The organism is Pseudomonas sp. SDO5591_S426 (genome assembly GCF_054070755.1).
This window is the reverse complement of record NZ_JBSVXD010000001.1, coordinates 114695-155735: the sequence shown is the minus strand read 5'-3', so window position 1 is coordinate 155735 and position 41041 is coordinate 114695. Positions and strand designations below refer to the sequence as shown.

The 41041-nt window shown below is 60.3% G+C and carries 27 protein-coding genes (1 of these 27 only partly in view); 4 read left to right on the top strand and 23 right to left on the bottom strand.

All coding sequences use genetic code 11. The features are described from left to right. Positions 1-68 precede the first annotated feature (68 nt). Positions 69-758 carry an SDR family oxidoreductase gene (locus ACW9JC_RS00620; protein ID WP_457452905.1) on the bottom strand — a complete coding sequence of 230 codons (690 nt, stop codon included), beginning with the start codon at positions 756-758 and terminating at the stop codon, positions 69-71. A gap of 19 nt (positions 759-777) precedes the next feature. Continuing rightward, positions 778-1134, bottom strand: coding sequence for a MerR family transcriptional regulator (locus tag ACW9JC_RS00615; RefSeq protein ID WP_448109860.1), 357 nt, complete (start codon positions 1132-1134; stop codon positions 778-780). Between the two features lie 83 nt (positions 1135-1217). Between ACW9JC_RS00615 and ACW9JC_RS00610 the strand changes: the two genes are divergently transcribed. Further along, entirely contained in the window at positions 1218-1655 is a 438-nt protein-coding gene (locus ACW9JC_RS00610) for a hypothetical protein (RefSeq protein WP_457452903.1), read from the top strand. Between the two features lie 10 nt (positions 1656-1665). Here the strand turns inward: ACW9JC_RS00610 and ACW9JC_RS00605 are convergent, their stop codons facing one another. From ACW9JC_RS00605 to ACW9JC_RS00575, 7 genes are all read right to left on the bottom strand, one after another. After that, positions 1666-2673, bottom strand: coding sequence for an AraC family transcriptional regulator (locus tag ACW9JC_RS00605; RefSeq protein ID WP_457452901.1), 1008 nt, complete (start codon positions 2671-2673; stop codon positions 1666-1668). 54 nt (positions 2674-2727) lie between these two features. Continuing rightward, positions 2728-4005: an OmpP1/FadL family transporter gene (locus tag ACW9JC_RS00600; protein WP_457452899.1), complete on the bottom strand. Its 1278-nt coding sequence runs from the start codon at positions 4003-4005 to the stop codon at positions 2728-2730. Then, entirely contained in the window at positions 4002-5495 is a 1494-nt protein-coding gene (locus tag ACW9JC_RS00595) for a DUF1254 domain-containing protein (protein WP_457452897.1), read from the bottom strand. Before ACW9JC_RS00595 ends, ACW9JC_RS00600 begins: the two co-directional genes overlap by 4 nt. Further along, complete coding sequence (locus ACW9JC_RS00590) at positions 5488-6924, bottom strand: DUF1254 domain-containing protein (RefSeq protein ID WP_457452895.1); 1437 nt, start codon at positions 6922-6924, stop codon at positions 5488-5490. Before ACW9JC_RS00590 ends, ACW9JC_RS00595 begins: the two co-directional genes overlap by 8 nt. A gap of 91 nt (positions 6925-7015) precedes the next feature. Continuing rightward, positions 7016-8548, bottom strand: coding sequence for an arylsulfatase (locus ACW9JC_RS00585; protein ID WP_448107955.1), 1533 nt, complete (start codon positions 8546-8548; stop codon positions 7016-7018). 104 nt (positions 8549-8652) lie between these two features. Further along, entirely contained in the window at positions 8653-9705 is a 1053-nt protein-coding gene (locus ACW9JC_RS00580; protein ID WP_457452892.1) for a hypothetical protein, read from the bottom strand. Between the two features lie 32 nt (positions 9706-9737). Beyond that, the gene (locus ACW9JC_RS00575; protein ID WP_448107953.1) at positions 9738-10574 is read right to left on the bottom strand and encodes an SDR family NAD(P)-dependent oxidoreductase; all 837 of its coding nucleotides are present in this window, start codon (positions 10572-10574) and stop codon (positions 9738-9740) included. Between the two features lie 123 nt (positions 10575-10697). Between ACW9JC_RS00575 and ACW9JC_RS00570 the strand changes: the two genes are divergently transcribed. The 3 genes from ACW9JC_RS00570 (at position 10698) to aspT (ending at position 15107) form a co-directional block, all read left to right on the top strand. Further along, a complete protein-coding gene (locus ACW9JC_RS00570) occupies positions 10698-11708 on the top strand; it encodes a helix-turn-helix domain-containing protein (RefSeq protein WP_448107952.1) in 1011 nt (336 codons plus the stop codon). A gap of 72 nt (positions 11709-11780) precedes the next feature. Further along, complete coding sequence (locus tag ACW9JC_RS00565; protein ID WP_457452891.1) at positions 11781-13391, top strand: mechanosensitive ion channel family protein; 1611 nt, start codon at positions 11781-11783, stop codon at positions 13389-13391. 24 nt (positions 13392-13415) lie between these two features. After that, on the top strand, positions 13416-15107 hold the full coding sequence (gene aspT, locus ACW9JC_RS00560) for an aspartate-alanine antiporter (RefSeq protein ID WP_457452889.1): 1692 nt from the start codon (positions 13416-13418) through the stop codon (positions 15105-15107). A 133-nt stretch (positions 15108-15240) separates the two neighbouring features. Here aspT and ACW9JC_RS00555 read toward each other — a convergent pair whose 3' ends face one another. From ACW9JC_RS00555 to ACW9JC_RS00490, 14 genes are all read right to left on the bottom strand, one after another. Beyond that, positions 15241-17337 (bottom strand): HlyD family efflux transporter periplasmic adaptor subunit, encoded by a 2097-nt coding sequence (locus ACW9JC_RS00555; protein ID WP_448107949.1) that lies wholly within the window; start codon positions 17335-17337, stop codon positions 15241-15243. Continuing rightward, positions 17337-18683, bottom strand: a complete 1347-nt coding sequence (locus tag ACW9JC_RS00550) for an efflux RND transporter periplasmic adaptor subunit (RefSeq protein ID WP_457452886.1) — start codon at positions 18681-18683, stop codon at positions 17337-17339. Before ACW9JC_RS00550 ends, ACW9JC_RS00555 begins: the two co-directional genes overlap by 1 nt. Then, positions 18680-19486 (bottom strand): efflux RND transporter periplasmic adaptor subunit, encoded by an 807-nt coding sequence (locus ACW9JC_RS00545; RefSeq protein WP_448107947.1) that lies wholly within the window; start codon positions 19484-19486, stop codon positions 18680-18682. The genes ACW9JC_RS00550 and ACW9JC_RS00545 overlap by 4 nt, the downstream gene beginning before the upstream one ends. After that, entirely contained in the window at positions 19467-21002 is a 1536-nt protein-coding gene (locus ACW9JC_RS00540; protein ID WP_448107946.1) for a TolC family protein, read from the bottom strand. Before ACW9JC_RS00540 ends, ACW9JC_RS00545 begins: the two co-directional genes overlap by 20 nt. Before the next feature lie 43 nt (positions 21003-21045). Further along, positions 21046-32382 (bottom strand): VCBS domain-containing protein, encoded by an 11337-nt coding sequence (locus ACW9JC_RS00535; RefSeq protein ID WP_457452885.1) that lies wholly within the window; start codon positions 32380-32382, stop codon positions 21046-21048. A 217-nt stretch (positions 32383-32599) separates the two neighbouring features. Continuing rightward, positions 32600-33070, bottom strand: coding sequence for an Lrp/AsnC family transcriptional regulator (locus ACW9JC_RS00530; RefSeq protein ID WP_338580976.1), 471 nt, complete (start codon positions 33068-33070; stop codon positions 32600-32602). Between the two features lie 27 nt (positions 33071-33097). Then, positions 33098-34405 (bottom strand): NAD(P)/FAD-dependent oxidoreductase, encoded by a 1308-nt coding sequence (locus ACW9JC_RS00525; RefSeq protein WP_457452883.1) that lies wholly within the window; start codon positions 34403-34405, stop codon positions 33098-33100. A gap of 90 nt (positions 34406-34495) precedes the next feature. Next, the gene (locus ACW9JC_RS00520; RefSeq protein ID WP_457452881.1) at positions 34496-35335 is read right to left on the bottom strand and encodes a transporter substrate-binding domain-containing protein; all 840 of its coding nucleotides are present in this window, start codon (positions 35333-35335) and stop codon (positions 34496-34498) included. Positions 35336-35405: 70 nt separating this feature from the next. Continuing rightward, complete coding sequence (locus tag ACW9JC_RS00515) at positions 35406-36176, bottom strand: amino acid ABC transporter ATP-binding protein (RefSeq protein WP_457452879.1); 771 nt, start codon at positions 36174-36176, stop codon at positions 35406-35408. A 15-nt stretch (positions 36177-36191) separates the two neighbouring features. Continuing rightward, a complete protein-coding gene (locus ACW9JC_RS00510; protein WP_416126998.1) occupies positions 36192-37157 on the bottom strand; it encodes an amino acid ABC transporter permease in 966 nt (321 codons plus the stop codon). Positions 37158-37408: 251 nt separating this feature from the next. Further along, a complete protein-coding gene (locus ACW9JC_RS00505) occupies positions 37409-38422 on the bottom strand; it encodes a proline racemase family protein (RefSeq protein ID WP_416126993.1) in 1014 nt (337 codons plus the stop codon). 36 nt (positions 38423-38458) lie between these two features. After that, positions 38459-39247, bottom strand: coding sequence for an ABC transporter permease (locus ACW9JC_RS00500; RefSeq protein ID WP_457452878.1), 789 nt, complete (start codon positions 39245-39247; stop codon positions 38459-38461). Beyond that, a complete protein-coding gene (locus ACW9JC_RS00495; protein WP_448107940.1) occupies positions 39244-40086 on the bottom strand; it encodes an ABC transporter permease in 843 nt (280 codons plus the stop codon). Before ACW9JC_RS00495 ends, ACW9JC_RS00500 begins: the two co-directional genes overlap by 4 nt. Then, positions 40083-41041 carry the 3' portion of an ABC transporter ATP-binding protein gene (locus ACW9JC_RS00490; protein ID WP_457452876.1) on the bottom strand. 109 nt of this gene lie beyond the right edge of the window, so the window shows 959 of its 1068 coding nt (coding positions 110-1068); its start codon lies beyond the right edge, outside the window; the stop codon is at positions 40083-40085. Before ACW9JC_RS00490 ends, ACW9JC_RS00495 begins: the two co-directional genes overlap by 4 nt.

Sequence of the window (41041 nt, the reverse complement as noted above, 5' to 3'; positions counted from 1 at the left end):
CTTTTGATCCTGCCTTTAAAAATCAAAAGATCGCAGCCTTCGGCAGCTCCTACAAGTTGGTGGTGGTGTTACCAGAGAATGGTTTCACCCCGGTAATTGACGAAGTGATGCCCACCCTTGCCGACATATGCATTCACCTGATCAACCAACCCGCGCGTGCTGGTCTGCACATCAATGTCCGCACCTTCACCGCCCATGTCGGTTTTCACCCAGCCCGGATGCAACGACAGCACGGTGAGTTTTGTATCGCCCAACTGAGTGACGAAACTGTTGGTCATGGAGTTCAGCGCAGCCTTGCTGGCCTTGTACAGCGCCAGCTCCGGCGCGTCAGGCATGGTCACGCTGCCCAGCACCGAACTCATGAACGCCAGCACGCCGGTGTCCGGGCGGATCTGCCCGACAAAGCGCTGCGCCAGGTTGATCGGCGCCACGGCGTTGGTGAAAAACAACTGACCGACGTCCGCCAGCGTCGCACCGCCGTTCGGCGTCTGGACTTCCGGTCCCTTGACCCCGGCATTGACGAACAGCAGGTCGAACACTTCGCCTTTGAGTTGCTGGTTCAGTGCGATCACCGCTTGCTGGTCGTCCATGTCGAGTTTCTCGATCCGCACATCGCCCAAGGCCTGCAAGGCTTCGGCATTCTGCGGGTTACGCACGGTGGCGGTGACTTGCCAGCCATCGGCCAGCAGGGTCTTCACCAGACCGAGGCCCAAGCCCCGGGAGGCGCCGATGATGAGTGCGGTTTTTGCCGTAGACATGAGTGGCTTCCTTGAAAAGTCAGAGTCGTGGATTCAATGGACACTGTTGCCCGAGCCGTTGTTGCAACTCTTCGCGCAGCGCGCCGAGTTCGGCCATGCGGGCTTCGATCAGTTTGAGTTTGTCTTGCAGCAGTTGCGTGACGGCAGTGTCGGGATCGGGCGACTGCCAGATCGTTGCGACGCTGTTGCCGATCTCGCCGAGGGTAAAGCCCAGCCGTTGAGCCGTCTTGATATATTGCACCAGTTGCACCATGTCTGGCGGATAGTCGCGATAACCATTGGCGCTGCGTTGCGCGGCGATCAAACCTCGTTGCTCGTAGAAACGCAGCGTGTCGCGGCTGACGGCGCTGGCCTGGGCTAATTCACCGATGCGCATCATCACATCTCATGGAGGGCTTGACCCTGGAGCATACTCCAGGCTTTAGCGTTGTTGCTCCCTGAATTGATGGAGCAATGACGATGTGGACTTCAACGCAATATCGCCGGTTGGTGCAAGGCAGTGCCTGGTATGACCTGATCGTTACGATCGCGTTTGTCACACCGTGGAGTTTCGCGGCGCTGCATGGGCTGTTGACGGCTGTGAGTCAGGCTTTGAGTCTGCCTGGAGAGCTGCCGCCGTTCGCGCCGGTGCACATGTTGATGGCGAATCTGTTGGGCTCAATTGTTTGCGTGTGGGCGGTGCTGCGGATTCGCGATCCGCAGCAGGTTTACGGGCGGTATGACGCGGTGGCCAGATTCCTTTTTGCAGCTTGGCAGGCATATGCCCTGGCCCATGGCGCGAGTTCGCTGCTGGTGGTTTTCCTGTTCTTTGAATTGTCGTTCGGCATTGCTCAAGTGTTGCCTGTCCGGACGCCTTCGCGAGCAAGCCCGCTCCCACATTGGATCTTCATTGTCTGAAATACTGAGGCTACGAACGTGCCTTCTGCTGCTTCAACCACTGTCGCGGACTCACGCCAAACCAGCGTTGGAACGCACGGCTGAAAGCACTCTGGTTGGCGTAACCCAGCACTTCGGTGAGTTGCATCAGGGTCATGTCCGATTCTTCGAGGTAGCGCAACGTCATGGACTGACGGGTGTCGTCGAGCAGTGTCTGGAACGAGGTCCCTTGCTCGGCGAGGTGGCGTTGCAGCGAGCGCGGGCTCAGGCGCATGAAGTCGGCGATGTAGTCGATGGTCACGCGGCCGCTGGGCAGGAAGCTGCGTAGCAATCGCTGGATATGGCTAGGCAACTGATTAGTGTGCAGGCGGCTGATGTTGTCGAGATGCTGTTGCATCAGACGATGCAACGCCGGGTCGGTATCGCTCAAGGACACGCTCAGCAGGTTGACGTCGAACATCCATGCATCGAAGGCGCTGTTGAACCTCGGCGCCACACCGAGCAATCGCCGGTAGCGCACGGGATTGACCGCCGCCGAGTGCTGGAACATCGCCACCGCCGGTTGCCAGCGATTGCCCAGCAGGGTGCGCATCAATTGGTGCCCGACGCCGACCACCAGCTCACTGACATGACGGCTGCCGGGCAGGTTTTCCGCCTCGCTGGCGTAGTAGAGCAGGGCATGTTCATCGGCCTGATGGACCACGACATCGCCATAGTTATCGTGCACGTGAAAGTAGTGTCCGAGATCGCGCAGGGCGTCACCGACACTTCTGGCGTTGCGCACCAGATACAGCAGCGAGCCGAAGATGCCCACGCCCTGATAGAGACCGAATTCCAGCCCGAATATCGGGTTGGCGCTGGCTTTGCTCGCCAGTTCAAGCACCAGGGCGAAGCGGTGAAAGGAGATCAGCGCGTCCGGGTTTTCCAGGACATCACGAGGCAGGCCCGCTTCGCGCAAGAGCAAGTCGGGATTGATGTTCTGGCTGCGGGCGAACTCGTTGAAACCATGCAGTGATGACGCACGGGTGAGGTAAGTCATATGGGTTTGCTTGCCTGTATGGCGGGCCGCGCCGGGGCGCGACCCTGGGTTGAATCAGAAACGCCAGGTCACGCCGCCGCCAATGATATGAAGTGCGCTGTTGGGGTACTGCCCCGACAGGGTTTCGCCTGAACGCTTGCGCTGCTGTACGTCCATGTCGCCGAGCCAGACCAGCGTGTAATTGACGTTGACGTCCATGTCCTCGGCGAGCCGATAGTGCAGGCCGGTGGCCAGGCGCCAGGTCTCGTTCATCGGGTTGTCGACGGTGCGGTCCTTGTCCTTGACCGCCGAGCTGTCGTAGGCCACACCCATGTTCCAGCGCAGTTTCGGGCTGAGCTGGTTCTGTGCGCCGAAGGACAGGTGCCAGGTGTCCTGGTACTGGCGACTTAACGTGCGCGAGACCGAACCCGCCGCGCTGTCCACCGAGACGCCGATATCGCCGAAATCACTCCAGTCCTGCCAGTTCGCCGAACCGAGCAGGGTCCATTGCTCGGTGAGTTGGTGGGCCACGCTCAGGGTCAGTGTCTGCGGGATGTTCATGTCCAGTTCCAGGTTATCCGCGTCGAGCCCGGACAGGGCTTGCCGGAGCAACGGGTTCTGGATGCCTTCGGCTTGTGGCGAGTCTTCAAAGTCGAGTTTGACCTTGCTGGTGTAGGCCAACCCCACTGTGGTGCGTGCATCCAGTTGATAGCGCAGGCCCACGTTCAAACCGACCCCGGTGGTGGTGTCCTTGTACTGCAACTGGCCATCCTGCTTGAAAGGGCTGACCGGCAGAAACGCATTGTTGTCGACGGCCATTTCGGTGTTGTAGTAACCCACCACCAGACGCGGACCGATGCCGACCGACAGATCGTCGCTGATCCTGTAGGCGAAGGTCGGTTGCATCGAGATGCCGAGCAAGGTCGACTTCTGGGTGAAGTAGCGCCCGGCCCAGTCATCGTCGTAGTTCACGCTCAGACCGAAATTCCCGTACAGGCCGAAACCGATGCTGGCCCGATCATCGAGCTGATGGCTGATGAACAGGCTGCTTCCCGGCAGGATCGGCAGCGGGTTGCCGCCTTCGTTGCCCGAGAAATCATTGCCGCTGTCGCGCTGGAAGCCGAGGTCGCCGAACACGGACTGGCCGTTGAGGCTGACCTGAGTGCCCTTGAGCGCGCTGATGCCGGCCGGGTTGGTCATCAGCACGCTCGGGTCGCTGACCAGCGCCGCCGAACCGGCATTGGCCAATCCTGCACCTTCCTGGCCGACTTCGTAGAGTTGAATGCCGCCGGCCAGCGCTTGTGCGGAGCTGCCGGCCAGGGCGAGGAGTATCAATGATTCAGACATTTTCATTTGTGGTTACTTGGCAGCAAGGGTGGCGGTGTCCAGTCGCCTTTGATCAGGGCGGCCGACGGGCCATAGGCGCGGAGGGTCAGGGCGAATTTGTGCTCCGGTGCGGGCAGCCAATTACCCACTTTGTCTTCCGTCGGGCGCCGGTGCTGGATGTACAACGTCAGCGAGCCGTCGGCGTTGTATTTGAGGTCCTTGTTCTTGGTGCCGGTCGAGTAGCGCTTGATCTCGTTGGCGGCGAAGAAGTGCAGCGGGTCATACAGGGTCAGCGACCAGAAGCCCGACACCGGTGGCGTTTGCCCGGACGGGAAGGTCAAGGTGTAGCTGCGCTGGCCGGTGAGTCGCTGGCCATCGCCGTCTTCTTCGCGGAACAGGTAGGTGGTTTCGTTAACGTGATTTTCGAAGATGTTGGATTTGGCAATCGCCAGGCGGGTCAGGTAATCAGTACCGAAGGCCGCGTTGTTGAACGGACGGTTCCAGCCATTGGCGATGCGCACGCCGTTGCTGCTCAGGTAGAACAGTGGATCGACGATATCTTTTTCGCTTTGTTGCGCGGTGTCTTGCAGCACCTTGGCAATGGCCGGGTAAGCTTCGCCAGCGGCAATCAGCGCACGGAACTGCGCATAAAGCGATTCTTCCCCCTGCTGCGGCGGCACCTCGGCCAGCACCTGCTTCAATTGCGCAAAGAAACGCCCGGGCGTGACCCATTTCGTTTCACCGGCCGGCTTGTCGACGGCAGCTTTGGGTAACGGCAGCTTGGGCAGGTTTTTCCAGTCGATGGTCTTCACCTTGCCGTCGAATGCCGACAGCGGGTACATGGCGATCCGGTTCAGGACCGGCTGGATTGCCTGGCGGTCTTCTGTCGTATCCGCCATGAACACCCGCGGGATGACTACGCCGGTATTGGTCGGCGAGCGCAGCACCGTTTCGACGCCGGCAGGTTTTTCGCCTTTCCAGTCAGGACCGACGATCAGGTAAAAGCCCGGTTTGGTGCCGTAGATTTTTGCCACCTGGGCAAAGCTGTCAGTGCGCTGGTCGGCCAGTTCAAACATCCAGAAGCGCTCGCCGAAATCCGGGACTTGCAGGATCACCGCTTCTTTATCCAACGCCAGGGCGCCGAAACCGTAAACCACGTCCTGATTGGGATGGGCGACGATGCGGATGTCCGGGTCGATGTAGTCCGACAGCATGGCCAACTGATTGACCGGCGCCACCGGGGTCGGGCCGAGCAGGCCAACGACTGGCACTTGCTCGTACATCATGCGCCGGGTTTGCAGGTTCACCAGTGGCCAGCCCCAGGCGTAAGCGATTTGCGCCACGGCGCGGGCGTAGCCCGGTGTCATCACCGTGTTGGCCACTGGACCTGCCGGAATCACCGTTTCGTTGGCGTTGGCGTTGGCGTTGGCGTTGGCCGGCAGGGCGATCAACAGGCTGCTCATGGCCAATGCGGTGAGGTTCATGCGCATGAATTTCGGTTGGCTGAGCTTATTCAACGGCTTCCACCTGCGGCAGTTCATATTTGCCTTCAAGCACTTCGCCTTTTGGCTGGTACAGCCGCAGGATCATGTAGAACGGGCCCTTGGGTGCCGGCAGCCAGTTGGCGGCGAATTCGCCTTCGGGTTTTTCGGCTTGCAACGGCACTTCGAATGAGCCGTCGGCGCGCACTTTCAAGCCCTGGGTATCGGAGCCGAGCTTGTAGCGGGCGATGGGGTTGTCCACCAGCATCTTGTCCACGGCGTTGTAGACCGTGAGCGACCAGAAGGCATCCACCGGTGGCGCGCTCTTGAAGCGCAGCACATAGCGCTTGGCGCCGGACAGTTGTTGGCCTTTGGCATCGGTGGAACGCAGCGGGTACATGGCTTCTTTCTCGCCCTGACCGCCCAGGTAAGGGCCACTGACCAGCGCGCGCAGCGGGTAGTTGGTGCCGAACTGATCAAGACCGGTTGCCCAGGCCCAGCCGTTACGCTGGGTCGCCGCCGTGGCCAGCGCCGACACCGCGACTTTCGGGCCATCGGCCAGGGCTCGTAGCAGTCCGGCCTTTTGTGGTGGAGTGAGTCGCGAAGGATCGAAACCCTTGGCCGTCAGACCGAAGCGGCCGAACTGGGCAAACAGGGCTTCGTCACGCGATGCTACCGGGTTGTCCTTGAGCGCCGCCGCCAGTTCGCGGAAGAAATCCAGGCCATCGTCGCTCGCCGCTGGTAGTGGCGACAGGGATTCTGTCTTGGCCTGATAGTCTCGGTTGTCGCGTTGCGACAGCGGGCGCAGGGTGAACTGTTTTTGCAAGGCATGCAGCGGCGCCAGGTCTTCACCGTCCTTGACGTGCAAGCGACCCCAGAGCCAGACCTTTTTCGTGCTGACATCCAGGCGTTTCAGGCCTTCGGGCAGCTTGCCTTGCCAACCCGGTGGCACAAGCACGTAATCGCCTGCGGCGGTGCCGGTGGTGCGGCGGCCGACGTAATGCTCCAGTTCCTGCCACATGTTGAACACGTCGACCACGTAGTAACGGTCGGCGGTGTCGGGAACGTGCAGCACATAAGGTTCATCCAGTTGCACCACCGAGCTCAGGTACAAGGTGTCGTTGTTGGCGGTCGGCATGTCCTTGGCCGCTGGCGTGGCCAGGGTCTCGGCCCAGCCCAACTGGTTGAGCGGGGCGCGGTAGCTGGTGGCCGGACGCGGGCTCGGTACCGAGGTGTAGTCGCGCATCACGCGCTCCATGCGCACCAGCGGATAACCCCAGACGTAAGCGTTGATCCCGTTGGCGTAAGCGTCTGCTTCAAGCCCGGCGACGATGTTTTCCTGGCTGGTGGGCATGCTCAGCAATGCATCGGGCTGGCTTTGGGCGAAAACCGTAGTGCTGCAAATGCCACTGCTGAGCACGGCAGTTGCCAGGGCGCAGCGTAGCCATATCGATTTTTTAGGCATGAAGACTCTCCCATGCGCTTGGCGGACGCCCTGCTTGGGGGCGCCCGGTTTCGCATGTGCTGAGGGTGATGAGACGGGTTGGGGTGTTGCGTCAGTTCGACATCGAAGCCATGCCGATGCCCCCCGCGCCTTTTTGCGACGGCGGGTAATCCTTCATGCTCTTGGCGAAAGCCTGCATGTAGGGCGCGATGATCGGAATGATCCAGCTGCGCTGCTGCTGCCAACGGAAGTGGTCGCCGGCTTCAGGCGAACGTTCATACGGGTCGACCTTGATGTCGATGACCAATCCGCCCGGGATATTTTTGGCTTCATCCATCCACTTGTCCTTGACGGCGGTGTGCACCTTCCACTGATCCACTCGCACGGCATTCATGTGGGTTTCGCCAAAGAAGAAGAACTCGTGTCGGTTCGATTTGCCGTCGGGCTTGGTCAGCATGTCCAGCTGGTTGTAGCCGTCCAGATGGTTCTTGAAAGTCTTGTCATCGACTTGCAGGCCGGTGAGCAGTTTTTCTTTGACGTCGGTCTGGCCGACAGCAGCCATCAGGGTCGGAACCCAGTCTTCGGAGGTCATGAACTCGCCGGTCCAGGTGTTGGGCTTGATGTTGCCCGGCCAGCGCACCAGCATCGGCACGCGGAAACCGCCGTCCCAGGTCAAGCCTTTTTCGCCGCGGAACGACGCTGCACCCGAGTCTGGCCAGTGCGACAGGTTGACGCCGTTGTCGGAGGTGAACAGCACGATGGTGTTCTTCGCCAGCCCTTGGTCATCCAGGGTTTTCAGCAGTTTGCCGACCAGGAAGTCGAGCTGCATGATCGCGTCGGTGTATTCGGTGTGGCCGCTTTTACCCAGCCATTCATCGCTGACGTGGATCTTCTGGTGCATGCGCGACGGGTTGTACCAAAGGAAGAATGGCTTGTCGGCGGCTTTCTGTTTCTTGATCCAGTCGATCGACAGGTCGGTGAACTGGTCATCGACACTCTTCATGCGCTCAATGGTCAGCGGACCTTCATCGGTGATCTTCTGCTTGCCGACACGACCCCAGCGCGGGTCTTCGGTGGCGTCGTCATTGGTCGTTGCCACCGAGTGGATCATGTTGCGCGGAATGCCGGGGAATTTCGGGTCTTTGGGGAAGTTGGTCATCTCGGCGATTTCCATCACGTTCAGGTGATAGAGGAAGCCAAAGAATTCATCGAAGCCGTGGACGGTCGGCAGGTATTCGTTGCGATCGCCGATGTGCGACTTGCCGAACATCCCGGTGGCGTAGCCCTGGGCCTTGAGCAATTGAGCCAAGGTCACGTCGCTGTCCTGGATACCCACTTTCGCACCCGGCTGGCCGACGGCGGTCAGGCCGGTACGAATCGGATACTGGCCGGTGATGAACGCAGCGCGGCCAGCGGTGCAGCTTGGTTGCGCGTAGTAGTCCGAGACCATCATGCCTTCCTGGGCAAGCCGATCGATGTTGGGCGTGGTGACGGCGCCGAGCCCGCGGTTGTAGGCCGAGACATCCATGGGTGCCATGTCGTCGACCATGATCACGACGATATTGGGCTTTTCGGCAGCCTGGGTAACGCCCATCGCTGCGAGGCTCAGGCCGATACCCAGCACGGCAGTTCGAATAAAGTGCATGTTGAATTCCTGTTCAATGCGGAAACGGCAATCCCCAGCCAGTGTGGTTCAGGTATTACCGTTGCGCAAAAATGAGCGGCGTTGTTAATGCCTGACTGGACGCCTCAACGTCGGTGAAGACTGCCGTGTTTGGCATGCCCGACGTAGAACGCTGGCCGGGTGCCCGGGAACATCCAGAACGGCGTCATCTCGGAAGATGGAAAGACATTCGGAAAACGCGGGTCACGCTTGGATGGCCCGGCGACGGTCGCTTCCTGAACCATGGAGATGTACTGGTCGACGGCATTTTCCAGGGTGTTGCCGTTGATGATCACTTCGGTGCCGATCATCCGCGCGTAATCGGCTACACCGCTGGCGCTGGACAGATGAGGCGCGTAGGCATCGACGCTGACGCCGTTTTCGCTGGTGACCCACAGGCCTTCGTCGGTGTGCACGACGATCGAATGGTTGCCTTCGGTGTGCCCCGGGGTGTGCATCAGCGCCACGCCGTCACCGAGCATGATCGAGCCATCGAAGCAGATCACCTTGTCTTCCGGCACGCCGGCAATGCCGCTCGGGCAGTACCAGTCAGCCTGATAGGGGTTCAGATCCTTGGTCGACTCCCACTCGCGCCAGTGCACCAGCAATTTGGCGTTGGGGAACAGCCCGGGTTGCTTGTCAGTACCGAGCCAGCGGCGGATGTCCTGGGTGTGCAAGTGGTCGTAGGTGATGTAGTCAATATCTTCCGGGCGCAGACCAAGGCGCGCGAGGATCTCGGGCACGGTGTTCTGACGGTCGATAAGGATTTTGGTCAGCCAGTTGGCCGTGCGGTCCTGCAAGCGGCGGAAGAACGGTGTTTCACCGTTCCGCTCGTGGTCCGAGGGCGAGACCAGCATCGTTTTCACGCCTTGGGGCGTGTCGAACTGAACCACGAACAAGCGATTCTGGATGTGCATGTACTCGACGAAACGCTCGCGCGAGAACGCATTGCGCAGGCCGTAACGGACCGGGTAAGGCACCTTGACCAGATTGAACGATTCGAAATAGCGGGCCTTGGGACCGTTCAACATGTCAGCGCGAAATTGCAGCGCGGCAAAACGGGTGTCCTCGACGCGCGCCTGCTGGCCGGCAGCGGCGCGTGAATCTTCAAAATGGCGGATTTGTTCAAATGCACTCATGTTGCAGCGTCCTGTGGGTGATGGGGGCGGGATCAGTCGTTGAGCACGGTGCCGTTACCGCGCAGACTTTTCGCCAGATTGCGGTCGACGATCCAGCGCTGCAGCGACGTGCATTTACGGGCGAGGGCGCGGATCAACCTGGCCTTGAACCCCGGCGTGATCATGAATTGCCGGCGCTGGATGCCACGCAGGATTCCGGCTACTGCCTGATCCACCGTCAGTACCCCGGCAACCGCGTTCAGCGAGCGGGTCACCGGACTGCCATGCTGGCGTTCGTAGTCGAGCAGCGGCGTCTGGATTTCGCCGGGGCAGACCACCGACACATCGATGCCACACAGTTTCTGTTCGGCCCGCAGTACTTCGGCCAGACCCACCACGCCGAACTTGGAAGCGGCGTAGGCCGATTGCGTGTAGCTGCCGACAATCCCGGCCAGCGACGCCATGAACACCAGATGCCCTTGGGGCGAGAGGTGCTTGAGGGCACTGGCGGCGAAGTTGCGGCTGCCGATCAGGTTGACGTTGATCACCTGGGTGAAGGTGGCAAACGACAACTCGGTGAACACACCATTGCGCATCAAACCGGCGCAATTGAAGGCAAGGTCGGCTGACCCTTGCCGTGTCTTCGCCTCTGCCATGACGGCATCCATCGCCAAAGGATCGGTGACGTCCACCGGATACCACGCTACCGATTGACCCGGCGCCGAGCAGGCCTGGCGCAGCCGTTGGTAAACGTCTTCAGCGAGCAGCAGATCGAAGATCGCCACGCTCGTGCCTTCATTGAGCAGTGCCAGGGCAATGCCCAGCCCGATACCGCTGCCACCGCCGGACAGATAGGCAACGCGCGGGCGCCGATACTTCCACTTCGTCATGGACTGACCCGTTATTGAGAGGTTGGGAGTGCTGACAATTTACCTTTGCGCGCCTTTATCGACTTGACATTTGGCGAATGAAAGTTGATTTATTACGAATATTGATACGAAGAGCGACCCGACATGTTCCTGTTGCGCAGCGGTGCAATCGATGGCTTTGGCAACCTTGTTGCCGAGCTAGGACAAAACCCGGTCACTCTGTTGCGTGACGCCGGAATGGTCGTTGCCCAATTGCGTCAACCGAACAGTTATCTGTCTTATGAGAAGACCGCAGACCTGCTCGATGAAACCGCGCGGCAATGCCGGGAACCGCTGTTCGGCTTGCGGCTGGCCTCGCGCCAGAACCTGTTGGCCATCGGTGAAGTGGCGTTGTCGGGCAGTCGGCAGCCGACCGTGGGCGATGCCTTGGGTTTTGCCCGGCAATACCTGTATTTGCACGCCAGCGGCTTGCATCTGGAACAAAGTCAGCGCGGCGAGCGTGCCGAAGTCCGGTTGAATTTTGACTTCAGCAACACCAGCGGTTTGCTGCACTTGAGTCAGCTCAGTGCCGCGCAGTTGTTCAATGCCGTGAAAATAATGACCGGCGCCGATAGCCCGCAAATTCGCCTGCACCTGCAACAAGGCGCGGTAAAGAGCCCTGGCTGGCAAGCGGGCAATGTGTACGGCAAGGTGCGTTTTGACAGTGCCTTCGACGGCGTCAGCTTTCCTTTCGAGTTCCTCAAGCGATCGCCGCTGGCCAATGAAGAGTTGATGCGTGAACACTTGGTGCATCGCATGCAGTTGCTCAAGACCCAGTACCCGGACAACCTCAAGGCGCAGGTCTGCCATTTGATCGGCAGCCTGCTGCATACCGGTGAATGTGGCATCGATGCCGTCAGCAGCTCACTGGGTTTGCAACCTCGGGTCTTGCAGAAACGCCTGCAAGCGGAAGGCAGCAGCTTCAGCCACTTGCTTCAGGAAACCCGCCTGGAAATCGCCAAGCAGAACTTGCTGCGGGACAAAACCAGCATCACCGATCTGGCATTGAATCTGGGTTATGCCGATGTCTCGGTGTTCAGCCGGCATTTCAAACAATGGACCGGGCTCTCGCCGCGAAACTGGCGGGCCGCACAACCGCCATCCGTTGAAATCTGACAACCGTTCATCGGTGAACTACGCTGCGATACGAACCCTCGGTGTGAATTATGTGAAGTAAGGATCTGACCCATGCGGAGCAGGCTGCTCGCTGTATTGTTTACTGTTTTCGGCATGCTCTGGTCGGTGCAATTGTGGGCCGAGGATCCGCCGAAAACGGCTGATACGCCTGCCGAACTGAAAGTAGCCAACCGCAACATCATGGTGTTTCGCGCGACCATTCTCGGCGAAGCCCCGGCATCGCGGGTAAAACGCGCCAAAGCGGTCATCAGCGAAGCGCTCGATGATGCGGACGATCTTACGGTCACTATCGACCCGATCATGAAAAGCTACATGGTGCTGCTGGGTAGCCGACGCGCCTTTATCGTGTCGCCCAAGGATTTTGACGAAACCGAATTCGACTCGGTGCAGCAGGCTGCCGAAGCCGCGGCAGACAAATTGCGTCAGGTGGTGGCTGAAACGCAGGAAGCCCGCAGCCTGCGGTTGATCATCCGGTCGATCGTTGCGGCACTGATTGCCACCGGTATCTATATCGGCTTGTTACTGGGCATGTCCTATCTGCGACGCAAACTTCTGAAGAAACTGCCCGAGCTGATGCATCGGCACACGCAGGCTTTGAAAGTCGGGCGGGTGCCGCTGGTGGATGCCAATTACCTCTATCCGCTGGTCAGCCGCCTGCTGGAGTTGCTGCGTTGGGCCGTCGTGTTGCTGCTCACGTACGAGTGGCTCGGGTTTGTCCTGTCGCGTTTTCCCTATACACGGCCCTGGGGTGAAAGCCTCAACAACTATTTGCTGGAAGTCGCCGACTATTTGTTGCAAGGGATTGTCGGTGCCATACCGGGGCTGGGTGTGGCGTTGGCGATTTTCTTCATCGCCCGTGGCGCGACCGCGTTCATGCGCCGGATCCTGCGACGCATGGCCATGCCAGGCACCCTGAGCTGGCTGAACCATGAAACTCTGCAACCAACCCAGCGCCTGACATCCCTGGCGATCTGGTTGTTTGCGTTGGCCATGGCCTATCCCTATCTGCCTGGCGCGGGCACCGACGCGTTCAAGGGGTTGTCGGTGTTGATCGGCCTGATGATCTCCCTCGGGGCCACCAGTGTGGTCGGTCAGGCAGCGGCGGGCCTGATCCTGACCTACACCCGGACTCTGCGCCCCGGCGAATTCGTGCGCATTGGCGACTATGAAGGCACGGTCACTGAGCTCGGCATGTTCACCACCAGCATTCGCACCGGTCTCGGGGAAGTGCTGACCCTGCCCAATTCAATGATTACCGGCACGGTCACCAAAAACTATTCCCGCACGGTGCAAGGCCCCGGCTATGTGGTCGACACCGTGGTGACCATCGGCTACGACACGCCTTGGCGCCAAGTAGAAGCGATGCTGCTGGAAGCGGCCCAACGCACGCCGGGAATTCTCGAAGTGCCGCCAGCCCAGGTGTTCCAGACCGCACTGTCGGACTTTTACCCTGAGTATCGTCTCGTGGCCCAGGCCATTCCAAGCCAGCCTCGGCCGCGCGCCGTGCTGCTGAGCATGCTGCACGCCAACATCCAGGACGTGTTCAACGAGTACGGCGTGCAGATCATGTCGCCGCACTATTTGGGTGATCCGAACGAAGAGAAACGGGTGCCCAGGGACAAGTGGTACACAGCGCCAGCGCAAGAACCGAAGGATCTTTGATCGCACTGAAAGGGAGACCGCACCATGCTCGAGTTTCTGCTCCATGCCTTGCGGTCCGACCCGGAAATCGCGGTGTTCCTGGCCATTGCGCTGGGCGTCTTCATCGGTCGCATCCACATTGGCAGCTTTCATCTCGGCTCGGTTGCCGGGGCATTGTTGATGGGGCTGCTGATCGGTCAGATCGGCCTGGAAGTGCCGACCGGATTGAAGTCAGTGTTTTTTGTGATGTTCATCTACGCGGTCGGCTTCAAGAGTGGCCCGGAGTTTTTCGGCAGCCTTAATCGCGGCACTCTGAAACTGGTGCTGTTGTCGGTGGTGTTGTGCGCGACGGCGCTGGGCTCGATCCTGCTGATGAATGCGATCTTCGACTTTGACGCCGGCTTCACCGCCGGCCTTGGCGCCGGGGCGCTGACCGACACGGCGATCATGGGCACCGCCACCAGTGCGATCAATCAACTGGCGATCGACACCGCCGCCAAAGCCGAACTCAATAGCCATATGGCAATTGCCTACGCGATTACCTACCTGTTCGGCACCATCGGTCTGATTGTCTTCGTCGGCAGCATTGCCCCGAAGCTGCTGGGGGTGGACCTCAAGGCGTCGGCCCGGGAACTGGAACTTGAGTTGGGGATCGCCAAGGAAGAAGAGGCGATCACCGTGCCGTACACGCGTATTGTCGTGCGTGCGCATCAGGTGGCGGCCAATGGGCCGGCGGATGGCCTGCGGATTACCGAACTTGAAAGCCAGCACGAGTCGCTGACGGTCGAGCGAGTGGTGCGCGCCGGCCAAATCATCGAGCGCGACGAAGGGTTCACCCTCAAGGCCGGCGACATCATTGGCGTCTACGCCTTGCGTGAAGCGGTCGGCCCGCTCTCGCAGTGGGTGGGGCCGGAGATCGATCACATCGAGTCGCTGTCGTTTCCGACCCGTCAGGTCGACATTGTCCTGACCTCACCGGAGTTCGCCGGCAAGACCATTCACCAGGCCAAAGCCCGCCTGGAAAACACCCGGCGCCTGGGCTGCTTCATCAACACCATTACCCGTCAGGGCTACGAACTGCCGCTGCTGCCTAATACCGTGTTGCGCCGGGGCGACGTGATCACCCTGACCGGCCGCACCGCCAGCGTCGAGGCCCTGGCCAAACGCCTGGGGCGGATTCGTGAAAACAACTACAAAAGCGACATCGCCGTGCACACGCTGGGGATGGTGCTGGGCTCATTGTTGGGGTTGCTGTCTACGCACATCGGCATGATCCCGGTGGAGCTTGGTATTGGTGGCGGCGTGTTGGTCGCCGCTCTGGTGATTGGCTGGTACAACTCGCGGCACCCGGAAATTGGCGCATTGCCGCCGGCCGCGCAATGGGCGTTCTCCGAGTTTGGCTTGACCGCGTTCGGCGCGGTAGTGGGGCTGCTGGCCGGGCCGGCGGCGTTCGCGGCCATGAAGGAGCAAGGTCTGGCGCTGTTGTTATCTGGCGCCGTGGTGACCATCTTGCCGCCGCTGGTGGCGCTGTACTTCGGCCGCTACGTGCTGCGTTTGCACCCGATGATCCTGTTCGGCGCCCTGGCCGGTGCACAGACGGAGGCCGCTTCGATGAACAAGATCATCGAACAGTCCGGCAGCAATACGCCGGTGATTGGCTTTACGGTGTGTTATGCGATTTCCAATGTGCTGCTGGCGGTGTGTGGGCCGATTATCATTTTTGTGGTGGCGGGGTAAGTGGGAGCGCGGTCAACTGTAGGAGCGAGCCTGCTCGCGATGGTCGTCAACGATAACGCGGGAAGTCTGGATGAGCGCGGTGGGTCTGGGTTTTTCGCGAGCAGGCTCGCTCCTACAGGGGATCGCCGCGACATCAAAAACCACTTTCCCGCATAAACACCGCCAGCAAATGCGTCGCACCATCGGCCAGCAAACTACGCCGCTCACCCTCGATTTTCAGATGCCCTCGGGTTTCCCTCAGGCTTGGCGGTGGTTCGTCCAGTTGGATCAGTACCTGAAACAGCGCCGTGCTTGGCACCAGTGCGTGTTCTGCTGTGGTAATCGGTATTGGGCCGCCGAAGCGTGATGCCAGCATGCGGTGCGAAAGCTGGCTGGCGCGGGTGCTGCCGATCTGCAAGACGTGACCGCTGAGCGGGGTAGTCTGGCCGTCGGGGTAGAACCGCACGCGATCGCCGGTGGCCATGCGGTGCACCTGGTCCTGGGCAACATAGGCATCCACTTGCCAGCTGCGCGGATCGATCAACATCCCCAGAGATTCCTGACGGCCCACCCATTGGCCAGGCTTCCAGTCGGGATTGACGTCCAGCCATAACCCGGCAAATGGCGTTTGCAGGTTGAGCCGGGCGATTTCCGAGCGCGCCGCCCGGGCTTCTTCGAATTGTACGTTCAGGCGTTGGCGGGTAACCGCGTCTTCCGCCAGGCCACCGGGATCGGCCAACAATCCGGACAAACGCGCTTCATAGCTGCGGGCATTGGCTTCGCTGCTGAGCACGCGCGAGGCGATGTCGGGCTCGTCGAGGACGATCAGGGTTTCCCCGGCGTTGACGGGGCCATCGGCGTGAATCGATTGCAGGCGTGCCGGGTAGGGCGCATAGACCCGCAGTTGATGTTCGGCTCGGGCCACACCGACCGCATCGATTTGTGTTCGCCAGGGAATCGCCAGTCCCGCCAGAATCACCGCCAGCACTGTGTAGAACAGCATTTTGCGCCGGCCCGGAACGGCTGCGCGGTGTTGCCACCAGTGATTCAATTCGCGCACCACCGGCATGGCGATAAACCAGGAGAGTTCGACCATGAACAGGATGATCCCCAGCAATTTGAAGAAAAACAGGTAGACCGCCAATGCGATCCCGAGGAACAGCACCAGCCGATACAGCCAGGTGATGATCGCGAACGTCACCAGCAGTCGACGCTGACCGGTCGGGAATGACTCTGGCCAGTCTTCCTGTAAACCCAACAGATTGCGTCGCAGCGTAACCCGCGCCAATGCGGAGGCGCGTTCATGCAGGTTGGGGAAGTCCAGCAGGTCGGAGAGGATGAAGTAACCGTCAAAACGCATGAACGGACTGGCATTGAGTGCCAACGACAACAGCCAACTGGTGGTCGCCAGATAGAGCAGGGCATTGCGCAGTGCACCCGGATCGCACAACGCCCAACCCAGGGTCGAGAGCCCGGCCAGGGACAGTTCGGTGACGATCCCGGCTGAAGCAATCGCCAGGCGTTGCCGTGAACGACTGAGCTTCCAACTCTCGCCGGTATCGGTGTAGAGCATTGGCCACAGCACCACGAACGCGATGCCCATGTGCCCGACTCGTAATCCCAGGCGCGTCGCGACCAGCGCATGTCCGAGTTCATGCAGGGTTTTGGCGACGATCAGCGCCAGAGCAAAGCTGAAAAGGCCTTCAGTGGAGAACGACTCGACCACGGCGTGGGTAAAGGTGTCCCATTGTTGCAAGACCAGAATCACCCCGATCAAACTCAGGCAAAACACCAACAGCCCGGTGAGCGGGTGAAACAGCCAGCCCAGCGCTCGGGCCAGATGTTGCAGCGGCTGTTGCGGGCGCAGCAGCGGTATGCGGAAAAACAGGTAATGGTGCAACCACCAGCGCCAGCTCAGCCAACTGCCTTCTTCACCTTTGGCCTGGAGCCGCGCCAATGCGGCTGGCCCGGCTCGGAGTAACTGGTGCTGTTCGAGGAACTGGCGGAAGTCGAGGATCTGTTCGACATCCGGCTTGAGAGCGGTGCGTTCGGCAATCTGCTGGCTGATTTGCCGGGGGGACTGACCCCAGCGCAGCAGGCACTCGAACTCCAGCCAGCCGATGCGGTAGAAACGGTTGATCACCGTGTCCTGAATGACCCAGGCCGGTTCACCGTTGCTGCCGTGGGCGGCCTCGCTCAGTCGTAAATCCTCACGCAGCGGCGGCAAGGGCAGGTCGGCTGGATCAAGCATCACCAGCCACTCCACGCCCGCAGCGTCGCCAGTGGTCGGCGCAGCAAGTAGTAACCGAGCATCACTCGCCCGCCATAGAGTTTGGCGGTGCCGTGCAGGCCGAGGCGTGCATGCTCCGGTGTGCCGTCGATACTCGCCAGCAGGCGATAAGCGACCACGCCCTCATCGCTGGGGCGTGCCTGGTAGCTGGTTTCGAGGATCTTGCCCTTGAGCGGGGTCAACGGGTATGCAGTGAGGAACAACGTCACTTCGGCGCCCGGCTCCAGGGCGATGGCATCGGCGACGGCCAGCTGAATCAGCATCGCCGGTTGAGTCGGGTCGGCTACCTGCATGATGCGTTCGCCGGTGACTACCGGTTTGCCCAGCCAGTCATTGGGATCGCTGAACACCGCGACACCGCCCCGTGGCGCCAGCACTTTGGTGCGTTTGAGCTGGGCCTGCACCGCCGCCAGTTCGGCTCGGCGTTGCTGGGCTCGGCCCTCAAGCAGTGTCAGTTCGCTTTTGCTTTGCGGGTTGTCAAAGGCCCGTTGGCTGGCAGCCTGTAATTCGGCATCAGCCACGGCGACTTCCTTGCCCAGCACTTCGGCGCGGCTGCGCAGAGTGGTTTCGTCCAGCGAGAACAATGGCGTACCGGCGTCTACAGGTTGATTGGGGCGGACCTGAATTTTTTCGATCACCCCGTCGATGGGCGAACTGATGATCTGCGCCTGACGGGAGACGATTTCCGTGGGCGCCAATGCGGTTTGCCGAACCGGCAGCAAAAGCAGGGCGCCCAATACCAACAGGCCGAGCAACAATTGTCTGCGATTGAGACGCCAGCGATTGAAACGCCGACGCCGGGTCAATGCCGTCCAGCAGTAGCCCCAGGTGTTGACCAGACCTTTGAGGTGCTGCCACAAAACGGCTGGCGGTTCCTGATCCAGCAACAGGACCAGTATCCCCAGTCGCTGCTCGTCTCGGTCTTGCACCGGTACGCACCACAATCCTGACGGCCACCATTCACCCCAGCCTTCGGCAATATCCGCCGGCGGATTGCTGCTGTCCTGGGTCAGCCAGACCGGCTCGCCATCGGGTATCTGTGTAGTGACCCAACGACTGGCACGCCGTAGCCACACCAGATACGGCGAGTCTTCGCTGGGCCGGGACAGGCCGGACACGTTCACCAGTTCCAGGGACGATTCACGCTGGGCAAATACCAGCGCCTGATGGAAGGCGAGCAACGGATACAAATCATTGGCCATGCTGAACGCCAGGGCATTCAGCGAGTCGGCCGCCATCGCCTTGTCACGCAGGGCGTCGAGTTCGAGCAGCAGGTGAGGGTGGGGCAGGGGCTCGTTCATTGTCATGGCTGGAGACTGTTTTGCTGAGCATTGGTCTGCTGGGCATTGTCCTGGTTGAAGCGTGCCGTGCCGCTCATGCCGGCCATGAGGTCAGGGAATTTTTCATCGAGCTGCGCTTCCAGCTCGACAGTCTGGGCCACCGCATCGACCCGTGAATTGATCGCGCTGACGTGGGCCGGGTAGGTTTTGCCGGTTTCATGAATGCTCACCTGCAACGGCAAGCCCGGCTTGAGGGATTTCAGCAGGTTGGACGGAACGTTCAGGCGCACCTTCAAGGCGCCGTCACTGACCAGATCGAACAACGGCGTACCGGCCGTGACGGTCTGGTACGGTTTGACGTACACCTTGGCTACCCGCCCGGAAAACGGTGCAAGGACCTGGCAGTAGCCACTCTGAGCGACGCCCATGGCGCGGGCACCGTCGGCTTTCTGAACTTCGGTGTTGGCCATCGAGACCTCGATATCGCCGACGGCATTGAGCTGACGCAGCTGTTTTTTCGCCTCCAGGTTCTGTCTGGCCATGGCCAGTTCGGCGACGGCCACTTTGCTCCGGGCCTCGGCTTCGTTGCAGTTGAATCGGGCCAGAACCTCGGCTTTTTTCACCTGCTCGCCAAAACCGGTTTTCAGTTCACCCAGGGTCCCGCTCATCTGGCTCGATAAAGTGGTTTCCAGTTCAGCGGCAAGAAGGACGCGAATGGCGCTCGCGCTTTCCAGCGATGGGGCCGATGGCGTGTCATCGGCGTTGACGGGCAGGATCAGACAGGCCAACAACAGGGCCCCTACACGGGACTCAAGGGCGGTTTTGCGCATTCGGCATTCCTTGCTGAGTGATGAGCAGACGTTGTTGTTCTTGTTCGTTCAAGGTGCGCTGGATTTCCCGGGACAGGGTCTTGATGTCGTGTTTCGAGATTTCAGTCGGCAGGACGTCCAGGCCTACGGAGTTGTACAAGCGTCCCCACGCGGCCTGTGCACTGGAGAACGCCGCTTCACGCTGATAACGCGACAGCAGGAAGCGACCTTCGGAGCGAATCACTTCCAGTTCTGAACCCAAGGCCCCGGTTTTTGCTGCCTGGGCGTAATCGAGCAGGCTGCGATCGACCCGCAGACTGTCCTCCGCGAACGCTACTTCCTGACGCGCCAATTGATAACGCAGCGTACCGACCCGTACCTGAGTCAGGATCGCCATGGACAGTGCGACGCGTCGGGTATCGTCGGTTTCGCTCTGGGATTTTTCCGCCGCGTTGAGTGACGGCAATTGCAGCAAGCGCAACAGGTTCATCGACACTTGCAGACCGGTGCCCATCCAGTCGCTGTTGTAGAGGTATTTGTTGGAGTCGTACTTGTAGCCGAAGTCGACGCTGACGTTCGGCCACAATTGCGCCTTGGCGATGTCCAGGTCTTTCTGGTTGACCCGTTTGCGATACCACTCTTCCATGATTTCCGGGCGATGTTCCATGGACAGCTGTTCCAGCTGCGCCATGCTTTGTCGCACTTCCGGCAACGGCGGATCAGGCATGTCGGCCAGGACCATTTTCGAACCCGGTGGCAGCGACATCAGCGCGGCGAGTTCGGCCTGGGCAAATTCCAGATCCTGGCGGCGCACTGTCAGCAAATAGATCGAATCCAGCAACGCGCGTTGGTAGGCGAGGATTTCCTGACGAGGCAACAGGCCGCGTTGCTCAGCTTCACGGGCCGAGGTCAGTGCGGTGTGGGTACGCATCAACAGCTTGTCCACTTCCGGCATCAGCCGTTGCGCACCGAGGGCGCGCCAGTAGGCGTTACGCACGTCTTGCAGAACGTTTTGCGCGACTTTGCGCCGACGCTCTTCCGCCATCAGGATCTGATCGGATTTTTGCTGGGTCCGGTAATAAGCCACGCCGAAATCCAGCAGGCTCCAGCTCAGGCCCAGGCCATACAGTTCGCGATAGCGCTCTTCGGAGGTCGATGGCCGCAAGCTGACCTGGCGGTCTTCGATGCCGATCGACGTGCCGCCGGAGTCATTGTTGCGCCCGGCGTACCCGGCCGAGGCGACCAGTCGTGGCAGCATTTCATGACTGGACACGTCACGCAGATCCGACGCCAGCGCGCTTTCCATCAGTTTGAGTCGATAGTCGAGGTTGTACTTCAACGCCCGGGCGGCGGCTTCGTAAAAGGTGATCGGCGCGGTGACAGGTTCCTGGCCGGAATACATGCGTGACTGGTCAGCAATGATGCGCTGACGGTTTTCTTCGTCGGTGGAGGGCTTGGGCTCCAGCGATGAGCAAGCGCTGAGCAGCACAGCAGAGGCGAGGGCGGTACTGAGAAACCTGGTCGCGTTTTTCCGCATGTTCAGTCCTTTGTTTTCTTGAAAATTATTCGGGGTGAGCACTTCAATTTCCCCGTCCGCCTGGTCGCAGGCGTTCGGCGGCATTGCGCAACTGGGCGCTGAAACCCCGTGGCGCCGGACGCTGCTCGTGGCTTGCTTGAGTCTGTGCCGGGCCACGGATCATGTCCGCAGCGTCGGTGGCAAACAGCGACGGGTCACTCAACAGGCCATCGGCCGTCAGGCTGGTACGGCCCTGGCGACCCAGGATCCACAGCAGATCAAGGTCACTTTCGACCCGGCTCTCGCGTACCGCCTGGGCGACGAATTGCCCAGGCACCACACCCAACCCATTGCCCAGCGATTCGCTGTTGAATTCGCCGACGGCTGCCAGCCGCAAATTGCTGCCATCGACGCCCCAGGTCGAGAGTTCATTGACCTGCGCGGCACGCTCGACCACCGGCGTCACGAAGATGGCCGGAAGCGGGTCGGGCAGCAGCAAGTTGCCGTTGCGGTTGTTCGGATCGCGATCGAAGAAGTTGCCTTGCGGCGCTGGAATGAACGGTGTGGCGATGTCCAGGTTAATCACCAGTTCAGCCTGGTCGCTGGCACCGTTGAGGTCATTGATGGTGTAAGTGAACACGTCCTGCAGAACCAGGCCCAGGCCGGCCGCTGCCAACACCTGCGGATTGTTCTGGTCGATGGTGTAAGTGAAGCTGCCATCGGCGTTGAGCACCAGGGTGCCGTAGAGACCGATGATGGGCTGGCCAATCACGCCTGTCGTGCCGGAACCATTTTCGGCACCGGTACGCACCGCCACCACTTGCAGACTGTCGTTGGCATCCACATCGCCGTCATTGGGCAGCACGTTGCCGGTGGCTTGCGGTGCGGGCGTCTGGTCGCTGGCGGTGACGCTGTCGTTCTGCGCCACCGGAGCATCGTTGGCGCCCTGAATGACCACGGTCAAACGCGCATCGGAAGTCGCACCCGCCGTATCGGCCATGCGGTAGGTGAAGGTTTCGCTGAGCGTTTCACCAGCAGTGCGCAAGGCTTGAACCGTCGGGTTGCTGTTGTCGATCAGGTAGGTGTAGCTGCCATCGGCGTTGAGCACCAGTTGCCCGTAACGTCCGATCAGCACTTGCCCGGCACCACTGGACTGACCGTTTTCGCTGGTGACACTCAAGACCTGTTTGCTTTCGCCATTGGCTACGCTGTCGACGTCGGTATCGTTGGTCAGCACATTGCCGGTGGCATTGGTGCCCGGTGTGCCGTTGGCGACGCCGCCAGCTTCGAGTGCGGTCGAGCCGTCGTCTTGGGCGGCAGGTGTGTCATTGCGGCCATCGACGGTGATGCTTAGCTCGGCGAGGCTGGTGGCGCCCCAGAAATCGACCACGGTGTAGCTGAACACTTCGTTGAGGGTCTGGCCGCTCTGACGCAGGGCCTGCACCACGGCGAGGCTGTTATCGACGGTGTAGGTGTAGCTGCCATCGGCATTGATGACGAGATCACCATAAAGCCCGCGCAACGCTGTGCCCACGGAACCGACCGTGCCGGCGTCAGCCACGCCGCCCGTGCGGATTCCGATGATGTGCAGGGCGTCGCCTTCGTTGTCGGTGTCGTTATCCAGCACGTTGCCGCCAGGGTCGATGCCCGGCTGACTGTTGTTGATCCCGCCGGCCTCGACAGCCGTCGCCGCATCGGGAGCAGGGATCGGTGCCGTGTTGCGTCCGCGGATGATGATGTGAATCTCCGCCAGATCGTTTTGCCCGCCACGGTCGGTGACCTGATAGGTGAACCGTTCGTTGAGGAACTGCAACGGCCCCAGGGCCAGGACGGTCGGGTTGTTGGAGTCGAGGTTGTAGGTGAAGGTCCCGTCGGCACCGATGATCAATTGCCCGTAGAGCCCGTTGATCAAGGTGCCGTTGCTGTTGTTGGTGCCTGTCGTCACGCCGCTGAGCGTGCCGCCTGCCGCTTCGGTACCGAATCGGATACCGGTAATTTGCAGGCTGTCGCCCTGATCGACATCGGTGTCGTTGGGCAAGACATTGCTGCTCGGGTTGACGCCGTTGCCGGAGCCGTCATCGGCGACTGCGATGGCCGTATCGTTGGTGGCCACTGGCGCATCCCAGGCACCATCGATGCGGATGCTCAGTTGTGCGATGTCGGTGGCGCCCACGGTGTCGCGCATCCGGTAGGTAAAGGTTTCCACCAGCGAATCGCCGACCTTGAGTGCCTGCACGGCGGCCAGGTTGTTGTTGACTACATAACTGTAAGTGCCATCGGCGTTGATGGTCAGGGTGCCGTACAAACCGGCGAGGGTCTGGGCCGTGCCGAGGGTGGTAAACGTGCCGCCAGCGGCTTCGCTGCCGGTACGGATATCGGTGACGGTCTTGCTGTCACTGGCATCGACGTCGGTGTCGTTGGTCAACACGTTGCCGCTCGGGTTCACGCCCGGTGTGCCGTTGGCCGTGCCGCCAGCTTCCACGGCTACCGTGCTGTCATCGACCGCCAGCGGGTTGTCGTTGGCGCCGCGAAGGGTGATGGTCAGCGTGGCAGTGCTGGTGGCTCCGGCGAGGTCGCGGATCTGGTAGGTGAAGGTTTCGGTCAGCACATCCGCATTGGTGCGCAGGGCCTGGACTTGCGGGTTGTTGTTATTGACCACATAGCTGTAGTTGCCGTCGGCACCGAGGGTGAGCGTGCCGAAAGCCCCGGCGAAACCGCTGCCAATGACGCCGACCGAAGCGCCTTGATTGACCCCGATCACGCTGAGGACTTCGCCATTGCCGTCTACGTCGCTGTCGTTGGCCAGCACGTTACCGCTGGGGTTGAGCCCCGGTGTGGCGTTACCCAGGCCACCGGCCTCGATCGCGGTGTTGACGTCGTTTTGTGCGACCGGCGTGTCGTTGCGGCCCTCGATGGTGATGTTCAGCGTGGCGATGTCGGTGGCTGCGGCAGCGTCAATCACCAAGTAGCTGAAACTGTCGATCAGCGTGTTGCCGACGCGCAAGGCCTGAACCGCGGGCATGCTGTTGTCGAGCCGGTAGCTGTAGCTGCCGTCGGCGTTCAGGGTCAGCCAGCCGTAGGTGCCACGCAATTCGGTGCCCAAGGTGCCGGCGGTGCCGCTGCCGGCTTCAGTACCGGTACGAACCGACGACACGGCGCGGGTTTCGCCGTAATCACGAGCGGGCAGGTCGCCGGGCACCTCGCCACCGTCGACATCGTTGTCGTTGGTCAATACGTTGCCGACGGGGTCCTGGCCAGGCTGATTGTTGTTCAAACCGCCCGCTTCGATGGCGGTGGCGGCATCGTCGGCGGCGACCGGGTTGTCGTTTTGGCCGCGGATCAGGACGATGATTTCCGCCGAGTCGATTTCCGGCGTTGGGTTGACCTGATCGCTGATGGTGAAAGTGAAGCGTTCCAACAGCAAATCCGTGCTGCGGCGTAGCGCCTGAACATCGGGATTGTTGTTGTCGACCGCGTAGGAATAGCTGCCGTCAGGAAAAATCGTCAGTGTCCCGTATAAACCGACAACCACCGTACCGCCGACGTTGACCGCGACCGGCGTACCGGGATCGCCAATGGCTCCCGTCTTGATCAGGGTCACGGTCAGCGGGTCGCCATCGGGGTCAGTCGCATTGGCGGTGACATCGCCGGAAGGATCGACACCGGCCGTGCCGTTGTTGATGCCACCTTTTTCGGTGGCGACGGCAATCACATTCTGCGCCACGGGTGGATCGTTGACGCCGTGGACGGTGATCACCAGTTGCGCGGTGTCGGTCAGCCCTTTGGTATCGGTGATCCGGTAGGTGAAGAATTCAGTCAGGGTTTGCCCCGGGGCCAGTGCCTGGACGGCAGCATTGGTGCTGTCGACATCGTAGAAGAACGAACCGTCGGCGCCGATGCGCAGCGTGCCGTACAGACCGACCACCAGCGTGCCGTTGGCTGAAGTCGTACCCGTGGCGACACCACTGAGGACGTCGACAGCCGGGTTGTACGCGGCCTCGCTTTTGTTGATCACACCATTGACCAGCAGCTGGCTGCTCGGCTGATCGGCGGCGTCTACGTCCTGGTCGACACCGTTGCCGCCAGGCTGGGTGATCGGGCCGGGACGGCTCGGGAACTGGACGACGTTGCCGGTCGGATTGCTTTCCGAGGCGGTGCCATTGGTGGAAGCGGCTTGCGCCGAGGCGGCGTCATCGCTGGCCACCGGGTTGTCGTTGGCGCCCTGAACCACGATGCGCAATTGCGCGACATCATCCAGTCCGCCAGTGTCGGTGACCCGGTAGCTGAAGAACTCGATCAATTGCTCCCCGGTACTCAGGCGTTGCACCGTGACGTTGTTGTTATCAACCACGTAGGTATAAGTGCCGTTGGGATTGATGGTCAGGGTGCCGTAGAGCCCGGTTACAACAGTGGCGCCGGCAACCGGGGTGAACGGTGCGGTGCCGGCCTCCGCCACGGGGCGAATGCCGGTGACGGTCTTGGTTTCGCCATTGGCAACACTGTCGACGTCGGTGTCGTTGGTCAACACGTTGCCGGTGGCGTCGCTGCCCGGTGTGCCGTTGGCGATGCCGCCAGCCTCAATGGCAACACCGTTGTCATCCACGCCTTGGGGGGTGTCGTTGGCGCCCTGGATCGTCACCGTCAAGGTAGCGGAGGACGTGGCGCCCTCAAGGTCGCCGACCACGTAGTCGAAGCGATCGGTCAGGGTCTGGCCCGCCAGTCGCAAAGCCTGTACCAACGGGTTGTTGTTATCGACCACGTATTCATAGGAACCGTTGCTGCCGACCAGCAATTGCCCGTATTGCCCGGTGATCACCAGCACGCCGACGACTGGGGTCTGAATGCCGGAACCCGTCGTGCCCACCGACACCACATGCAACTGGTCGGCATTGGTGGCGATGTCCACGTCGGTGTCGTTGGTCAGCACGTTGCCGCGTGGGTCGACGCCGATGGCGGTGTTGTTGGTGCCGCCGGCCTCGACTGCTGTGGCGCTGTCGGCGACCGCGACCGGTGTGTCGTTGACCGCTGCAAGGATGATTTGCAAGGTGTCGGTGTCGGTCAGTGCGTCTGCTGCCGTACCGGGTAAGCCGTCGCCATCGGCATCACCGTAGTTGCCTCGGTCGTTGCTGAGGACGGTCAATGTGTCGGTGCCATTGAAGTTTGCGTTGCCCAGATAACGCAGGCTGGCCAATGCGGTATTGATGTCGGCGAGGTTACCGGTCAGGGTCAGGTTGGCGGTGTTCGCGCCATTGACGGTGACGCCGGGCACCGTGGCGTCAAGGAACAGCGTGCCGTGGGTCACACTCAAAATGATGCTGACAGCGCGGTCATTGACGTTCGGGTCGCGGTCGGCATCCACATCGGCGACGCTGATGCCGGCGATGTTCAGCACGACGTCTTCCTGACCTTGCTGGGTGCCGGGCAGGGTGTTGATTGGTGCGTCGTTCTGTTCGACATAACCGGCATTGGCCGCTTGCGTGTCGGCGTCGCCAAGGGTGATGGTGACCTGCCCGAGGGTGCCGGCATCGCTGTCGACCCTCACGCGCAAATCGCCCACGGGTTGCGGGAAACTGACCAGGCCGGCCGGCACATCGATACGGAACACGCCCAGTGGCAGCACGCCAAAATGGTATTGGCCGTTGGCGTCGGTGACCGTGGTAAATATCAGGTTGTCGGCAGTGGTGCTCAGCACTCCGTCGGCGCCGGCCCAGGTCAGGGTCACGGTTTGTCCGGCCAGGCCGGCTCCGTCGGGTGTCGCACTGGCCGTCGGCGAAGCGGTGTCGTTCCACAAGGTGCCGCTGATAACGCCGAGTCCGGCGTTGTCGCGCAGGATGTACTGGTTCGGTCCGACGGTGCTGCCGGTACGTTCACCGTCGACGGCGCCATCGGTGCCGACGCTGTTGCCGCCCCAACTGGTGAAATCCTCGGGCAGGCTGCTCCAGGTCAAGGTCGCATTGCTGCTGGCGACGATCGAGGCATTGGGCAAAGTGACTTGATAGCGCACTTGGATCTGCGCACCGACATCCAGCTGATCGAAGTTGACGCTCACCCCGCCCGTGGTGCTGAAGCTGACCCCTGCGGGCAAGTTGCCTGGGCCGAAAGTCGTGCCATTTATGGTTACGCTGACCAACGTGTAATTACTGCCACCGACGAAGCTGTCAGTGATTTGCGCGTCGAACGCCGGCAAGCCACCGTTCTGGGTAAAACTCAGTTGCACCGTGGCGCTGCCACTGGTGCCGCTCGGGTTCGGGTCGAAGGCCACAATGGTTTTATCCAGGCCACTGAAGCTCGGTTCAACAATGTTTTCGAAAATCGTATTGCTGCTCGCGCGTCCGGTGCCGTTGACGATTTCCAGAGCCGAGACGCCCAACTGCGCGCCGGCAATGTTGCTGGCCACGTTGGTGACCCGCACGTTGAACTCGATAGAGATGCCTTCCAGGTCATCATCGTTACCGTTGCCATTGACCACGTTGCCAAGATTGAAAGTCACGGTCTGCGTGCCATCGGGATTGGTCACGATGGTCAGGCGGCTCGGATCGAACACACCGTTGGGCGCCAGTCCCGAAAGGTCAGCGGTAATCGGCAAGGCTTCAGGGCTGTTTTCGTTGCCGTCGACATTGAGGGTGCCGCCGACAATCAGGTTGGCGTCGCTGGTCAACCCGCCATTGGAAATGAACGCGATGCGCAAGGCATTGACCAGTGCATCCGGAGAAATGAACTGCAAGCCGTTGGCCAGGGTGATCTGGATCTGGTAGTTGGGGTTGTTGCCTTCGGGCACCAGTACCACGACCCGATAACGGATGACTTCACCGACCGTTACCTGTTCCACAGGCGTAGTGGTCGGGGCAGGGGCCGTTGTTTCCGGCAACCCGCCAACCCGGGAGATCTGAATGGCTTGAGCCACCGGCACGATCAGGGTCGAAAAATTGCGGTAATCGTTGAGGGTGCCGCCGTTGAGTTGCCCATCGACACCGGTACGTTCGCCCGCTTGCGTGCCATCCAGACTGGTCCATTGCACGTTCGCCACGTTGGCGAAGTTGGACTGCGAGGCCGCCGTGGCATTCACCACCCCGGTAATGCTCAGGACAATGCTGCCGCCCTTGGCGATGTCGATGTTGGCACCGTTGACGGTACGCAACTGGCCACCGACCAGCTCGAAATCCACGCCGCCGTTATTAGTGGCGCCGTTCTGATACAGCACACCCGTCAGCGTCAGACCACTGAGCTGGCTCGGCAGGTTATCGAGGAACGTAATGTCGAAGGCATTGAAGTCGCCGCCGCCATTCCCGTTAGTGATGGTAATGGTGAAGCTGACGGTGTCGCCCTGGTCATAGCCACCAAGGCCGGAGGTGGAGGTCAGCACCTGAGTGACCTGCAAAGTCGGTTCGCGCACGATCACGGTGGGCAGGCCACCGGTGACGCCGACATTGCGATCCACGGCAACGCTGCCGTTGGGGGTATCGCTGTCCGGGTCGCTGAAGGTCAATTGTGCGTTGTTTTGCAGCGAGACATTGGCCTGGTTACTGATGACGTTGTTGGCCACCAGTTGCAGGCGAATCACGAAGGTGTTGTTGCCGGTCTGGTTGTCGGCCGAGACGCTGGACACGCTGAATGTCCAGCGCGCATCCACGCCATCGGCGCCTACCGTGCCGCCGACGCCGGTGAAACCGCTGATCAGAACGCTGCCGGCAAAGTTGGCGGTCAACGCGCCACTGTCTGCGGTGGTGGTGATGATCTGATAACCCAGCCCGTTATTGAACGTTGTGTCCAGACGCATGCCCGGCGGGATCAGATCATCGATGCGCAGAGTCTGTGTGGTGCCTTCCGGCAGGGTGACCACGATGTCGTAGCGCATGCTTTCGCCGACCACCAGGTCGCTACCGGTGGTGTGAGTGGCACTGGAGTCGCCGTTGTCCAGCGTGCCATCGGCAAAGACTTTAGTGATGACGGGCGCCGCGACTTGCTGGTTGGCCAGGTCGGTCAAGTCGACCGGTGTGAAGTCAGTGCCCCCGTTGACGCTGGCGTAGTTGCTCAAGGTCGCGGTGGATTGCAGGGTGCGGCTGGCTTCGATTGTGGCGCTGACTGCCACGTCGTAACTGATGACTACCACATTGGCGCCGCTGGTGTCGGCGGTGGTGCCGCTGCGCCCGGCGAGGAGGGTCGCTTGACCACCGGCATCGAGGAAGGTGATCTGGTTGCCGGTCACGCTGTAATCGGTGCCCAGCACCAGCAACGTACCGTCGCCACGATAAATCTGCAGGTTCGCCGCCGCCAGGCTGCCGCCAACGAAGCTCAGGCCGGAAGGCAGGGTGATGCTGGTGCTGACATCGTAGGCACCGCCGCCGCCAGTGTTTTCAATCGCTGTGACCAGCCGTAGGCTGTCGCCGCCGTCGATGTTGATGATGTTGCCGTCCACGGCGGCAAGGTCGGTGACGCTGCCGTTGAACGGCACGCCGGTGCTGCCCGGAGGGTTCCAGCTGCCGGTGGTGTTGCTCACCGTGCCATTGGAACCGGAAACCACACCGTGCTTGATGTTCAGCACCGGTTCGGCCACGGAGACAATGGCGACCACGTCGGATGAAATCAGCGTGCGGTCGGTGAGGGTGGTTTGCTGGCTCGATTGCGCCAACACATCCAGCGAGCGCTGGTCACCGAACGGTTGGTCGCCGACCCGCAGGGTAAAGCGTATGACGATGCGACTGCCGGTGGTGGCGGCCGTGGCGAAGCTGCCCAAATCGAACACCAGCGAGTTGCCGGGGCCGCTGGTGACGCTGACCACGCCACCGGCATTGGTATTGCCGGGGCCGATTTCCCATTGTCCGACATCGCTGCCAACCGCCCAGGTAATGCCGGTGACATCGAACAATGGTAACGGCAGGTAGGCGGTCAGTTTGAATTGTTCATAGTCGCCGGTGACCAGGTCGTAGCTGAGCTCGAAAGTCACCTCATCGCCAGGGCGCAATTCACCGCTGGCTGGCGGAGTACCGTTGTTGACTTCCACCAGATTGATATCGACGTTGCTGGTGGGAATCACGCTGGTGGTCGCTGAGTTGTCGGTTTCACTCTCGCCTGTGAGGTTGAAGAAATCCAGCAGCAGGGTGCCGTCGACGATGGCCGTGTTGCCAAGTTCATCACCTTCGTTGATGTCCGGATGCGGATTGCCCGAAGGCGGTTTGTAGGTCTGGCCGACAACGGCCGAATAGCTGAGCACCGCCAGCACTGCGCCTTGCAGCGTGTCATCGAACGCCAGGTCGCCATTGAGCCAGCCGCGGATGTTGGAAAATGCATTGCGCAACGACTGGGCGATATCGAATGCCATCGACGTGGTGCCGTCAGCGTTGTTGACCACAGTGGTGACCAGCGTAATGGTCTGGGTGACGCCGTTGATGGTGACGGTCAGGGTTGGCGTGCCGGTGAGGGTCTGGCCATCGCTGAGTTGGTCGCGCACGATCAACTGGCCTTCATTGAAGAAGTCCTTGCCGAAGGCAAAGTAGTCGGAAATCGCCAGGTTCAGGGTGTATTGCAGGGTGTCGCCAGGCGTAATGCCGGCGTGTCCGATGTCGGTCTGCAAAGTCGCGGTTTTGATCAGCGTGATCGATTTGGCGATGAATTCCGTAGTGACGCCGGTGCCGCTGAAGTCGATGGTGGTGTTCGGTGCGGTGACGTCCCTCGGGTCGAGCGGCACCCACTGGCCGGACGCACTTGGCGCCCCGAGGGTGATGGTCACCGCGTCGCCGGTGACCGGGTTGATGATCGGCAGGCCATTGGCGTCGACTTCCGGTACATAAAACGCCACCACGGTATCGGTCTTGCCGGTGAGGCTGTCGTACACCACGGTAAAAGAGTTGATGTACACGTCATCGGCGGCGATCAACACGGCTATTTGCGCGGCATTGGTCACCACCGTGCCGTCGTGCAGGGTGATCGAGGTCAATCGGCCACCGGCACCGGGGGTGATGGCGGTGACCTGGATGTTGTCCGGCAATGGCTGGGTAACGATCACATTGGAAAGCGTCTGACCGGGCGCCGGGGTTACAGACACGGTGAGCGTACGGCCAAAGTTGGGCCCGGTGGCGGTTTCACCTTCAGGCGTGCTGAGTGTTTCGTTGAAGGTGATGACGGTCGGATGCACCACAAATGCTGCGGTGCCGGCTTCGATCAGGCTGGGGTCGTTGGTCGGGTTGTCCAGCGCATCGTTGCCGAACTGGAAGCCGCCGCTGGCGCGGATGGTCAGGTCAGGGCTGCCATTGGAAAAGTTGGTGTCGGCCAGATTGCTCAGGCTGGCTGTGATTTGCACTGGCACCACTGGCTGTTGATTGGTGACGCTGGCGAAAGGCAGTTCGATCACCACGAGTTTATCGCCGGCCCGCATGCCGTACGTCGAGGCGTTGATGATCAGGAAATTGCCATTGGCGTCTTTGGCCAGAGGATGGGTGGCGTTGCCATTGGCGTCGAATGTCACAACATGGCTGATCAGGTTGTTGCCCAGATAGCTGGCGGAGATGAAGTTGACCCCGTCGTCGCCGTCCTTGCCGGTAGCGGGTAACGCCAGATTGATGAATGGTGCAAAGCCTGTCTGGGTCGAGGTATTGCTGAAATTCACGGTAAACGTGAAGCGATCGCCCAACAAAACGTCACTGCCAGCGGTGGGCAAACTGACGGTGGGCGCGGCATCGGCCAGTAAACCATCGAAATTGGCCATCGCTGCGCTACTGAGGGCGATGGCCTTGTCGATATCGCCAACCCTGGTTTCCAGCGCCCAGTCACCGCCTGCCTTGGTGCTGCCGGTGTCATTGCTGGAGGCGGCCACGTCGGCGCCGGTCCAGCGCGCCAGCTCGGTGACCAGAGTTTTGCCTGCCAACCCGGCACCGATATCGCAACCGTAAAGCTGGATATCCGCGCCTTCGGTCAGGTTGTTGCGCCATTGTTCGAGGGTCTGGCTCAACTGATCGACGTTGTCAGCGGTGACCGTGCGATTACCCAGGGTGAACTGCCCGGAAGCACCGTGGGACATGACCTGAATCGAATCCACTTTACCTAGCTGCGCCAACGCTGCTGAAATCGCCGCCAGGCCATCTTCACCGACATTCACCACGATGGCCGTGACGTTGCCGGGTAACTGCGCGAGCAGTTGATCGCGGTTTTCGATGCGGCTATCGAGTACCAGCAGGGTGCGTGCAGCCGAAGGCGCTTGCTCGGTAGCCGGATGACCGTCGGTCGGGGTGGCGTGAGGCACGGCGGGTTCAGCGGGGGCAGGGGTGGTAGCAGCAGGGTCACTGTGATGCTGATCAGTGGCTGCCGATGCTGCCGCGCCGTCGAACAGAATCCGTGGCTCAAGCGCAAGTGACTGGCGCTGAGGACGCAGATGGGAAGCAGAAAAAGTACGCCCTGACTCTTGCATAGTGAGGCCCTCTGACTACGCGGTGAACCAATCCGTTGATACACAAGCCCACTATTGGACAGATTGAGCGTAGGACTTTTCCTCGGATTTTCAAGAAGCTGTACGAGCTTCTGGATGCGAGTCAGTGGTGTTAGAAGGCCATTATTGTTGGTGGTTTACAGAGAGTCAGCAGGGGCAGCAGCCTCCTGCAAAAAAACGGCTCGAAATCGACAGGTTTTTACACCGTCAATTTCCGACTGAACTTGGTTTCCATCACAATATGGGAGGCGGTGTGCGCCACGCCCTTGATCATGTTGATCCTGGTGAGTTCGGCGTTGAGTTCGCTCAGGGTCGGCGTGGCGAGATGAATGATGAAGTCGGACTCGCCCGAGACCGCATACACGGCCTGCACCGACTCCATCTTGCGAAGTGAGGTCATGACATCGGTGTAGCTCTTGTTGGTGCAGGAAGTCATGGTGAAACAGTTGATGGTCTGCTGCAGCCTGTTCTGGTCGATGCGTACGCTGTATCCGGTGATGACGCCGGCCTTTTCCAGGCGGGTGATCCGCTCTTGTACCGAAGAGCGTGAAACCTCGAGTTTACGTGCCAGGGAAGCCGTGGGCTCGCGTGCGTTGGCCTGCAAGAGGCCAAGCAATTGCCGGTCTTTTTCGGTCAGGTTAAACAGTGGCCCCGGGTTCTGCGTATCCATCAACACGTCCTTCGATCTCGCTCGGATTCAATTTTTATGCGTCGCCCTGCGTTGAGAGCGCGCCTCCTGAAACATGTCCATCATCTTCAGGCCGGCATACACCGTCTGCGCCGCAGCCGGGCCGAGAGGGCCGCCATTCCATTCAAGACCGTAGGCATCGAACAGACGGTAGCGATCAGTCTCGCCGCAAATGGCTTCGGCAATGACGCGTCCGCCGATAGGGGCGGTGTTCATACCATGGCCACCAAATGATGTACACGCCCACAGCCCCTTCCCGAGCGGGCCGATGTGCGGCATTTTGTGCCTTGCGTAGCCCATCAGCCCGGACCAGGCTTTTTCGATCTTGATGCCCCGCAATTGCGGATAGACGTCGAGAATATCGTCGGTCAGCAACTGTCCAAGGCGCTTTTCATCCTGCAGGTTTCGGGTGGTGATACGACCGCCCCAAAGCAGACGGTCACCATCGACAATTCGATAATAGTCGGAGGCCCGGCGGTTATCGCCGACGGCATCGGTGGTGCCCACCGCATCGGCCAGACGTTCGCCCAAATGTTCGGTCAGTACCGCGTAGGTTGCGATCGGCAGAAATGCGCGGCGTAACTTTCCAAACTCAGGACCACCATAGCCGCCGCAGCAATACACCACATTAGCGCAATCGACAGTGCCCTGATCAGTGATCACGCGATGTCGCCCATCCCGGCTCTCCACCCGGACCATGGGTGAGTGTTCATGGATCCTGCCACCGATGCGCTCGATAAGCTGGGCAAGGCCCAGGCAATAGTTCAAGGGGTGGAAGTGAAATCCATGGTTATCTCGCAGTGCCTGGAAATACCTGTCGGTCTTGAGCTTGTCACGTACGGCCTGGCGATCCAGATAGTCGAGGTGGAAGTCGAAATCCGTCGCCATTTTGTCGCGCATGCGCTTGAGGTTATCGCCATCCTCGTATCGCACCACGCTCAATTTTCCAGGTGTTGGCGCGCAACCAGGCAACTGGTAGCGGGCGATCATCTCGCGAACCGTGTCGACGCCTTCGAGCGATAGTTTGAACAGCGCGGCGGCTGTGGATTTTCCGCAGCGTCGCTCGATCGATGACAAACCTTCGGACCAGCCCTGAAGGACGAAGCCGCCGTTACGGCCCGATGCTCCCCAGGCAACGCGACCCGCTTCGAGCAGCACAACGGACTGCCCTCGTGAAACCAATTCCCATGCAGTGCTCAGCCCCGCCAGACCTGCGCCGATGATGCATACATCGGCCTGGACACTGCCTGTCAGCGCTGGGCGCTGAATCGTGTCGTTCATCGTGGCGGTGTAGTAGTTGTTGTTATAGGTGTACATGAAGTCCGTTGTCCTTTTTCGGGCGCAGACATGCAGTGCGCCACGTCGAAAACGGGCGCCTGCCATGCTTGGGTTTATTGCACCTGGGCTTTATTGCACTGCGGTGAGATCGGCGCCGTACCACTTTTGAGAAAGTTGCTTGAGCGTGCCATCGGCTTTCATGTCTGCAACGGTCTTGGTCAGCGCGCTGTTGAACGCCTCATCGCCTTTATCCACGGCGATGGCCAACGGTTCGTAGTAAGCGGGTTTGCCTTCCACTCTGACGATGGGATAGCCGTTTTTGACGGCAGCGACAACGGTTGGCAGCGCGGACAAAGTGGCGTTCAGTCTGACGCCGTTGCCCATGCGCAAATCATCGAGAGGGCCCATGCTGTCGCCATAAGTCTTCACCTCGCCAGCGGTGACATCGTAGGTAAACGCTGGTACATCGGCGGCGTCGATCTTGAGCCGGTGATTGATATAGTCCTCCGATGTCGTGCCCGCTTCGACGCCGATAATCTTGTCGTTGAGATCCGCTGCCTGTGTCCCGGCGGCATCTTTGTGCACCGCGAACACATAGGGCGTGTAGTAATAAATCGCGGGGAAGTCGAGGACGCGGGCGCGCTCGGTGGTTGGCGTCATGGAACCGACCGACAAGTCCCAGCGACTCGACCAGCGTCCGGCGGTGATGATCCCGTACTCAGGTGTCACGAAGTCGACTTTGCTACCCAGGCGCCGGCCGATTTCGGTGGCGACATCAATATCAAACCCTTGCAGTTTATTGTCCGGGCCCAGGAACGATTGCGGTGGCCAGTTTGCCGCGGTGGCCACTTTGATCACCTTGGTTTCATGGATGCGGTCGAGGGTCGAACCCGCCCAGGCCGCTCCTGTGGTGATCGTGACGGCGGTGGCGATAGCGGCTGCAGTGAAGATGCGTGTGATCGAGATCATGAGTAAGCCTCCAGGTATCTTGAGTGCGGTTTTTTTGTTGTTTTTGTCGATGACTTCGTGGCGATACTTCTCAGTGGCTGAGAATCTGTGAAAGGAATTCCCGGGTACGTTCATGCTGTGGGTTTTCAAAAAACTCAGTGGGTTTGGCTTGTTCGAGGATGCAGCCCTCATCCATGAAGATGACTCGGTCGGCAACCCGCCGGGCGAAACCCATCTCGTGGGTGACGCACACCATCGTGATGCCGTCCTGGGCCAGTTCGCCCATCACGTCCAGCACTTCCTTGACCATTTCAGGGTCGAGCGCCGAGGTGGGTTCGTCGAACAGCATGACGCGCGGTTGCATGCAAAGGGCGCGGGCGATTGCAACGCGTTGCTGCTGGCCGCCCGAGAGCTGGCTGGGGTATTTATCCGCCTGGTTGCCGATCCGCACTCGATCAAGGTATTCACAGGCCAGTTCACGAGCCTCGGATTCGCTGAGCTTGCTGACAAGGCGCGGCCCCAGCATGAGGTTTTCCAGCACGGTCATGTGTGGAAACAGGTTGAACTGCTGAAACACCATGCCGACCTGGCGTCGTATGCTCGCCACGCACGCAGCATTTCGGGTCAACTCGATTCCGTCGATGAAGACCTTTCCTTTCTGGAAGTCTTCCAGCAGATTCAGGCAGCGAATCAGTGTCGACTTTCCGGAACCCGAGGGGCCGCACACGACCACTATTTCGCCGCTTGAAATGTGCAGGTCGATGCCCTTGAGCACATGAAAATCGCCATACCATTTATGCATCTGGTGAATCGATATGGCGGGGTACGGGGCAATGGCTGCTGAAGCTGACGGCTGATTCATCCTAATGCTCCTGATTCAGCGGTGGGCGCGATTGAAGTGTTTTTCCAGGCGCGACTGAACGGTTTCCAGCACGATCGACAGCAGCCAATAAAGCACGGCTGCGGTGATGAGCATTTCCAGGTGACGGAACTCGGCGCGTCCTTGTGTCCGCGCCAGGAACATCAACTCCCAGACGCCGATCACGGACACCAGCGAGCTGTCCTTGAGCATCGAAATGAACTGGTTACCCGTTGGCGGAATGATCAGGCGCATGGACTGCGGGAGAATGACGCGAGTCATCGTTTGAAAGGGATTCAGGCCAATCGCCCGAGAGGCTTCCCACTGACCGCGCGAGATGCTGCTGATCCCGCCACGGAAGATCTCCGTCATATAGGCGCCATAGCAGAGCGAGAGCGCCAGGATCCCTGCCGGTACGGCACCGACCACGTAGCCGAGTTGAGGAATGCCCAGGTAGATGAGATAGATCTGGATGAGTAGCGGAACGCCGCGAAAAAACGAGGTGTAGAAGCTGGCGATGGCAATGGCGAAACCGTTGGAAGATAAACGGGCTGTCGCACCCAACAATGCCAGGACGAATGCAATGGCGATGGAAATCGCGGACACGTAGACGGTGGTGAAAACCCCTTGGGTAATCATGAAGCCCACTTTGGTCGCGATGAAGCTGTAGGAAAGATTGAAGGTGTCGAAGAATAAAAGGAACAGCACCAGCAATTCGCACCAGACCGTGATGATCTGCGCCCGCAAGGGAAACCGGCCAAGGATGAACAAGTTCAGTACAACTGTGATGGTGAAGGTGCCCCCAACCGCGATGTCACGCGCCAGTGGTGCTTTCAAGTCCAGAACGATTGGCCCCATCAAATTGGACAGTCGACCTTCACCCACACCGCAGACAAGCGTGATGATGAAAATGACCGCCGCGACCGCTCCCATGAACAGGGCGCTGTCAGTCATGCGAGCCTTGACGATATGGTCTTTGTACATGGCCTACGTACCTCAGGGTGAGCCCCTTTGTTGTTGTAGGCCAATTATGGGTGTGCGAAATGCCGGGCGGGACCCTGCAGAGTGCTGGAAATATCAGTATCTTCTGGCATATCAGTGGGTGTGATCCCTACATCTGCCAAAAAACACCTGGCAGTTTGAGTCCGTCGGTTTTTTGAATTACCCCCTATTCAGAACACAAAAACGCCCGAGCGCAGGCCCGGGCGTTTCAATGTGTGTTCGCGTTAACTCATTCAGTTGATGACAAAGCCCGCACCGACCGGATCATTGCGTTCGATCGTCCAGCGCGACGTGCCGAGGATGCTGGCGGTGCCCTTGACTGTCGGCCGCACAGCGCGCGTGCCATTGAGGTCGACTTCGCCGAGCAGGCAGCCTTCGAACGTGCCGCTCCCCAGCAGTCCTTCGGACAGAATGGGTTGGTTCAGGCCCAGCTTTCCTCGGGCCTCGAACATCGCCATCATCGCGCTTGTGCCAGTGCCACCCGGGGAGCGGTCAAGTTGACCCGCGCTAAAGACATGGACGTTCTTGTAGAACGCACCTTCGATGGTCGCCGGATGCCAGAACGTGATGAAGTTGAGGTCGTTGATATGCGCCTCGGTAGGGTGCTGGATCTTCATCTGCTGATTGATCTGGTCGCGAGCCAGCAGGCCGAGGCGCGACAGTTCGCTGCCGTTGTCCGGGCTGATGCGCAAGTCGCAATGGGACAGATCGATGATGCCGAAGTAGTTGCCGCCCCAGACCAGGTCAGCCTTGAGGTCGCCATAGCCGGGAAGGTGGATGGGGATGTCTTGAGCCGCAACGTAGGCCGGCACGTTCTCGAATCGGGTCCAGAGAACGGTATCGCCATCGGAAGCCACCTCGGCTACGACCAGGCCGGCAGTGGTTTCAAAGCGGATCTTGGTGATGCCATCCTTGCCGCGCGGCACCAGGCCCAGCGCGACCATCGCCATGCTCACGGCGATGGTGCCGTGGCCGCACATGTGCGAGTACACGCTGCCGTCCATGTAGATCAGCCCGGCATCGAATTCGCTGCTTGAGGGCGGGGTGAGGAATACGCCGAACATATCCTTGTGGCCACGCGGCTCCTGCATCAACGCCTTGCGCAGCCAGTCATAGTTCTGCTCAAGAAAGTTGCGCTTGGCCAGAATGCTGGAACCGGCAGGGTAGGGAATGCCGCTGTGGACGATGCACAGTGGTTCGCCTTCGGTATGGGTATAGATGACATCGAACGTGTCTTGCATGCGCATGACTGAACTCCTGGCTTACGGGATGTATGAGGGGGGTTATTTGCGTTCTGACAAAAGATCGAGACCGATACACAGATCCAGAATGATCACGGCGACTACGACGACGATGATGGTGGCGCCGGAGGCGGCGGCAATGGTCGGGTCGACGGTGTATTGCACGTAGTTGAAGAGCTTCACCGGTATGGTGTTGAGGTCTGGGGTGGTGTTGAAGATCGACAGCTCTACGTTGATCCACGATGAGATGAAGGCAAAGATCGATCCGGTTACGAGCCCAGGGCGAATCTGCGGCAACACCACCAGAAAGAACGTCGCCCAAGGCGTACCGCCAAGATCACTTGAGGCTTCTTCCAGCGCTCGTTGCTCGGGCGTCAGCATCGACAGCACCGAACGCAGTACGAAGGGCGAGATGATGATGGTGTGGCCAATCAGCAAGGCGAGGAAGCTACGGGTCAATCCGAGGTAGCCTCCTAATTGCAGCAGCGCCGCACCCAGCACGATGTGTGGAAATACCAGCGGTGAGGTCAGGGCCGCGAGGATCGTGCCTTTGCCGGGGAAGTCGTAGCGTGCCATCGCCAGGGCGGCGGGTACGCTGAGCAGCACAGCGACAAAGGTAGCGGCCAGCGCCAGGACCGTGCTGGTAGCGAACGACGCCACGTAGCTTGGATCGCTGAGCATTTTCGCGTACCAGTCCAGCGTCCAGCCCTGAGGCGGGAAAGCCAGGAAAGACGTTGCGGTCACGGAGACCCCAAGAATCACCACCAGCGGCAGCAGCATGTAGCCCAGCACGGCCCAGGCCACGAGCCTGACCAGAATTTGCGTGATCATTGGTTGCTCCCCCGAATGCTCCCGACACGTCCCGCCAGCCCGACCATGACCAAGGTAAAGATCAGCAGCACGACGCTCAGCGCTCCGCCGTAGTTGAAGTCAAAGACCGAGCTGTATTGCTGGAAGATCAGCATCGAGAGCACGGAGATTCGTCCACCCGAAAGCAGAGCAGGGGTGACATAGGCGCTCGCTGCCAGGGTGAACACCATGATCGAGCCGGAAATGATCCCGGGCATGGTCAATGGCAGCACCACATGAAAAAACGTCGCGCGGGGGCTGGCGCCAAGGTCATCGGACGCCTGCTCGTAGGCCGGGTCGACTTGTGCCAGGGCATTGCCGGCCGCGAGGACAATGAACGGCAGCAGGATGTACACCATGCCGATCAGGATGCCGAGTTCGGTTCCCAGGAAACGCACCGGAGCATCGATCAGGCCGGTGTCCATAAGGCTCTGGTTGACCAGGCCTTTGCGTCCCAACAGGACCATCCAGCCGAACGAGCGGACGATGTTGCTGGTGAACATCGGCACCACCAGCAGAATCACGCAGGCTCGGCGCCAGGCACGCCACTTCACGACGCGCACCAGATACCAGGCCAGCGGATAACCGAGCAGTAGCGAGATCAATGTGGTCAGCGCGGCTATGCGGAAAGTCACGAGAATCACATCCCAGTGGTACTGGTCGCCCAGCACGCGGATGTAGTGCTCCAAAGTGAAAGTATGTTCCGCTCCCTTCGTGAGGCTGGCGAAAATCACCACGGCGAAAGGCGCAAGAAAGAACGCCGTGAAAAACGCCAGGGCGGCGAAGAGCATCAGCCACGGTACGAGCGCCGGGCGTTTCATACCGACTCTCCGATCAGGTGCAAATGCGCGGGGTTGAAGCCCAGGCGTACGGCACTGCCGGTATGAAGGCCGGCGCTGGGCAAGCCCATGGTGCGCGCCACGATTGTTTGTCCATCGATCAGCGAGTGGACCAGGGTGTGACTGCCCACACTGACGATATCGGTCACGGTGCCGTGGATTTCATGACAGCCAGAAGTTTCTGGTGCCGATGCATCAAGCACCTGTAAATGCTCGGGACGCAGCACCGCCACACCACGCGGTAACAGGTTTTTTGCGGTGTGGGTTATTGGTTTATGCCGAATCGCCAAACTGATTTCGCCGCTATCGTTTGCCTGATAGCTGATCAGGTTGGCCTCGCCGATGAAGTCTGCGACGAAGCGTGAAGCCGGCGCACTGTAGATCTCGGTGCTGGTCCCGACCTGTTCGATGCGCCCGGCATTCATCACCACGATGCGGTCAGCGATGGTCATCGCTTCTTCCTGATCATGGGTCACAAAGATGAACGCGATCCCCAGCTTGGCCTGCAGATGCTTGAGCTCAAGCTGCATGCGCTTGCGCAATTTCATATCCAGCGCCGAGAGCGGTTCATCCAGCAACAGCAGCTTCGGTTGATTGACGATGGCGCGAGCCAGGGCCACGCGCTGTTGTTGTCCACCGGACATGCCACGGGGAAAACGGTCTTCCAACGCTTCCAGTCCGACCATCGCCAATGCTTCGCGAGCCTTGAGCTTCGCATCGGTGCGATTGATGCCTTGGCGACGTGGTCCGTAGGCAACGTTTTCCAGTACGGTCATGTGCGGAAACAGCGCGTAATTCTGAAACACCGTATTGAGTGGCCGACGGTACGGAGGCAGACGACTCACATCCTGGCCATCGATCGCAATGCTGCCCGAATCGGGTTGCATGAAACCGGCGATCGAGCGCAGCAGGGTGGTCTTGCCACAACCGCTGGGGC

What these genes read in the sequence shown, in the direction of transcription:
- ACW9JC_RS00525 (WP_457452883.1), bottom strand. Translation starts at nt 34,405, where the DNA reads ATGTACACCTATAACAACAACTACTACACCGCCACGATGAACGACACG.
- ACW9JC_RS00545 (WP_448107947.1), bottom strand. Translation starts at nt 19,486, where the DNA reads ATGCGCAAAACCGCCCTTGAGTCCCGTGTAGGGGCCCTGTTGTTGGCC.
- ACW9JC_RS00540 (WP_448107946.1), bottom strand. Translation starts at nt 21,002, where the DNA reads ATGCGGAAAAACGCGACCAGGTTTCTCAGTACCGCCCTCGCCTCTGCT.
- ACW9JC_RS00520 (WP_457452881.1), bottom strand. Translation starts at nt 35,335, where the DNA reads ATGATCTCGATCACACGCATCTTCACTGCAGCCGCTATCGCCACCGCC.
- aspT (WP_457452889.1), top strand. Translation starts at nt 13,416, where the DNA reads ATGCTCGAGTTTCTGCTCCATGCCTTGCGGTCCGACCCGGAAATCGCG.
- ACW9JC_RS00585 (WP_448107955.1), bottom strand. Translation starts at nt 8,548, where the DNA reads ATGCACTTTATTCGAACTGCCGTGCTGGGTATCGGCCTGAGCCTCGCA.
- ACW9JC_RS00500 (WP_457452878.1), bottom strand. Translation starts at nt 39,247, where the DNA reads ATGATCACGCAAATTCTGGTCAGGCTCGTGGCCTGGGCCGTGCTGGGC.
- ACW9JC_RS00570 (WP_448107952.1), top strand. Translation starts at nt 10,698, where the DNA reads ATGTTCCTGTTGCGCAGCGGTGCAATCGATGGCTTTGGCAACCTTGTT.
- ACW9JC_RS00575 (WP_448107953.1), bottom strand. Translation starts at nt 10,574, where the DNA reads ATGACGAAGTGGAAGTATCGGCGCCCGCGCGTTGCCTATCTGTCCGGC.
- ACW9JC_RS00505 (WP_416126993.1), bottom strand. Translation starts at nt 38,422, where the DNA reads ATGCGCATGCAAGACACGTTCGATGTCATCTATACCCATACCGAAGGC.
- ACW9JC_RS00615 (WP_448109860.1), bottom strand. Translation starts at nt 1,134, where the DNA reads ATGCGCATCGGTGAATTAGCCCAGGCCAGCGCCGTCAGCCGCGACACG.
- ACW9JC_RS00605 (WP_457452901.1), bottom strand. Translation starts at nt 2,673, where the DNA reads ATGACTTACCTCACCCGTGCGTCATCACTGCATGGTTTCAACGAGTTC.
- ACW9JC_RS00550 (WP_457452886.1), bottom strand. Translation starts at nt 18,683, where the DNA reads ATGACAATGAACGAGCCCCTGCCCCACCCTCACCTGCTGCTCGAACTC.
- ACW9JC_RS00600 (WP_457452899.1), bottom strand. Translation starts at nt 4,005, where the DNA reads ATGAAAATGTCTGAATCATTGATACTCCTCGCCCTGGCCGGCAGCTCC.
- ACW9JC_RS00515 (WP_457452879.1), bottom strand. Translation starts at nt 36,176, where the DNA reads ATGAATCAGCCGTCAGCTTCAGCAGCCATTGCCCCGTACCCCGCCATA.
- ACW9JC_RS00555 (WP_448107949.1), bottom strand. Translation starts at nt 17,337, where the DNA reads ATGCTTGATCCAGCCGACCTGCCCTTGCCGCCGCTGCGTGAGGATTTA.
- ACW9JC_RS00610 (WP_457452903.1), top strand. Translation starts at nt 1,218, where the DNA reads ATGTGGACTTCAACGCAATATCGCCGGTTGGTGCAAGGCAGTGCCTGG.
- ACW9JC_RS00620 (WP_457452905.1), bottom strand. Translation starts at nt 758, where the DNA reads ATGTCTACGGCAAAAACCGCACTCATCATCGGCGCCTCCCGGGGCTTG.
- ACW9JC_RS00530 (WP_338580976.1), bottom strand. Translation starts at nt 33,070, where the DNA reads ATGGATACGCAGAACCCGGGGCCACTGTTTAACCTGACCGAAAAAGAC.
- ACW9JC_RS00510 (WP_416126998.1), bottom strand. Translation starts at nt 37,157, where the DNA reads ATGTACAAAGACCATATCGTCAAGGCTCGCATGACTGACAGCGCCCTG.
- ACW9JC_RS00565 (WP_457452891.1), top strand. Translation starts at nt 11,781, where the DNA reads ATGCGGAGCAGGCTGCTCGCTGTATTGTTTACTGTTTTCGGCATGCTC.
- ACW9JC_RS00495 (WP_448107940.1), bottom strand. Translation starts at nt 40,086, where the DNA reads ATGAAACGCCCGGCGCTCGTACCGTGGCTGATGCTCTTCGCCGCCCTG.
- ACW9JC_RS00580 (WP_457452892.1), bottom strand. Translation starts at nt 9,705, where the DNA reads ATGAGTGCATTTGAACAAATCCGCCATTTTGAAGATTCACGCGCCGCT.
- ACW9JC_RS00590 (WP_457452895.1), bottom strand. Translation starts at nt 6,924, where the DNA reads ATGCCTAAAAAATCGATATGGCTACGCTGCGCCCTGGCAACTGCCGTG.
- ACW9JC_RS00535 (WP_457452885.1), bottom strand. Translation starts at nt 32,382, where the DNA reads ATGCAAGAGTCAGGGCGTACTTTTTCTGCTTCCCATCTGCGTCCTCAG.